Source organism: Pseudoalteromonas luteoviolacea DSM 6061, from assembly GCF_001625655.1.
GTDB classification, from domain to species: Bacteria; Pseudomonadota; Gammaproteobacteria; order Enterobacterales; family Alteromonadaceae; genus Pseudoalteromonas; species Pseudoalteromonas luteoviolacea.
This window is the reverse complement of record NZ_AUYB01000103.1, coordinates 57,672-115,027: the sequence shown is the minus strand read 5'-3', so window position 1 is coordinate 115,027 and position 57,356 is coordinate 57,672. Positions and strand designations below refer to the sequence as shown.

Here is a 57,356-nt window from a genome sequence, read left to right as displayed (position 1 = left end):
TTGGTCTGTCTAAATGAGTACCTGAGAGTACTAGTTTCACACGAGATTGCGCATCGGCTAGGTTCGAATACTCATAGTTACACAGTAACCAGCCGTCCCCTTCCGGTTGAGTCGTTTTCAATGGGATATTTAGCCACTGACCTTGTTGTTCAATAAACGCTTCAACTTTTGCAGTACCTGGAAGCTGAGCTTCAAAACTTACCTTTAAGCTACCGCCTAAGCGGCATGGAATCGCGCGCGTTACATAATCAGCTTCGCTACTAATCTTACCAAGTGCAGTTTGAACACTGTCATACAAAACCGGTGACTGAGTCGCGGTTCCTGCAAGCTTAGCTTTCACTTTGAGCGGTTCATTTAAAATATTGGGCAAACGCAGCGCTTGGGACTCTTGTAAGTTAAAGTCACCACTTTGCGCACCACTAAATTCAAAATGTAACTGCGTTTCGCTACTTGGTCGCTCAATTACTGCCATTGCCAATAAGTCACTATGCTCAGCCAAGTTGACTTCGCCTAGCTCGACAGTTGACTCTGTATCAGTAAAACGTGCTGCTTTTAAACGGAAGCTTAAATCGCGATTTTGATGCGGTGTCCATGTAGATGCATTACTTGAAGACAGCAACACACCAACCTGATACGGCTGACTTGTAACCCAACCACTACTGCGGTCAAACTTACCAAGCTCTGCAATCGCGACTTCATGTGTTGCGTCATCGCTCAACACCACAATTGCATATTCCTGACCTGCGTTGAGTGATACAGGCGCAAACTCAAACAAAGTCGGGCCGCTAGCTTGTAACTGACTAACTGGTAGAGATGTTTCTGCGATAACTGTGTCGTTTGGCAATCCTAGATCGGTTTCTCTGATCTGAACACGAACCGCTTTTTCACCTATTTTCTTGAACCACAGCTCAACACCGGCAATAAAGCGCAGCTCTGGAAGCGTAAAGGTTTGTGCTAGTGGGTCAAAGCGCCACTGTAAAACGTTGTTTACTCGACGTACTGTTTGCGTTCGTATCGTGCCACTACCAGTATAGGTGGCCTCCCCTCGTGAGCCTTGTTTGCCAGTAAAGCGCACAGATTTACTGCCCACAGGCACATTACTAGGGATGTAAAATCGGCCGGATAATCGGCCTTGAGCATCGGCTTTTAAGGTCATTGTCCCTCCGGTATAAGTGTGATGCCATCAAATGTAAGTTGCTCTAGCTCTTCGCCTCCGCCAAACCCTGACAGAGAAAAACTTACCCAACGCCTTCTTAAAAATTCTGCACGACGTGTCGAACTTCTAATTACTTGGGTTGAAGTGATAGTTTGCGTTCGCACCCTTAAACCATTGCCCCCCCAAAATCTTCGTGTGATGGAACTTGCAACGTTTGTATGCGTCTGTGTCCAGTGGTCGACACTTGGCGTAAGGCGAACATCTGCTGGAATTGGCTCAAAAGCCATATATGGATTGATTTTCATGCTGCCAGTTTGCTTTGGCTGTTCCAGTATATCTTCTAGCTCGTAAGGCAACGTTAACGCTCTACCATTAGGTACCTGCAACTGGTAAATTTCAGCTTCCAATGGCAATACTAATTCCCCATCGACAACTGCAGCTGTTTGAGCAATACCTGCATCACGCATATCATCATCAATAAACGGATCCACAAATACACCATACTTACTCGCTGGATCTTGGCTATTGGCATCGTTACGCAAACGCTCAACAGCCAGTAGCTGGTAAAGATCGCCTATCTGATTTTGCATATGCTCTAGCTGCGACATAGAAACCGCTCTAACTGCCAAATTTTCAATGTCCGGAGCTACGCTTGAAAGCCAAGATTGTGTCACTTGCGCAAGTGCCAAGTGGTGTGCGGGCGCTTTTGGTGCAATAGGAAATTGGTGTGCAGCTTGACCTTTAATGCGCTTAATTTGGCCAAACCTATCGAGCACAATCAAATCAACCCTTGGTCGATACCACTGGTAGTCAATCGTTACGAGTGTATTGTCAACAATATGGCCACCATCTGATAATTGCTTTTCAAGACTAAAGCCATATTCATCAAACTCGACCGCTAACTGCTTACGATAACGGTACGTCACCTCGTAAAGGCTGCCGCCCGCTGGCTCTTGACCACTTAACTGCCAACTGATGTGATTGCGCAAAAAGATAAAGTCAGCACCTTGGGTATAAACGGTCTCTCCTTGCTTTATATTGAGGATTTCCAAAACAGATTCGTCTGGTAGTAAATCTTCACCACCAGCGAGCTGGCCACGTGTTAGCTGCGTTGTTTTTTCTACAGTGACATTTACTTCATCAATAGACTTAACTGGAAAGAAGTCTGTATCCATGCGCATCAAGCCTTGATCATCGGCTTGAAATGTTTTTGGCTCTTCTTTGACTTCACCAATATTTGGATCGTAATCAAACTCAGTGGTTCTCGAAGTTGCAAAAGCCACTTCATAACCTTCTATATGCGCCTTACCTTCTTCTAAGCTAAAACTTTGCTTTCCTTGCTCCGCACCACGATAGCTTAGCGCCATACCTTGTACGACATAACTTCCACCATTGGCTTCTCTGTCATATCGAGCGAGTGCTTGTGTCACCGCATCCAACTGAGGTGGCGGTTGCTTTATAATCAAAGTACCTTGTTCGATGCGGTGCACAGGATAAAAAGCTTCGTCTGGGCCTAGGGCATCGCTCAATAATCCCCACTGACAAACCTGCTGCAGGCGCGCTGCACCAGGTTCATCATAATTAATCGCGTCTACCGCTGGATCACGAAGACTTGGATCTTGTAGCTCAGTAATCACATTGTGTGTTAGCCACACACCAACATCGACGGTCGCGTTTAAATCAATGGGAACCACACCGCCGGGCACTGGACGCACCTGACCTGCCATGTACACATCACCTTCAGTGATTAATGCACTCGCTGACTTGGTATTTACCACCAACTCACCACCTTTGACTAAGTCACCGTCTTTTAAAAGTACATCTGCGACGCCTTTTAGATGATGACCTACTTGAGATTGTAAGTCGTTTAGCTCCCTGCTTTGCAAACCCTTACCAGCTCTGAACAACAATCGTTCATAGCCCGAGTCTGCATGAAATTTTTCATAATAATCGTCAAGCATAAAAACCTCTAAAAACTCACGACGAATTCAAAACTTTCTCTCACACCTTCTTCTCGCACTAACGGCGCACGGTGTTCAAGCAGTAATAGCGTTCCTGGAGACGCGACTTGTTCTGGCAGCAAATAAGATAACCCTGCAGGTAAATCTGCTAATTGCTGAGTGCCTGACATCAAGCCTAATTCGCGCACCGTTTCACCTACACCGTCAGCAAAATCGAATGTAAATTCACAATAGACATGTTGCGTAGGCTGTTCAGAAAGGCTAAATCGCCCACCTTGAATATGGATGTCGCCTTGATCATCGGGATAACAAAATGCAACTTTTCTAGCTTTGCGAAAGCCAATAGGCGCTGCGAGCTCAGTTGCTACTATGGGTTCAGCCGGGGGGGATTGCCACGGAGTCTCGCCGCGTCCCCAGGCTAAGTAAATAGGAGTTTGTGCAATAGTTTGAGCAAACAATGTTCGCCCTGCACGTGTTAGAATAGCCAAAGTAATTCCTTATTTTACCTAACCTGATTTAACCCGCTAAAGTCTTCACTAAACAGCTAGGAGAATGCATCACTACGCACGACTGAGCGTCTCATCTGACGTATTTATCCCAGTGAGGTAATTTAGTGATTGAACGACAAAAGAAGTTAAACCGGGCCTAGGTTAGTTCATGAGTAAATATTGAATTAGCGTGACGCTTGGTGGGAAGTGATAACCTGAGGATATCGCATTGTTGACCAAGACGACGCTTGCCAGTGACCAAACCACATGGCTTGGCCAAGAGTATATGCACGACTTGTTTGACGACTGTGTGCATTAACTGAATCAAAACTATAAGCGAAAGGCTCGCTTAATCGCATACTGCCAAGTACTTGAGATGAATAGCTTTGCCAGTTACAGTTTTGCTTGCGTTCACGCGCACTTACCACTGCACCAGGCGCATCTACAAACGCGTCATGAGAACGCTGTGTACTGATACGCAGCAGCTTGCCATTTTTAAGTCGATGCCGATAGCCTGAATGGTCACTCAGTAACGTACCAAAGGTACTTGATGATAGTTTAAGTTCTCTTAAATCAAGCTGGTATGTAACTCGGACTAGCTCACTGCGTGCTGGGGCACTCAGCTCTGCTAATTGTGCCATACGTTCAACATCATCAAGCTTAGGCAACTGATTTAAATGACACTGATAGCGATAGAAATGCCGATAAGATTGGGACTCTTCAACGTCAGATATAGAAAACCCCAACCAATCAAAAGCCATTTCTAAGCTTTTTTGTGTACCACGGATCCTTTGCCAGGCAAGTCCTTGCTGCAATACTTGGTCTAAATCGTCAAGGTAAGGGACTAAAGCACCCAAACCATATTCCCATACCAACCAAGGCAACAAAGATTGTTTTGGATGAGACTTAAAGCCACGCAGTAATTGCACTCCCTCACCTAGAATGGTTTCAAGTTGGCCATGCTTTACAATAGCTGCTTGAAGGTCATTGTGATTGATTGGCAATAATGCGTCGCTATCAGTTTTTAAGTGATGAGACATAATTGAATTTGCCCTAGTTGAGCATATTGATTGGAAGCTATTTCAATCAAAGAACTTGGGGTATGTATCTCTACATGCTTAACTCCCTCTACATGAAGTTGAGCACTTAGCCAGCTCGGCGTCATAGCAACACCAAGTGCCATTGTTTCTTGCCAAGCTTCATGTAATTTACCTTCCAACTGAGTAAACACCCAATTTGGCACATTGTCTTGTAGATAAATATCAGCTTTGACATCAATAGGCACTTCTTCTGCGTGATTAACTTCGACTTGATCAGTTAACACTTTTACCTGATCGCTCAATACATGGTTTCTTACCTGTTCGAGTAAATCATCAGCATGTTCTTTGTCTTGAAATAAAATAGAGACGCGCACACGTCCCGGGGTTGGGCTATCCACTTCAACATCTTGGATAGTATTTGGAGCAGCGGTTAACGCTGCATTGCGGTAGTGGTCTTTGCTGCCGGCAGTACTGGACGCCAATGTTTTTTGCCGAATGCGAAGACGGTAATTACCGTCTTCTTCACCCTCGGCACGCACCAAACCATAAAACACACCAAGCTGGTCTAAATCACTGCTTTTTGCTGTAGCCAGTAAGTTAGCATACGCCGCCTCGTTAATGCGTTGGCGTAACAGTAACTCTCGGTAGCTTTCCACTTGCAGACATACCGTCAATGGATCGCTTTCAAGCTCAAGTGCATCAGCATACTGTGGTGCAAGTGATTTAAACCTGTCTTTACGTGCTTGGTAGATAGTTTCATAGTCCAGTGGCTCAATGATGTCCGGCGCAGGCAGCGCAGAAAAATCAAAGTACTGGGAGTTCATAGTGGGTTCTTGGATAAGTTAAAGTCTTTACGACTTGATAATATCGGCTACACCTTGCGCACGAGCTGAAATTTCACCAAATACATTGTCAATGCCTTTATGTTGATAAGGAAAAGTCAATTGATTGGCAACTTGCTTGTTCAATAATGGTGCGAATAAATCGGCCGAAGGCTGTGCAGCTGTTTTGACTTCTTCAAGAGTAGTCGCCGCAGCAATGGCTTTAGTTAATTTTGCAAATTCTACTAAGAGTAGATGCACTGTGTCTGAAGTTGTACCAATTAAAGAGTCTGAGTCTGCAACAGCGTAATGAATGCGGCTACGTTGCTCTTCTTTCTCGTATACAACGGAAGTATCTTTAAATTCAGATTCTGTATTTTCTAACATGATTCACCTATACAGGGATTCTTGGGTAGTTAACAACACGGTCAATTGCAAAGTTACAACTGCCACCAAATTGAATAATGTTTTGAGGCTGTTTATCTCCAGGCTCAGTAACCCCGTCAGAAACAACATTGACCAATCGAACAAATAAACTGCTGTAAGTATGCAATCCAGAGACTTGCATAGAAGGAATATCTCTCACTGAAGAGCCATTCCACCAACCGCCAGTAAGTGAGATATTAATATCAACACCTTGCGATGCAATATTTTCATTGATTTGCTCGCTGGTTGCCTCTGAGTTAGTCAAAATAAATTGCATATATGTGCGGCTCCAATCTCTTGCATACTGCACAGGAGATTCACTATAACCAGGAGAGTATGAGTAACCCGCAACGGTATGTAGCTTGGTCATTCTATTTGCAGCAGGATAAGTATGAAAACCACTCCAATCTCCGCCATTAGGCACCCTAACCCAAATTGACTTGGATTCATCATTAGGGTCTGCGACTAAAGCATTATCTTGCACCAAAGTATCTTTCGTATGCACCTTGCGATCATAATAATTGATACGCATATCCGCATGACTCTTCGCCAAATCCAGAATTGCTTGACTTATACGACTATCTGCAGTCGTGACGGCAGTGTTTACTTCAGTCTGAGCGTTAGCTAATGCTGTATCAATTGCCCCCATCTTATTAACAACGGTACTCGTTAGCTCATTGTTAGCTGTGATAAGTTCACCATTGGTAGAGTGCAATTCAGTGATTAGCTGTTCAAGCGTTTTTGCTTGTGTAGACATCTATAAGTTTCCTTTCTAAAAAAATTCTAAGGTAGATTTAACCGTTGCCACTCCCTGTTCGCATTTGTCTAATGACATTAAGCAATGAAGGGAAGGTCTGGAAATCAAAAAAACGGTTTATAATAAGTAGGGGTTGCCTACATCTATTATTTATTCGCTGCATCAAATGGCGATATTGGCCAGATAACATCAGTAGCTGCGGTATAATTTTGAGGTAGCATCCTTAACTCTTTTCGGTATGCAACCCAAGCAAGTTTTTCACTGTCACTTAGGTCGCTATCTGGCATTTGAGTGTAATCTGATTCAGCGAGCAGACGATTCCTTTTTGCTCTGATATCAGCAAATAGGGCCAAATCTATAATTTGCTCTTTTTGCTCGGCTGTGAACTCAGGCCATTCTTGCTCGGTATCAAAGTGCATGTACTTCTTACCGTTATATTCAAAATCAATCAGCATATTAAGATCCCACTAGATAAACACCTTTGGTACCAACTTGTAGAGTTTGGTAAGTCGGGTGAAATAGGTTGGTATTCGCACCGAGTGTAATGTTGTGAGTTGTCACAATCATTGAAGACATGTAGTACGTAGGTGCAAAAACATAAAAAGGCGAATCAGCCGTTGCATTAGCACCGTCTACCTCACCCGTAAATAAGATATTACTATGGTGAGAGCCTGGCCCTGATACATCTCCACCTGTATACACTTGTAAAAATAGTGCTTCAGAGCCCGTTGCTGGAACGAGTTTGGTGCAATTGAGTCGAATGTCACCTGAATAATGAGAGATGCCCTTTGGTACTGATAAATTTACGGCAATCAATGGGTATGAAAATCTAAGTAGCGAACCATACACCTCAATAATTGCATTGAGATTAAGTGTCGCTCCTATCAATCTACAAACAACTTTTTTGTTTGAGATTTGAATACGCTCATTCACATCGATTCGCTGGCCCAATGGACCAAAGATAATAATTACAGAGCCCATGGGAGCCGAGTCAATTAACGCTTTTAACGATTTAAACGGGGCACTCGCGGTACCTGGATTACTGTCGTTACCGTTTGTTACATCTAAATAAAGGTGCAGCTCCATTCGCTCATCAATACGTGCAGGCAAGACGCTGTCTACTTGCTCAAACACCACATCAGGTAAACCTGTGATTTGGCTTTTAATCGCTTGATTATCAGCTGCAATCAAATCATTTGATGCTTTAAGTTCAGAATTTTGCGCAATGACAGCTGCTGTGAGCTCGCTCACAGTGGTTGCAAGCTCAGAATTAGATGTTTGAAGTATGCCTAGTTGTGTACTCAACGAACTCATTTTAGCCTCCTAAGCTCAAAAGCCTTTCATTGAACTTAATTTGACGTAAATTGGATTCGATCTGTGCAGTTGCCATTTGGGTCTGAGCAATTGTCATCGCTGCAAACTCATCTGCATAGTAAATACTCAAATCCCCTGTTACGTTAAAATCAAGGCTATCTGGCGGTACAGCTGATAGTAATAAATCAAATCCTTGAACGATTTTTGCAATCGGCGTCTGATAGAAAAGTACGTTTTCTGGGTGGGACCAGACAGCAAATAGCGTTCTTTGACCTTCATCCGCATGATCGTTTAAGAAAAAGCCGACTTCTTTGACCGCATACTGTTTGTCATCGGTAAACTCAGCAGTTACATGAAACTGGCCATTTCCGACTACCTCAGCACCTGATACTGGCGCCGTATTTTTCTGGCTTTTGAGTGCAGTTTGATTTCTATCAGGTGTGTAACCCGAATCCCCAACTGCAATATGGCCAATTTGGATTTTAACCCCTTGTTCAAGGGCACTCACCGCTGCATTGATCCCTTCTTGGGTCACAACGGGTGTATATACATTCATATATGTACCTCAGATTAAAAATTAAGCGTGATATTTTGAATTGAAACGGTGTAAGCACCGCCCGCTATTGAACTACTTGTCGTAAAGCTTGCTTTAGGGGAGTCTTGTAACAGCATATTTGATACATGAGTCGACATTGCTGTTGCAGAAACCACAGATGACGAAGAAAAATTTGCTCTTGGTGCATCTTGAAACCGATCAACCCCCACTTGGGTTGCAAAACCGCTTGCTAAAACTTGTACTTTGCACAAGTCAAAATCTAGGCTTGGACTGTCGCCAAACCGTATTGTTTGCACACCGCATGATTGCGCAGCTGCAAAGGTACCCACTCCAACAGGAGAAAAGTTAAAGATAGGTTTGTCTTGATATGAAGCTGCTTGAACTGTTGCACTTTGAGCCCCGCCAAAGACCTGAATATCAGCACTTAGGTTTACACCAATAGTAAAGTCTATCTGCGTTCGCATCGGTTTGGTTGCCACCACAGATTGCCACATCTGTGCTTGTAATTTAGGACTTAAAAACGTGTCGCCATTGCTGTCCAAGTTTTCTTTTGCTATCGCCAGAAGCTTAGCGCTGTGAGGCACTCCGCCATATTCCCACCACTCTTGTAGCTCAACGCTTGCATTGAGCACCGTCAGTGAGTTTTTGACAGCGCTGACCGTGCCTTTATATCTGTGCCTTGGTACACTGTCAGCTATAACCTTGCGCTGAACATGTTCAGGCCAACTACTGTCCCAAACATCTACGCTTAGGGCGTCCGCTAACCATGGAAGAAAATGAGTAGGACATTGAAATGGATCCCATAACTGATGCGTCTTCACAGGGATTTTTAGGATTCGGTCGCTACAGTGTTCTAGCGCTAGCTCAAGCTCTGTCGTATTCCCTTGTAGAGAAAAGTTAGACATGCTCTTCTCCTACCTCAATATTCATCCCTTTACAAAATACAGCCTGATGAGCGTGCGCAGTAATATCCCATTGCGGACTGCGCAATTCAACTCGTTGTACACCAGCTTGATGAAGCACTGCATACAAGCCTGATAACGATATATCATGGCCCAATTTATGATGCTGCTTAAGCCAAGTTACTAAGCTATTTTTAGCTTCCAAAACAATAGCTTCGCCATCCATCCCCGGATAGATATGTAATGTGGCATCAAGGTCAAACTCAATAATATCGGCAGACTTAATAAGTACTCGATCGGTTAATGGTCGAACACTATCTTTGTTCAACTGAGCCTTAACATCATCAATAACCTCCTGCGATGCGTGGCCATTACTTTGGCTAGACAGCAATGTAAGTACGACGTCTCCAGGCATTGGCTCAGACGGTTGTATCCCAGCCAACACATCGGATGTAATGCCCGCATTCTCAGTGCATACCAGCAACTTTGCACTAGGAGGCAACAAATTAGTCACTTGTTCAGGCAAGTCGGCGTAGGCAAATTGAGGCGCATCTACAAAGACATCTTTTACATATTGAGACCCTTTTAATGCATGAAAAGCATAGGCTCCAGCCGGCCCCGCAGTACTGAACCCCTCTAGCGCTAGTGCTATTCGTTCACGAAAGCGCTCATCACTCTCATATACCGCTTCCTGAGGTGGGATTATGCTGTCATCCGCAGGAATTAATATTGCTCTTTGCACACCAAACCGATTGCCTAAGTAGTCTAGCTCGCTACTTGTGGCATTTGCCAAAAGCACGCCATGCGCACTTTCATTGATGCGCTGACGCAACAGTAGTTCTCGATAAGCAAAAGACTCAACTAGCTTTATGACAGGATCACTAACTAAGTTCAATTCAGCATCTGGAAACCGTGTTTTAAAATCTTCTAAAATCTCAGCCCTAATCTTTTCATAGCTTAGAGGTTCAATGAGGTTTGGCGCCGGCAAACGGCTGAGATCAATGGCGCTAAAGTTTGTCAAAGACATAACTAAGCTCTTGAGTAAAGTTTTGAGAAGTGCCTGACTATCAGTTAGTCAGGCACATAGCGGATTTTTAACGAGTTATGATTTTGGGAAACTGGCTTTAACACTGGCTCTAGCGCTGAGCCATGCCTGTTTTGCGTCAATGGTAGCCTGTGCCGTGTCACCTAATTCCGTTAGGTTAGCCATGTAATCGATGAACAAATGATCGCAAGCTTGTGCATATCCCTCTCGGCGATAATCTAGAATCTCTTTTTCAGAGAAAACAAGCTGATAATCCCCTTCAGCTACGCCTGCATTTTTGGCCATTTTCTTAGCGCTTTCTTGGTTTGTCAGCCCACCAGCAACAATACGACCTGTTGAAATTTGTTTCAAAACTGCCATGATTACACTCCTACATATCCAGCTGCATCAGTGTGTGTATATGGGAATCCAACACTGTCAGCCCAAACCATATTGTCACCATGATTACCCGTACCCACATAAGGTAAGCACATGGCAACTTTCATTTTGCCAAGCCCACTGAATAACGGTTGGTGGCACCCACCCCATCCAGATCTTATTGCATGCTTGTATTGCCAACCTTTACCGAGATCTGAATGATTACACTCAATCGTTGCTGAACGATTTGAAGATGGATAAAAACGAATTGTATCCGCACATTCCAATACGTTTATCCAGCAGCTGGCTTGAGTAAGGAACTCTCCTCTCCCCCAGCCAAAATGCGTGTCACACCCCTGTGACAATACAAATAAACTGCCATTGTTTGCATCACTGTTGCGCCCTTTGGTGATTTCAATATCAAACAGGAGAACACGATAATTGGAACCGTAAAAAGCTTCTCCGCCATGGTTTTTATAACCAATTCCTCGGTTTTGAAAGTCTTCATTCGGCGTCAAACCGTGTTCATCCAATTTATCCAAAGTCAGCTTAGTCACTGTACCTGTGCCTTCCGAGCCATCATATAAAAAGGCCGACCAAGGCGCTTTATGTGCGGTTAAAACATCCGTAGGTGTATTATTAGCCTCACAAATAGAATTGAAAAACTTAGAATCAACTAGCGTATTAGGCGCCAGTGGTAACGCTTTTTGAAAATCTCGAATTTTGGCATCAACCGCTTGCTCTTTCGCCGTTAAACGGCTTTCAACCGCGGCATTTTTTTGGTCAATTTCAATCGCTTTTTGTGCTACGCGATTGTCGATATCTTCGATTTTTGTATCTACCACATCGCTGAGCTTTTCAGCTGCTTCAACGACCCGAGTAATGTCTTGCTCTAAAGACATAACTTTACCTCCGTTTTAAAATAAAAAGCCCACCTATTCGGTGGGCTGGGATTGTTTTGGGTTTTAATATTGCTTTGTATATAGCGAATTAGGTCAGTCTTATTTTAATAGACTGCTGACGCCGTGGGCACGCGTTAGCGCTTCATCTAGCGCTGCCGTTTGACCTTTGATTTGATATGGTAAAGTAACTTCACCACTTGCAACTTTTCCTTCAATCGCCCCAATGGCACTTTTCAACGACTCTGTTGAGGCGCGCATTTCTGCCAGAGAGTTTGCCTGAGATAATTTGTTAGCAAAGATACTTAACTCATGAAGGAGAATATGAGAAATATCTGATGTATTTCCCAACATGCTGTCTGTGTCTGCAATACGATTGATTATTTTATGTCTGACATTAATACGTGCATTTTCCAATACTATTTTTTCTTCTACTGATGCACTTTGTGTATTTGCAATTAGATTTTCCATTATTAGCTCCCTATAGCTGCGCTTCTGTACTACTGATAAAATGAACGTCACCTGGCTTAAGCACCCTACCGTTACCAACATAAGTAGAGTCAACACTCAAGGTCAGGTAGTACTGACTTTCAAGCGTAATTCTCAAGTAAATATGTTGATCAGTACCTACATAAACAATGGGCTCATGGGAGCCTGAGGTCCTTGATTGATAAAGCCTATTGTTAGATGCATAACAATAACCGGTGAATGTCGCGTCAACAATTTTGTTACTACCATATTCATAGCCATATATATTTAAATGGAACATACAGTTATGAGTATCGATCTTGAACGGTAATTTCAGGTGCATGTTGGTCGCACCGCCATCAGTAGTAAAAAAGCCCGCAATAGCTACACTTTTTGTTCCTCTTGTGCCATCGCCAATTACTTGCTTGCTCTCGAGCGCATTATCAACCCGAGAGACCTGCTGAGAAATTGTCGAATTCATCTCAGACACTTTGCTATTAACCGTACTGTTAATATCTTCGATTTTTGTATCCACAATGCCAGTGAGTTGCTCTGCTGCACTGACTACATTTGCAATGTCTTGCTCTAAAGACATAATTTACCTCCAAGTAAAAATAAAAAAGCCCACCAAATGGCGGGCTTTACGTTTAGGTTTAAGAATGAAAATTAAAAATCAATCAGGTGTGCTCAATACCCAATTGATGCCATATTTACTGCGCTTTAATGACGGCGTCGACCCCATTTGCACGCGAAATAATGTCTGCCATTACATCACTTTGGCCTTTTGTTTGGTAAGGGAAACTGAGTTCACCATTGGTAACTTTGGTCTCCACATCACCAATCGCTGTTTTGAGTGACTCCGTAGACGCGCGCATTTCTGCAAGCGTTTGAGCCGAACTTAATTTATTCACAAAACCACTCAACTCATTAAGTAATAAGTGCACAGTATCCGATGTCGTGCCAAGCAATGACTCTGAATCAGCAACTTGTTGCTCAAGTGCAGAGCGAACAACTTCGCGACTTTGTTGCAAAGCCTCTTCGACAGTCAGCTCTACGGAGAATGCGCTATCTTCACCGAAGTTTTCAGCCACCAGCTGAGCAACCGCATACTGCGGCATGTTTGCATCAAAAAACTGCTCTACAGCTTGTCCATTTACAATTAGTTTAGCCATTTAAGTTATATCTCCTTTACCTTATGCGATCACATCGTAGGCAGCGTCGCCAATATAGGCGAACTGACCCCAAGCTTTATCTATGGGTACGTGACCCGTTACAACGGCAGGCAACGCAACTTGAATCACCCCTTTTTGATCCGCAGGCAAGTTTTTACCAGGCACATATGGATGACAATGCGTATAGTGGTTTCGACTGCTGTGGCCATATTGACCGCCACAGACTTTTGCCGGTTCACCCGCTTTTAAGCCAGTACACCAAAACCCTGTTGGCACCACACCACGAATATGCTTAACGATGGCACCAAAGGTTATATGTGTCGGTCTTCTTAAGTATTGATACATTAAATAAGCATCAACATGGCTGTTTTCGCCACCTCGATTTGGTGCATATTCCAATTCCCAAATATTAAAGTTTTGTGCAAACCACTTGGTATCAGAATTAATCGCTTGTAAAAACTCTCTGGCAAGAGGTGTGCGTTGTGCAGCCTCTACACCCGTTTCCACTTTTTCCAATAAAGTAGCTTTAGTGACAAAACCGCTAGCCCATGCCTCAGGGAAAGTGCCAGCCTGGTTGGCAACCAAAGCTTGGTTTTTAGTAATTCGAAAATGTGATTGACGCTCTTCATAAGAATTTAGCAACGCATCAGCGCTGGCAAGGTGCGCGTCCACCTTTGTTTTTGTTTCGGCCACGGCCGAATTCAATTTATTGGTGATCTCACTGATCTGATTATCAACCGTTGCCGTCAAACCCTCTGTGGCTTCAACAACGCGAGTTATATCCTGTTCTAATGACATTAAATATCTCCGCTATAAACAAAAAAGCCCACCTTAGGGTGGGCAAAAGCACTATCAAAAATTAATCAGTCATGAAATTTAGGATAACGAGCCTGTACAGCCTTTCGGGCAAAAAGCCACGCTTGTTTCGCTTCATTTGCTTCCAAGCTTTGCTCGCCATATTCCGCTTTTGCAGCTAAATATTTAAACGCGAGGCCATCACTTTGTTGTTGATAGCCTAAAATTCGAGCAGCTTGGCATTGAGCTTGCTGTTGCAAAACTTTAGCTTCTTGCATCAACTTCAGCGCTTCTTCTGCGAGCGTCTGTGCACGCAAGTTATCTTCTTTTTTCATAGACCTTCCTTACAAAATTCCTTTGTCAATCAATGCAAACTTTTGTTTTAAATGACGATACATATTCATAATTTGAGAGCGCGCCATTTTGGCAAGCTCTGGCGCGATTAAGATATTGAAATCTACGCCCTTGTCGATAATCGTAATCGCATCACCCGGCACACCAGTCAAAGTCAAGTCAAAAGCCAGCAGTAAATCTATGTCATTTGACTTATAAGCAATTGGCTCATTTGCGGAATAAACAGCAAATAATACGTGGCGAACTTGGCCATTAACCTCTTCTTCAGTATAAAAGCCAACCTCATTGACAAAGAAGCCATCGTCAGCAACTTTCGAGTCGTCTCGAACTGTCAAATGTAGCTGTTTTTGATCCTCAAAATACTCTGCATGGTCAATATCTAGGCGATACTTTTCATCTTTTAAATTCGTTGTGTTTTCATCTACTTGATGAACTCCCGAACCTATTCCAATCTTTGTGATCTTAGCTTTGAAACCTTTTTGCTGTGCTCTGAACACAGCAGCAAGCCCCGCTGAGGTGATCACCGGCTGTAAAATCGTGCTCACTATTGCACTCCTTGTTTTCGAAATGTTTAAGTTGCAGAAACTGCATTTAGATACAAACGACGTACGGTCGTTTGCTTTGCGCTTTTCGACATAGCACCAGCCATCTGGCAGCTAAACTCAATAAAGCGCGAAGGCATTGTTTGCTCACTGCGAATGTATGTTCTGACAACCTGTCCTGAGCCCGTTGATAGTGCGGCCCCAAAACCCAGTTTTGCGCGTGCTCTCAAGCTGCGTACATTCGCAGTACTCACACGCTGGCGACTAATTAAAGGCACTTGTTTTCGAATGACAAGGGCGCACCCTGGCTGAGATTTAGCTGTGATAGCACGCTCAGATGAAGATGCTGCATAGTGGCGGGAAGCTGCTGTGCGATGCCCAGAAATGGCACCAGCGAGTGAGAGTGTATTACTGCCGGCACGATGTTTCTCATGCGGCATAACTTTGGCATAAACACGACTGCTCGCAAACCCATGTGCTGAACTACCAGCAACAACTTGCGAGGACATTTTCATGCCAACTAAAAAGTCAAAATGTGCGCGCTGTGGTTTTGTCTGATTCGTCACTCTATAAATCGCATCATAAAGTTTTTGATCTAATACCACTGCGCGACTGGTATAGGGCATTTCGTTTGCCCAAGCAATAAACGTAAAGGTATGTGGCTCTCCACTATGATGCGGAGCCAGATATACGTCATCAATATCCTCAAACCATTCGAAAAACTCAATTTGTAAACCAAGAGATTGTAACGCGCGTTTAACAGCGCCCACAGTCCCTTTGTGTTTGTGGATAGAAACGGAGTTAGCAATCATTGCTCGCTTGGTTTCGACCGACCAAGCTTCATCCCACTCATCAACAGACAATGCCCAAGCAAGCCAAGGTAATAGCCCCTCGGGACAAGTCAAAGGATCCCATTGTGAACCTATGCTCTCGGGGATAACACGCTCAGTATTAAATTGAGGCCTATTCAAGGCCATGCTGGACTCTAAATCGCTTTCCAGTTGCGTTTTATTCACCGGTAATAATGAAGGTTTAGTCATATCTACGCCTCCTCTGGAAATACAAGATCAAGCGTTAAACGGAAAGCTTGGTTCACTTCTGGTTGAAGATCCTCTGTTGGCGTCAATAATTTTACTTTTCTCACCCCTGGCTGATGAAGCGCATCAATAATACCTGAATGAGGTACTTCAGCACCAAGCTTAAAGTGGTTCAAAATGAAGGTGTCGAGCGCTTGCATTATCGCCAGCTCAACCTGAGCTTTGTTTGCCCCGACATTCAAATAAACTTGAGCAGACAAAGGCACCAAGGTCGGCATAACCCAATTAACAACTACTTCATCAGTGATAGGTCGAATATCTTCATCATTGAGTTGTGCTTCTATTTCCCCTTTTACTTCATTTGCTTGAGCTTCACTCATTGTATCTAGCAAAGCATACACATTCACTCGCCCGGGTTGCTCTGAATCAACATATACATCATGCACAAGGTGGCTTGCTGAAAAGGTATGAAATTCATATGCTCCGCGAGTTCCTGCCATGCTGTAACTCTCTAATGACATAGGGATACGTTGGCGATAACGTTCATCTTCTTCATCGTCGTCTCGCCCAATACCAAACAATGCACCTAAGTGATCTAAATCATTTCCTCTGGCAAAGGCCAACATCACTGATTTGGCGGCATCGTTGATACGTTGACGTAATAGCAGCTCACGATAAGCAGCTATCTCTAACAACTTAATTGCAGGATCAGATGCTAGCAAACTGGAATCTGGAATTTTCTCCAATAATGCTTGCTCAATCTGTTGATAAATCTCCTCATAACTAAGCGCTTCAATAACCTGAGGAGGTGGTAATTTCGCTAATTCTATAGCAGTACTCAAAATTCGTCTCCTTGCTAAATTTTTTGCACACGAACGCACACTCGACCACTGGGCCAGAGCAAACTATCTTCAGTGCTTAATTACAAAGGTGGGTTAAACTACTGGCTTAGTAAGAAACGTTACAAGCCATTACGTTTGGCGCTTAACAGGGCATCAAGCTTTGCATCTATGGAGTCCAAACGTTTTTCTATGCGCTTTTGGTCTTCTTTACGAATTTGCTTTAAATGAGCCAGTTCTTGCTTGTTGGACGTGATCCGCTTATCGAGATCATTTAAATACAAAATACCAGAGACGACTAAAGCTATGGTCGTTAAAATATGGGCTAAATTTAACTCCTTTTTCATTTGCCAATTGTCAGGTTGTCTCACTTAGCGACTCCTTTTATCTTTTCAATGGTTCGCAAACCTGCCAAACCCAGCATGCCCAAAGTCAACTCAAGCATCACTTCTAGCGGCAGCTCTGGCACTCCATGATCTGGTAATAGCCATTGCAAGATTGGGTTAATCACAAAAGCAAATAAAAACCCTAAACCACATACCCACATAAGAAAAGGCCTAGCACCAGCAACAAAAACGCTGCGATGGCTCGCCTGAACCGAGTTAATCTGTGCCTGTATTTCACTTTGTTTTGTGAGCAAACGTGCCTTTAAGACCTGCTGCTCCAGTACTTCTTCTTCGCTGGTGTACAGTTCGTCGATAATGTTACCCACTATCTGCAATGGCTCGCGAACATCACTCGTAAATAAGCTGGTAAACCAACTCATGATTGCCATTCTCCACTTAACATTTGCTGAGCTAGCTCTTGTGCTCGATTAGGCACTTGTTTAGCCCAGCGACTGTCAAGCATTTCAAGCGCAGCTTCTTCGAACTTACCTTGTTCAACGTGCCCTAACATCCTTTTGAAACCCATTACGCCTTGCAAGCCAAGGTTGAACGCCATATTGGTTAGCACAGCGAGCCTTGCTTCATTGCAGTGACTCACATTGATACGACGCTTAACACCTGCTAGGGCATTTTGTACATCTTGGGCAAGCAAGTACTCCGCTTCTTCTTGGTCTACTCCTTTGTTATCTAAGTTTCTACCATATCCAATTGTGAGCTTGCCTCCCGTACAATAATAGGGGTAACGCCGGTACCCCTCATGCTTTTTTATTTGCTCCACTGTGTTCATAATCGACATTTATTTTCCTATTCTAATAACTAAGCTCCAACATTAGTGCTCTTTCAGCTTTAATTAACCAAAACTCTGCTGAACGTTTGGTATCAAAGCCAAGCATCTTTGCCGCTTGACTAAGCTCCATGTCCAATAAGTATTTGGCTCGTATTGCACGAATACACTCAGGTCGCAACTTTGCTATTAATTGTCCTATGAGTTCGATTTCCTCAGGGACACTCATCATATCACTTGAAAAATAATTGCTTCGACCGCCACCAGCTTGCTCTGTGACAGCTTGACGGCTAAACCCTTTACCAAGTTCGCGTTGACGCCAAAACTTACCCCAGCGTCTTAATGCACTTCTTATCTGTTTAATGGTTATCTGCGTTGCTATCATTTAGCTTTCCTATTACTTCTAAAATATCTAATGAGTAAACATCTTCTACCAAGCCAACTACATCATTCCATTTAGGGCTGTATTCCTTATTTTCCCAGCGCCGTAATGTGCGCTCTTCGATACCGTAGCTAGCTGCAGACTCTGCTTGAGTGTATCCACGTAAACGTCTTGCAAAACGGAGTATTTCTGCTCCAAGTGGAGCTCTTCTTTGTTTGAAAATCCTGTTTGATGAGTAACTTAACTGTGTCATAGCTGTCCTTACCGAGTTTCCAGATGAGCTTATGATTTTTATTATTATTGCTATTTAATTGATATTTTCCGTTTAAAAAGGTTCGAAATATCCTCGATGATGAGGCTATTACTGAATTCTGTTCCGACTTTTAAGGTGAGGTTTTATTTTGTTAAGATTCACTGTATTGCAAAAGGGTATCCAACCCACTCTTACATTTTGTAAATCAATTGACGGGGACGTGCATGCTATAAAGTGTAACAACTTTATTTCATAGCTTTGCCGAGCATAGGTAAATAATACCCTTTTTCTGGGATTAAAACAGGTCAAAAATGCCCTAAGAATAAGGGGGTTAAGAAAAATAAGGGGCTACGGGATGAAGCCTAGTTCAAATCAGAGTTGTTACAAGTTGGGGCCTGCAATTTATGAAATACCTCATAGTACTCCCTATATAGGGGACTTACATTTAACATCACCATTGTGAAATTTGACAATAAATCAGCGCCACCTCAATCACGATATCTATCTTGCTACGTTGAATGCTCATGAAGTTGTAACTACAATAGCGGAAATTTAAAAATTAGTTGGACTATATAGATGGCTCAATATATTTATACTATGTCGCGGGTGAGCAAAGTTGTCCCACCTAAGCGTACAATTCTGAAAGATATTTCTTTGTGTTTTTTTCCAGGAGCTAAGATCGGTGTTCTTGGTCTTAATGGTGCTGGTAAATCAACTTTGCTACGCATTATGGCAGGCGTTGATACTGAGTTTGAAGGCGAAGCTCGCCCTCAACCTGGCACAAAAGTCGGCTACCTACCGCAAGAACCAGTACTAGATGAAAGTAAAACAGTGCGTGAGACGATTGAAGAAGCGGTAAGTGAAGTAAAAACTGCGCTGACTCGATTAGATGAAGTTTATGCTGAATACGCAATGGATGGTGCTGACTTTGACGCTTTAGCAAAGGAGCAAGGCGAACTAGAGGCAATCATTCAAGCACATGATGGCCATAACTTAGACAATGCTTTAGAGCGTGCTGCAGATGCATTACGTTTGCCTGAATGGGATGCAAAGATTGAGCATTTATCAGGTGGTGAAAGACGTCGTGTAGCGATTTGTCGACTACTGCTAGAAAAACCAGATATGCTACTGCTGGACGAGCCTACCAACCACTTGGATGCTGAATCCGTTGCTTGGCTAGAACGTTTCCTTCATGATTATGAAGGTACTGTTGTGGCAATTACCCACGACCGTTATTTCTTAGACAACGTAGCAGGATGGATTTTAGAACTAGACCGAGGTCATGGTATTCCTTGGGAGGGTAACTATACATCTTGGCTTGAGCAAAAAGATGCACGTCTTAAGCAAGAAGAGAAGTCTGAAAAAGCACGTCAGAAATCAATTGAAAAAGAACTTGAATGGGTTCGTTCAAATCCAAAAGGCCGTCAGGCAAAATCAAAAGCTCGTATGGCTCAATTTACTGAACTTCAGCAATCTGATTACCAAAAACGTAATGAGACCAATGAGCTATTTATTCCACCAGGTCCTCGTCTAGGCGATCAGGTTATTGAAGTAAATAATCTTAAGAAAGGCTTCGGCGATCGTATACTTATTGATGACTTGAGCTTTTCAATGCCCAAAGGTGCTATCGTTGGTATCATCGGTGCCAACGGTGCGGGTAAATCGACATTATTTAGAATGCTAAGTGGTGAAGAGCAGCCAGATAGTGGTGAAATTAAGCTAGGTGAAACAGTTGAACTTGCGACTGTTGAGCAGTTCCGTGACAACATGGACGACAGCAATACGGTTTTCCAAGAGATTTCGAATGGCCAAGATATCCTAAAAATTGGTAACTTTGAAATTCCTAGCCGTGCCTATGTTGGTCGCTTCAACTTTAAAGGTAACGACCAGCAAAAGTTTGTTAAAGAACTTTCTGGTGGTGAGCGTAACCGCCTACATTTAGCAAAGCTGTTGAAAGCTGGTGGCAACGTCATCTTACTGGATGAGCCAACCAATGACCTAGACGTTGAAACATTACGTGCCCTTGAAAACGCAATCTTAGAATTCCCAGGCTGTGTAATGTGTATATCGCACGACCGTTGGTTCTTAGACCGTATTGCTACGCATATTCTGGATTACCGTGATGAAGGTCAAATTAATTTCTTCGACGGTAATTATACTGAATACGAAGAATGGCTGAAGAAAACATTTGGCGCAGATGCCGCTGAGCCAAAACGTATCAAATACAAAAAAATTGGTTAACTTAATAATCAGTTTGTATTCTAAGCCCTGAGTTAAATCGGGGCTTTTTTATATCTGGTTAGTCCTGAAAAAAATGACTAAACTTGAGATAACGACATGACGAGAACGCCTTATGAAAGAACGCAGAAAATTTTCCCGAGTCCTATTTTCAAACCAAGCCTCACTTATGACGACAACCGGGGACTATAGTTGCGAAATAATAGACTTGTCATTAAATGGTGCATTAATCACTTTGCCTATTGGGTTAACTCCGCTGAAAGGCCAACCGGCCAGTCTAAAGTTTAACCTGCCAGGCAGCGACGTAGAAATATGTATGGAAGTAGAGATACGACACATAGAAGAAGCTCACTTGGGTTTGCACTGTGCGCAAATAGACCTCGATAGTGTCACTCACCTAAAACGTTTAATTGAGCTAAATATAGGCGATGATGATATACTGCATCGCGAATTGGAAAACTTAACTCTTCACGAAGAATAATAAAGGACGTCCGATGTTACTGGAATCTTTACAAGGATTTATTCCTTTCATTGCCTATTTTGCGCTTGGCTATGTGCTCATACTGACATTTTTATTTGTCTATACCAAAGTGACCCCACATTGTGAATGGCGCTTAGTCAAAGAAAATAACCCAGCCGCGGCAGCCGCTTTTTGTGGCACATTAATCGGGTTTACCCTGCCTATCGCGAGTGCAGCAATTAATGCAGTGTCATTAATTGATTTTGCTATTTGGGGCGTTATTGCAGGAATCATGCAGTTGGTTACTTTCTTCTTAGTACGTTTGTATATGCCCAAATTGTCTGACAAAATCGAAAACAACCACATGAGTGCAGGGCTATTTTTAGGTGGTGCTTCACTGGCAACTGGAATTCTCAACGCCGCCTGCATGACATACTAAGGAGTAACTATGAAACGCAGTAAGCATATCAAGTTGACCTTAATGATGGGGGCAAGTGTAAGTATTTCAGGGTGTGGTGATAGCGAAGAGTCTGCTCTACTGTTCAAAAATGTCAACGAATGTACATCTTTTGGCATAGAGGAGGATGCATGTGAGTTTCAATACCAGCAAGCTCAAAACAGTCACCTCTCTGAAGCGCCCAAATATGCAACCGAGCAGCTATGTGAAAGCGACTTTGGTTATGAACAGTGTGACAACAATGGTGGAATATGGCGCCCAATTATGGCTGGCTTTATGGTTGCCGCAATTGCTGAAGCCGTCGATGAAGGTCTAGATGCGCTCAAAAAGCGTAAACGCAAAAAAGCAGCATTTTTAAGTGGCAAATACTATTCAGGTGCAAAGCCACTTTACAGAAGTAAAGATGACTATTTTAAATACCGTAATGCACAAAATACTGTAGTTGCCAGCACCGGGGCATCCGGAACCACAAAAGTAAAAGGCTCGGCCATTAACTATGCAGCCAAGCAAGGAAAATTCGTGAGTAAAACGAAAAGCCGAGGAGGCTTTGGCCGAAGTGCAAGTAGTCGGAGCTGGGGAGGATAAGCCCCCAACTTCTGCATAAGCAACCCATTCAAAAACACGTTAATCTTGCAATATAGTTTCTATGATCAGAGTTCCCATTAGTGAAAGGCCCCACTGGCGTAATCAAGCTGAAGCCATTGGGTTTAAGTTCCATACCATGCACGAAGAGCCATACTGGGATGAGCGGGCTTACTATCAGTTTACTCTCAAACAAATAGAGCAAGATATAGAAGGTCCATCCAGTGAGCTTCATGAAATGCTCATGTACATCGTTGACAAAGTATGTGATGACGATGAATTAATGCGACGCTTTGCGATCCCGCAACCCTTTTGGCATATGATCAGGCGCTCTTGGCTACGACGAGACCCTCATCTATATGGACGTTTTGATTTGAGTTATGACGGTAATCACAACGCTAAGTTACTTGAAGCTAATTACGACACACCCACTTCATTATTTGAAACCGCCTATTGGCAATGGCTGTGGCTAGAGCAACAAGTAAATGCAGGCCTGCTACCAAGACAAAGTGACCAGTTTAATAGTCTCCAAGAACAATTAATCTCTCGGTTTCGCCATCTACATAAACTTAACCGCACTAAAAGTTTACATTTTAGCTGCTGCAAAGGAAGTGAAGAAGATAAAGGCACCATAGACTATTTAAAAAGCTGTGCCATTGAAGCGGGAGTTCGCTGCAAGTTTGTGTATGTCGAAGATATCGGCATAGATAGTAACGACCAATTTACTGACCTAGAAGATAACACCATCAACTGGTGCTTTAAATTATATCCTTGGGAATTTATGTTTGAGGACGAGTACGCCGATGCGCTGACCAAAAGCAGCACAACCTGGCTAGAGCCCTCGTGGAAAGCACTGTTATCCAACAAAGCTATTTTACCATTGCTGTGGCAATATTTCCCTAACCACCCCAATCTACTACCGGCATACTTTCATGATCAAAAACACCAGTTGTCAGCACTTCAAGGCATTGTAAAAAAGCCTATTTTTTCTCGCGAAGGTGCCAATATTGAAATTCGCAAAGAAGGAAAAGTTATCGCTCAATCTGCTGGCAGTTATGGTGAAGAAGGCTATATTTATCAGGCTTACAGCCCCCTGCCTAAATTTGCCGATGAGCACGTAGTCGTGGGCAGCTGGGTTATTGGAGATGAGCCGGCAGGAATTGGCCTCAGAGCAGATAGAAGTTTAATTACACAAGATCTAAGTCGCTTTATACCACATATTATTTTGACTTAAATATATTGTTTATTCGGCATAAAAAAAGCAGCCAATTGGCTGCTTTTGGTTGTTAAGACTTTTTCTGATATATAATCCCAGGGTTGCATCGCAGCATTTCAAAATCATCGCTCAATCCAGCCATTGATTCTGAAGCCCCCAAAAATAGGTATCCATTGGGGTTTAATGCTTGCGCAAACTGCGAAATAATTTTTGCTTTCACTTCTGGGGAAAAGTAAATCAATACATTACGGCAAAATATCACGTCAAACTTGCCCAATAATGCATAAGAATCCAGTAAATTTAAATGGCGGAAGTTGACCATTTTTCGAACCGGATCGACAACCTTAGCCATGCCATTGCCACTGTCCATAAAAAACTTTTTACGTCTTTCTGGTGACAGCCCACGTGCCAGCGCCAGCGCGTCATATTCCGCGTTCTTACACATGTCTAGCATGGTGTTTGATATGTCGGTACCGATCACCTGAGCGCCCATTTTTAAAGCGCCAGGGTTTAGAGACTGGTACTCACTCGTTGACATTGCAATTGAATAAGGTTCCTGACCAGAAGAGCTCGCCGCTGACCAAATTTTAACGGGTCTACGCAAATCTTTAAATTCAGGAAAAATTTTCTTTTTCAGCAATTCAAACGGGTATTGATCACGAAACCATAAAGTTTCGTTGGTTGTCATCGCATCTACAACTGCAGCACGTAATTGCCTTTCATGTGGACTCAGCGTTTTACTCACCAATGAAGACAGAGAGTCTACATTAAATCGAGACATCAATGGCGCAAGCCGACTCTTCACCAAATATAGCTTGTTATCTCCAAGCACAATACCACACTGTTGCTCTAAAAAAGTGCGAAATTGATCGTACTCGCTTTGCTCAAGATGTTTATTTTCCAAAGTTTTACCGCCACTTATCAATCACAATGAACCCATTTCTTCACCGCAGATGCCAGTTCATCAGGGTTAAACTTAGCGATAAAGTCGTCTGCACCGACTTTTTCAATCATAGCCTGATTAAACACACCACTGAGAGAAGTATGTAATATAACATGTAAAGGTGCTAATTTTGGATCGGCTTTAATTTCAGCCGTTAAGGTGTAACCATCCATTTCAGGCATTTCAACATCCGAAATCAAAAGCCCAACACGCTCTGTTATGTCATTTTGACAATCGACCTCTGCGATTTCTTTTAAGCGTATAAGAGCTTCTTTACCATTTTTAGCTAATTCAGTTTGCACGCCAAGTGGTTCTAATGCTCGTTTCACCTGATTCCTAGCTACCGCTGAATCATCGGCAATAAAAACAATACGCTCGCCAAGATCTTTTTGCATCTCACCATCCGCCACTATGTCTTGACTGACTTCGGTGTTAATTGGGCAAATCTCATTGAGTATTTTTTCTACGTCGAGAATTTCGACTAATTCTTCTTCGATTTCTGTTACAGCAGTCACGTAAGAGTATCTACCTGCGCCAGAAGGTGGAGGCATGATGCGCTCCCAGTTCATATTAACAATGCGCTCTACAGCGCCAACCAAAAAGCCCTGAACCGAACGGTTATATTCCGCAATGATAACAAAACAGTTTTTAATATCTTCAATCGGAGGTCCTCCTACAGCGAGGGACATATCGATTACAGAGATGGTTTGACCACGAATGTGCGCGACACCACGCACGTACGAATTTGATTTTGGCATTGCAGTAAGAGGTGGGCACTGAAGTACTTCTCTTACTTTGAAAACATTGATACCGAAGCGTTGGCGCCCTCTCAAACGAAAGAGTAATAGTTCAAGTCGGTTTTGACCCACCAACTGAGTTCGTTGGTTAACTGAGTCTAAAATACCTGCCATTTCATTCTCCTACTCAAAATACAGCTTATCGGAACAATGTTTGCTTGTTTATTAGCATTCAAAGTTGCCCTTGAAGCGGTGAAGCAATTCACGCAAAATCTTTATACCTTGTTTCACCCCATAAGCATAGTCGAAACATCATGAGTTTGTTAAAAAATACAGTTGCAGTTCAATTCTTTCTTATTTTGGCATATTTTTTAGCCATGCCATCCGCTTATGCTCAGACCTATGAGTCAGCGCAAATTCAGGAACTCGCAATAAAGTATGTAGAAAAGCATATCATTCAAGAACCTAAAGGAGAAACTAATGTTAGCGCTCTCCCTCTGGATACACGTCTCCCAAATCGGACCTGCCGCTCGCAACTTAAAGTTTCAAGTAAATCAGCCCCCCCTTTCACTCGCCAGGTGACCGTTCAAGTTCGTTGCGATGACAGAGAAAGATGGCTGCAGTTTGTGCATGTAAAAATTGAAGTGTTGTTTCCTGTCATTGTGAGTACTCAACAGTTGGATAAAGGAGTTGTTTTACAGGCCGATGATCTAAAAATTGCCATGCGGCCGAAGCATTTCGTACGCGCATCAAATATTGATGACATCAATATGTTGATTGGCAGCAAAACAAAACGCCGTATACAAGCCGATAAAGCAATCATCATGAGACATATTTGTATGGTTTGTAAGGGGGATACTGTTATCATATTGGCTGGCAACGAACACTTTGCCATAAAGACACAAGGGATTGCCTTACAAGACGGCAACTTAGGTGATCAAATTCGCGTCAAGAACACAAAATCGGGAAAAACAATCCGCGCACGCGTAAAAGATGTTGATTCTGTAGCGGTCAATATTTAAAATTTTTGCTAAAGTAAGTAGAGGAACGGTCGATATAAAGACTGAATCAACTTTTTTTAATGGGTCAATGTCATGGTTAATAACATTAACGGTCAAAATCAGCCGAATAGTGTTGCTAATAATGTTAAGCAACAACGTGCTGAATTGCAAAGAAATGATGCAAATAATACAGCAACTAAACCTGCCGCTCAGCAAAAAGCTGCCGCAGACTCAGTAAGCTTAACGCCACAAGCACAACAACTGAAGGGCTTACAAGAAAAGGCTCAGCAAGCACCGGCTTTCGATAGCAAAAAAGTCGAAGAGCTGAAAAAAGCGATTGCTGAAGGTAAATATCAAGTAGACTCAGAGAAGCTGGCAAAAAATATCGCAGCATTCGAATTCGATTTATATGGATAATAAAACTGAGCTGTGTATACAGCAATTAAATTCTCAAATCTCCTCTTTAGAAGCTTTGACCCAGCTTTTGGATGAGGAGTTGACGGCGCTTAGTTCAAGAAATGGTGATGGCTTAAAAGATATCGCTCGGCAAAAAATTACCTTCCTAAATACGATTCAAAAAACTGACAAAGACCTGTCTACTTTTCCAGCTGACATATTTAAAGATCCTGATGTCGTACCTCTGACCAAAAAAGTAAATACGTTATTGCATAAGTGTAAGAACCAAAATGAGGTTAACGCAAAGGCTGCACACCTAGCCAACATGACAGTCCGTGAGCTAAAAGAAATTCTGATTGGTACACCTACTTCAACAACTTACACAGAAGAAGGTAGCGTTGTTGAGAATGTTGGCGAGTTAGTCAAAAACCTCAAAGCTTAATTGACAAAAGTGTTATTAATTTAATGAGAAAGGCACGCCCATGAGAGCGTGCTTTTTTATGCAGGTGATGTTGTCTTAGTAATAAGTGACGCGTTGGATTTTTTTAGGTTTCACTTGACCAATATAAAGGTCATATACGGTTTTCATATCCAGCTCCAACTCAGTCGTGTAAATGTCGCCAACCGCATATGACTTCAACACCCTTGCACCACGAATAACGCCTTGCACCTGGCTTCTAAGTCCATCATTTTGCGCAATAACGCCTCTCACCGTGGTTGTCGCATTTAGCTGGTGGCCATATACTTGCTCAGCAAGTTCACGGTAAGCTTCTAATTTAGATACCTTTATCGCCATGAGCATTTTTTCACTATTGGTTGCACCTGGTTGCGCATCTAATGGTGCATAGCCAATCGCTTTTAAAACTGGGTAGCTATCCGGTTGCACGTAGCTATACTCCACATGTTTGTCGATAATGGAACTACATCCACTAAGACCAAGTACAAAACTTGCAGCAAGTACTTTGCCGATTTGATAAAACTTTCGCATGTGCTACCGACTCCTAAAACACCAATTAACGTTCGCAATATCATATGCACAAATTAAGCCAATACGATTGGCACAAGACTTGCCTTTATCTAATTAGATAGATTTTTGATATGGTAATTGCGTAATGAACAAAATTAGTTGTCTAGCACTTGTTGCTGGTGCACTTAGCTTCCCAAGCCAAGCTGAATGGTTTGAAGTTACAGGCTATGCAAATGCCTATACCTCAGACAGAGCAGCGGCTAGACAAGAAGCTGTACAGGATGCCATAACCCAAGCACTGATATTTTCTGGTGCAACAGTATCTAGCGTGCAAACGCTAGCTGACGGGGTCTTGGCACAGGACCATATCAAAATTAAAAGCCATGGCGAGATCCAAGAAATCAATTTGGTATCAGAAAACACCAAAGATGGCGTTATGAGTGTAACTTTACACTTAGATATTTTTCCAAAGCAGCAAAAGTGCCCAGAAGAGTCATTCAGCAAGCAAATTACTATAACCCAAAGTCAGTTAATTCAACCTCACCAAGCGAGGCTGGGTCAAATTTTTGACGTACACAAATCCTCTAGCGAACGTCTATATCAAACGCTCATGCAAAGAAACATGGCCGTAAAGCCAATTCCATTCATTGATAAAAGTTTGAATGTAAGAGCCTTTTTCTCACAAAACTTTGACTATGATAACCAGCTCATTGAGAGTTTAACGGCGACCAGTAATAGTCAATATGTATTACTCAGTCAAATAACAGATGTAGCCAGTACTCAACAACTCAACAGTGAATACGCATTTTGGCAAGATGATGAGTATGTACGCAGCTTTAAAATTGACTTTGTTGCCTTTGATGCGCTCAGTAAGGATAAGGTTTGGCAGCAGCACTACAGTGTTACTGGCATTTGGCCATTTGAGAAAACCAAGATTATTGATGTCTACAGCGATACTTTTTGGCACACCGATTATGGAAAACGTATACAAAGCGTCTTTAATAGCTTGGCTCAAGACCTAGATCAGGCCTTTGCATGTATGCCAACAAAGGGCAAAATTCTACATAAGGACCAAGATCAACTGGTCATTAACCTCGGACGCGCACATGGTATTAAAGAAGGACAAATTCTTAGTGTTGCCCACAGAAGTGATGTAGCAGGTGAAAGAAATCAGTTTTTCTCTCGCAGTATCCAAACCATTAATCGCGTAAAAGTTACTCAAGTCAATGCACAAAATGCCATAGCAGAAAATATTCAAAACCGTCCCATGAATAACATTCAAATAAATGACATTGTTGAGCTCATCATTACACCGCCTGAAGACTTCTCTCTTTAAATGTTTGGTGAACTCTAATTTTTCGACTTGCTTTAGGCTATGACTGAACGCAGGGTGATGTGATTTATTGACTGGCGTCCCCGGTAGGAATCGAACCTACATCAAAGCCTTAGGAGGGCCCCGTTTTATCCATTAAACTACGGAGACTAGCTGAGTAGTCTTTGTGCTTACTATATATAGCAGCTTAAGATGCTAAAATACAAGCAAATTTAATCAATTAGATAATACCTCTGCTGGCATTTACCTTGAACGTTGTGGGTCATTGGAAAAACACAAAGGCAGCGTACACCTGTTAACTGATGTACGCGCGATGATGTTAGTAAGAGGCTGTAGCTTGTGAGTCAAGGATAAAGTAAGGAATTACTATATTACTGCTAGCGACCACTAAACGGCTATCAAAGTTAAGTAACCGTGTATTGATTTCAACACCTCGATCTCGATAAATCATAGTGCCAGTCAACACATGACTAGGTGCTGGCTTTTTAGGCAACTGCTTCGCATTTCTGGATAGAATAAAGTCACCATTTGCCGTCACAGCAATACCTCGATGGGACTTAAAGTCCAGTGCAGGGTAACCCATCTTTTGAAATTGATGGATCATTGATTCAGCCAACTGATTCCCCAACTGGTTACTACGGCGCAAGCTATTGTCAAAGCTTACAAAGCTCGTAATCGCTACCGCGCTTGGTGCCACGCCAGACAATGAGTCCGAAAGCTCCAATGCGATTTGTCCTGCATAATTGGCTATCTGCTTATTATGTTGATAACTAATGAAGCCGGGATTTACATATTCAACATCAGTCATCGTATCAAGTTCTTGTGATAGCTGCGCTAATTGCCTGACCTGTTGAGCAGCTTTCGACTCGCCCTGCTGAGTGGGCACGATTTGGTTGTGAGAAGAAGATTCACAACCACCCAATACTGCTAGGCAAGTTAAAATTACGCCACTTCGTTTCATAGTAATTACCTACTTGCTCGTTCTAACCGAATGCCATCATGACCTATGCCATCTCTTAGTGCATTAACCACAGCTTGTGGTAAAAAGCCCTGTGCGGTACCAACTACCGCTTTGCTTTTAACACCCACAATACGTGCATTGACTAAAACCCCACCCTGATGATTAGCCAACGTACCAGCTAATACATAGTTGAATGTATGCTCATCAGAAAGCTCTAGGAAGTCGCGACTAAATATAAAGTCTCCAGTTTTGGTGACACGCATAAAGTCAGTGGTTTTAAAATCCACAACAGGCACACCAAAATTGTGCAGTTCGTGTATAAAGCTTTCGGATAGTTGATTACCTAATAGGGAGCCATAGTTGTAGTCTTCATCTAAAAATACAAAGGTTGCTACCGCGATTGGTGTTCTGTCATTCACATAACGCAAGTTACCTATCATGTCCTGCATTAAATTTTGAACATAATGAGTGACATTGCGACTTGCCATCTGCTGTGGAACCGTCATGCCATGCATACCACTGGGATGCGCTTGGAACTGGCTTTCAGGGGTAGCAAATGCATTTTTCTCAACCACTATGGCACTACGGCTACTCGTTTCATCTTCGGTAAGCGTGCAACCAAACAAAAGCGGTAAAATAAGCCCGAATGCGTACTGTTTCATATTTTTCTCCGTCAATATTGGCCGCGATGTAGTAAACCATCACGCATTTGTACCTGCTCTTCCCCCCACAATGTGGCTTTTGGCAAGCTTATGGACCCAGCTGACATAGTTTTATTGTTTACCATATCAATCAAACGTGCATGTATCGTATAAGAGTCAAAGCTTTCGCTGACTGTCCCCGTCAATACGAGGTCAAATTTATGGCGCTCTTTAAGCTTTTCGATATCACGGCTAAGTATGTTATCGGCATCATCCGACAAACTTATAGCTTTTTGCATACGAAATTCGACAACCTGCAACCCCATTTGAGTTAAATAAGTGATAAAGCTTTCCTGAACTTGATTGCTTAATCCCTCTCCCTGACTATGTATGGTGTCCATTCCCAGCTCACTGTCTTTATAAAAGCTTGTCACTGCCACTGAAGCGCCGGGCTTTAAAGGCCTACTATACTGACTCAACTGAGTTGCTAACTCGCCAATATAACTATGTACTGTTCGCACTGGTGGTGTATTTTTTGCTGTTGGTTGACTTTGGGGCTCAACAAACAAGCTAGAACTGCACCCAGCCATCAAGCCAATCAACACCAATAATAAAATTCGCATACTCTGCACCTCACAATTATTAAGTTGGGAAATGCAAAAATCGAACCAGATTAGTTTTTGAATTTTTAGGCTGGTAAGTTTTGACTATATATGGTGTGTACTACCCAAGTAAAAAGACGACAGATGCTTTACAAAGTAAGAGTGATCTTTTCGGCTGTACACTTTATTTGGTTTTTTGTCATCTTTAGGCAAGCTTTTGCCGCCCGCTCGGCATTTTTATAAAAAGCAAACCCAAGAAGGTAATTATTCTGTTGCTTGTCGTAGACATAAAAGGGCTTTGTTGAAAACAAGTGTGGTGATTTTTTTGATAAAATCAAAGCGTAAGTTTTTAATATAGACAAAGAATTAAACCGTCCACCGCTGGCTATCATCCCTTCACTTTCAATTAACTGCTCTACAACTAGATCAACATCGAGTAGCACATCCCCTCTGTCTGACAACATCACCTCGACTTTCTCTTTTTGCATAAGCCCATCTTCAGGTCGTTCTTTGACGCGAGCTTCGTAGTTGCCTGGACGAAGATTACTGAATACATAGTACCCATCAAATGCCGATTTGGACTGTGCAACAACTTTATTATCCTTATCCACTAATTCTATAGTCGCATAGGGTAAAGGTTGGTCGTCTCCATCTGGGAGTTTTTTGTATGCAATCCCTTCAATTTCTCCTGAATTCACTACTGGGTATTCTAAATATGCAATAAACCCTCTGCGCGGTGTCACTGAGCTGCCATCCTGTGCCGGAATGTAAAAAGGGTCTGGCAAGGAATCGATATCAAGTACAATATCTGTTTTCCGCTCAAGAGGCATATTGGTGAGCAGTGCAATACCTTTTGTATCCGTTTGCGCCTGAGCAAAGCTTTGAATTGATTTAACTCTCACCCCTTGCAGCACTTCATCTTGTTCATCAAAAACAGCATTATTGTTATTGTCTAAGAACACTTTAACCACAATTGAACCTGTGCTGGCCAACCTTCGGTCAGTCATCAGTAAAACGTCACTTTGATCGGCATAACCAAGACTAAACTGACCTGTAAGCCCTATTTGCCAAGTATCGTCCTGTTGATAGCTCAAATCGCCGATTAGGCGTAGCCTGTCATTATGCCAACTTAAACCCATACCAACCTCATAGCCGTCATGTAACAACGACTTTGTATAATCAAACTCTACATCAAGATCAGGTCCAATCGATTGACTTACTTGCAACTGGTAGTCAGTTAGTTGCTCTTGTGGCTCAAGCTGATAACCCAAACTCACACGGCTATACGTTTTACCAATACGCCCTTGCCAGCGAAATGCGCCAAACAATTCGGTTTCTGACAGGTTGGATTGCCTAGTGTAGTTGAGTTGATTGCTAAATGTGCCATAGCGGGTTGTCATGGCCAGCATATTGGTTGCCATAAAGTCCGATTGTTGCTCAAACTGCTCCCAACTGAATGTATTTTGGTAATTCAGCCTGACAGAACCATAACTATATAGCTTACCGGAAGTGCGAAAGTACACCTCCCTTGAGTGTATTTTAGTAGCCTGATCATGATTAGACTGACGCGTTCTATCGTTAACAATCATGCTAAATGCATGACCACCTACTTCCGTTCTTCCCTGCAATTGAGCAAGCTGGTTCCCCAAATCATCTAGACTAAAATCTAAGTTTATCAGTCCTCGGTCCCATAAATCGAAACTAAGGCCCGTGGCTATCTGATATTGATTCACCAGTTCCTGTAGCCCAAATCTGAATCCCGAATAAATAGCGATGTCATCACTTAGGCCATAATCAAATCGCGTCAGTAAATTCCAACCTGAAGTCTCTGTTTTAGTTTGGTCTGAGCCTAATAGTGTGCTTCCGTTGTCAATCACTGACGTATCAATGTAGTGCTCACCTTTGGCCACTGCATTTCCGGTAACATAGTATGAGCGCACTTCCTGCGCTATTTGACCTTGTGGCCCGTACAACACGACTTCAAACTCATTGCTGCCAAAATACAATTCGACCTTATCGAAATCATATAGCCCAGATTGAATATTTAACTGCTGCCCAATCATCAACCCATTGTGATAAAGCTCTGCATCCCAACCAACTTGAGCTTCACCGCTGATCCTAACAGTTTGGGTGTCGACCTCTTTGTACACAGGACGGTTAGTCATTCTGACCCCCAAGGCATGAGCAGACTGATAACCCCGGCCAATCTGCGTGCCCAATATATCCCCAAGTTCCAACTGATTTACTGCCAAAGGTCCTAAATTAATTGATTCTTGATATACACGCCGAGCTTGCAGCCGGCTTTGCCTAACCAACTCTTGCTCATCGCCGCGTATGAAGTAATTGGTATTCCATTGGGCGATATCTTGGCTTCCCTGAATAGTGTAATCTGCTTGCATGCCATTTTCTGTAGCTTTTAAACCAACTTGAAAATCGAGCAGCGGTGCACTCCAAATTTGATAGGGACTCGCTCGCCACGGTAAAACTGACTGGGGATGTATAGACTTAGTAGCAACCGTACGATTTTTTCGTGCTAGTCGTTGTTCAATGGGCAAAGTTTGCTGACTTTCAACCTGTATCTTGAGATCTTGATAATCAATAACAAAATTAAGCCTAAACCAATTGGCCAGCAAGCTAGCATCGACGAACACCTCTTCATCGAGACTGCGCCATTGTGATTCATGAAAATTCACTGTGCGACCCGCAATAAACGCCTGATTTGTTCTCAAGTTCAGAAAAAAAGATTGTTTTGGTTCAATGAACCAACCAAGGTAATGTGGCGGTTCTGTATCTAGTTGTGGCGAGATTGCAAAATCCAAACTAGAGAACAAGCTTTGCAGCTCTACTTGAATACTGCCATGTGTCTTGATTGCGAAAACTTCTGCGATGTAATGCTCTTTTATATACAAAGAAAGTAGTAACTCTTCCCCTATTGCGATGCGCGAACCGCCATTATGTTCAACACCAATATCAATACTCATGGGGCCAGTTGCTGTTTTAGCTGCCACATTGGTGCTTATGAAAAGCACGACTCCCCACAAATAAAAGGCACTCAAGTATCGCAATATTGCCTCACTTAATTCTAAAGGGTGAGAGCAAAAGTTTTTTGCGCCAATTCCTTACCTGCGTGCTCTTCCTGTCCATCATAAGTGACTTTTAGCTGACCTCGACCAGCTATTTTTTGGCCATTGAGAATATTGAGCTCAATATTTGCTTTCGCTACTTCAGGGTAAATCGCAAAGTTATTAGCAACCGAAACACGCTGCCATTGCTTTGTATTATGTGCTTTCCAATATGCCTGTATTTTGCCAAATGCACTTGCATGACCTTGTCGGCTTATATCTAGATGAATTACCTGCTGGCCTGCACTATTTAGCTTGAGCTGTGCGTCACTAATCGTAACGGCCGGTATCGAGACTTGTTTTCGATACACAATAGGAATGCTATAACTCAGAATCATATTAAGATTAATACCAATGGCTTGGGATACTCGATGCTGCTCGGTGGGCAATGCCTGAAAAAACAAGTGAGAGCGATACTCGCCATGCGCCATATCTTTTTTGCGTCTCAACGCCAACTTCACGACTTGCCTTTCACCAGGCGCTAGATGAACCTGCTTTGGCGTCATTCGTATCATATGACTTAACCGCCAAGGGCCAACCTCATCAGCCGCTAAATCCCTATATCCCCCCGATGCCAGCGCATGTTTCTCCTTCCACCCTAAGCGGTAGGTTTTTTCTTCTTGACTATTATTAATCAAAAAAACCTTCGCTGTGCGCTGACGTTCATCAAATACGACCCGAGTGGGGGATATCATTAAGCTGGCATGTACAAAACCACTGAGTAAGCTTGTTACTAAAAGGCCAGTTAAAACAAAGATTTTTTTCATATTTAAATTAGTAATTAACTTCAATACTTGCCCATACCCGATACGTGCCATCTGGGTATTGAGCTGGGTTTCCGGTAATCTCAATGGTGCCGCCAATATTCAAGTGCGCATTGCCGAGGGTGTCAGTGAACACTCTATCCGTATGCTCCAACTGGATAAGCTTAATCCCCGAAACAGCCAAGTTACTGTGAGACATCTGAGGTGTAATGATGTTGGTACTGACAGCCACATTTGTTTGCGCTGGTAATGAAGACAACATAATACTCGCAGCTTGAGCACCAGTGACAAGGTGAACACCGCCATTGGTGGCACTTTGGCCATTTGCTTTCACCTGAACACGACTAGCTTGTGCATGGTCAGAGATTAAAATAGTGCCAAAGTCTAAAGGCCTTTCGACAATTATGCGTGCATAACCATCAAAGCTCAGAGCTGCACTCAACGTAACTGTGCCAATTAAAAGCACAGCCGATTTGCGGTACTGCCCTATTACGGAGGCGCGATCCAATGTCATCTACACCTAGTAGCTCACCTCAATGGTAAAGGTGCCACTGTAACTTCCATCAAGATAATTTGCGGTGCCGCCGGTTGTCGTTTTTAGCGTTGCGCCAATGTTAAACAGAGCTTCACCTTTATCATCAACTTGGATTTGATTACCTGTCACATCCTGCTGACTCAAAGCGCCCGTTTCGATGTAATAAGTAAAAGTATCCATGGTAAAGCCCGCCGCATTTGGATTACCTCCTGATAGCACAATATTGGTTTCTACCGGATCGGTGATAGTCAAAGTTGCAAAAGGCACGACACCAGAGATTTTAAATTGAGCTGGCGCTCCTGCTTCGAGGATAGAAATCTCAGCTTTTGTGATGTCTGTTGATGTGACACTCGCGGCTTTACCTGTATCGGCAGGTATAACTAATGTTGCGGTATCTGTGCCCGTTGTATCTGCTTTTGCACGAATAGTACCAAAGAGCAAGTCAGATTGCTTTTCAAGCTCAAAAGCATTTTTAACCGTTACTTTTGCTTCAAATGTTCTTTGTTCACCCGCGTTTGATGCAAACGCCATTAATACTAATGTGCTAACAAAGCCGATTTTTCTAAAATTATTTTTCATTGTGTTATCCTTTAAAAATCACTTTAGAAGAACTTGTGATTTAAAAGTACTTCTCTTGCTAAGCCAAATAAGAGTATAAACTCTAAAAAATTGTCAAAGCTCCTTCTTTGTACAAGGTACAGCTCGTCATACCGTACATATAAAAATTCAATCTGATTTGATTTATAAATGCCTACAGCGTTTGGCGATATTAACCATCGCTTTGCAAAATACACTTGCTTCTTGCAATGAGGTAAACCCATTTGCCGTAACATAGTAGAGATGTTGCTGCTCGTTAGGCTCGACCAATTGAGTACGCACAGAGTTAAATACCAAATGGTAATGCTGCCTCACCTTTGCCAGTCGATCCTCAATGGTGTCAACCTGACGCAGAGCTATATCACGCTTTATATGAATACCTAATACCAAGTCTGGAATTAAAATCTCTGTTTCTGCGTCGTTTCGTTCACTTGCCAATTGTGTCGGTTGCACTTCACTTGCCAATTGTGTCGGTTGCACTTCACTGTGCATCGCAGCATGCTTAATCGTTTCTTTCTCTGGGTTTAGGTGTGTTTGAATGTCTGTCACCTGCGCTTCTTCTGACAGCAGTGCAAGCAACTGACTCAAATCCCCTTCCATCTGTGCAAGTCGCTCAATACTCGCTTTGTTCTTATCATAAGAGGCAATCATATTTTTATGGGCATGTATTGCTTCTTGTTGTGCAATCTTTTCTTCTAAAGAAAGTTCGGAGTTAACACACCCCGATAATCCCGATAAACAAAACAATAAGAACCAAGTTTTAGACCACGCGGTGGTAGGCATACTGCAAGACCCAAGCTAAATTAATTAACAAGACATACCAGTCTTTTTATAGGCCTTTAGACTGACTAAAAAATACTTATTTGTCCATAAAAAAGGATAAAACGCTTACCTTTCGCTCAAAAAACAATCTAAAAGTATGCTTTTGAGTAATAAACTCAGCTTTACATTTGTATTTATAAGGGAACAAGGAGGAATAAAAAAGCAGCATTTCAATGCTGCTTTTGACAATTTTTATACTGAGAAGGGATATTGAATTGCGTCGTGATATTGATAATTTGTTACTTCAAAGTCATCCAAAGTCACCCAAGTTTCCAAATCTTCAAACGTTTTGATATCTGGGTTGATATGTAACTGCGGAGATTCAAACGGTGTTCGTTTAAGCTGAACATCACGCATCAACTCTAATTGATCTTCATAAATGTGTGCGTTGACAATTTTATGGAATGCTTTACCTGGCTTCAACCCCGTGATTTGCGCAACTAACTTTAAAAGCGTAAACACTTGAATAGCATTGAAGTTACCACCTAAAGGCACGTCCTGACTACGCTGATAACTATTTAGATATAACACACCGTCTAAGATCGAAAACTGATGTTGAAACATGCATGGGCGCAAACAGCCTAAATGGAAAGAACCTGGGTGATAGAAAGTAATGATTTCGCCTCGATTATCGATCCCCTTAGATAAATCGTCGATAACTTGTTTAACCAAGTCGACGCTACCGCCATCCGGTTTAGGGTAATTCCTCGCTACAGCCCCATACACAAAGCCCATATCGTCTTCGCCTTTGCGATTCGGGTTATTGAGCCAATCTTGGTTGTCATTTGCGTTGGCATTCCAGGTGTTACAACCTATTTCTCTGAATTGGGCTGCACTGTCGTAGCCTCGTAAATAGCCTAACAGCTCGGCAATTGCTGCTTTCCAATAGCTCTTTCGCGTTGTAACAAGTGGGAATTCGTTTTTATCAACATGATAGGTTAGATCAGCGTTAATCACAGTAAGACACCTTTTACCCGTTCTGGTGTTCTCTACCCATTTGCCTTCATCCACGATACGCTGGCATAAGTCCAAATATTGCTTCATTTATGTAACCCTATCACTAAGCTTAATTTTGATGTTCGTTATCATACACTGCCTCCCCAAGCGACACCATCATTGTCACTGTGAGTTTATCTTAAGTGCGCCCAACATTAAGGTGAATGTGGCACTACAAACCACCCTGTAAAAATACAAAATTCCAACCTTTTAAAATAAACAATTAACTTATTCACACCCTGGTGATAGATTAACCATGGAAAAACAACAATTAGATAAGGAAAGTAAAATGAAATTAGCAATTAAAAAGAACAATCTGAAACGCTTATCTAGCGAAAAAGCGATGAGCTCAAAAATGACAAGACTAGTTGCTGGTGGAGAACCAGATCTATGTCCAACCGTGGGCAATGCAACCTGTGTGGTAGCGCTAAACAACAGCGGCTGCTTTACAGCTCGAGATCAAGATTGTCCTGTCGAATTTTAGACTGATAAACTGAAGCAATACCACAGGGTATTGCTTCAAAATAACATTAACTTGTGGCTTTTAAAGACATATTAAACCGTTCAATTTCACCGCGTTTAAGTAAGCTATACACTGCAGGTAACACAATCAGTGTTAGCAGCACTGCACTACTCATCCCACCAACCATAGGCGCCGCGATACGACTCATTACTTCAGAGCCCGTGCCTGTGCCATAAAGGATAGGTAACAGGCCGATAATAATTGTTGCAACGGTCATCATTACCGGACGTACACGTAAGCCAGCACCATGTAATAGTGCCTGATTGTAACTGTCGACTGAAATGGGCGTAGACGTTGACAATGCTTTTGACTTTAAATCAGCTAAGGCTTGGTTTAAATACACAAGCATGATCACACCGATTTCAACCGCAACACCTGCTAATGCAATAAATCCAACGCCCGCAGCTACCGAAAAATTAAACCCTTCTATATACATTAACCATAATCCCCCAATTAAGGCCATCGGGAGCGTGACAATAATCAAGGCAACTTCACTCAGTGCTCTGAAGTTCATATATAGCAGTATTACTATGATGGCCAACGTTAGAGGAAGCACATATGAGAGCTTTGCTTGTGCCCTTTGCATATATTCATATTGACCCGCCCACGTAATTGAATACCCCGCAGGAAGCTTAAGCTCTTCTGCTAAATACGCTTGAGCATTGCTCACATAGCTGCCGATATCCACTCCGTCGATGTCGATAAACGTCCAACCATTGATACGCGCATTTTCGCTCTTAATGCCAGGAGGTCCATTTTCAATATAAACATGAGCGACGTCACCCAAAGCAATTCGTTGCCCTGTTGGCGTGATCACAGGTAATCGAGATAACTGTTCAGGTGAATCTCGGTAGTCCTGAGGGTATCTTAAATTAACGGGATAGCGTTCTTGCCCTTCAATCGTTTGGGTTACATTCATACCGCCAATAGCGGTGGAAACCACTTGTTGTACATCTGCAATGTTAAGCCCAAAACGGCTCGCTTTTTCACGAGAAATATCAACTTTAATATAGCGACCACCAGCTACACGCTCAGAGTAAACCGAAGCGGTGCCTTGAACGTTTGGTAAAATTCGCTCAATTTGTTGCCCAATTTCTTGAATAACATCAATATCTGGACCCGCGACTTTAATGCCCACAGGGGTTTTAATGCCTGTGGCAAGCATATCTATACGCGTTTTAATCGGCATTACCCAAGCATTGGTGACACCCGGTAATTTAACCAGTTGATCTAGTTCAGCTTTCAAGCTTTCTGTTGTAACCCCCTCACGCCACTGTGATTGGGGTTTGAGCTGGATGAAAGTTTCAATCATTGTAAGTGGAGCCGGATCTGTGGCGGTTTCTGCCCGACCAACTTTACCAAACACATTGTCGACCTCTGGCACAGTGCGAATCAATTTATCCGTTTGCTGCAACAGTTCTCTCGCTTTACCAATTGAGATCCCTGGGTAAGTGGTTGGCATATACATGAGATCCCCTTCGTCCAACGGAGGAATAAACTCACTGCCTATTTTATTGATGGGATAAAAGCCAATCGCAGTGACAACAATAGCAGCTAAGATTGTCAGCTTAGGGAAAGACATTACTTGTTTTAGCACCGGTAAGTAAATTGCAACCAGCGCCTTATTCAAAGGATTTTTATCCTGAGGTACAACCTTTCCTCGAATAAAGTAACCCATTAAAACTGGCACTAAGGTGATCGCTAACCCTGCAGATGCAGCCATCGCATAAGTTTTGGTGTAAGCCAAAGGTGCAAACATCCGTCCTTCCTGTGCCTCCAGTATAAACACAGGTAAAAATGATACAGTAATGATCATCAAGCTAAAGAAAAGCGCAGGGCCCACTTCAGAAGCTGCTTTGGCAACGATTTGCCAGCGGTTGTCTTCTGTTAGTGGCGTTTTCTCCATATGCTTGTGCATATTTTCAATCATTACAATGGCACCATCGGTCATCGCACCAATTGCAATAGCTATCCCTCCTAAAGACATGATATTGGCATTAATGCCTTGAAAATGCATAACAATAAAGGACACAAGGATCCCTAAAGGCAGTGTTACTACGGCAACAATTGATGAGCGTAAATGAAATAAAAACACCACACACACCAACGCAACAACGGCTAACTCTTCAAGTAATTTGCTCCATAAGTTATTAACCGCACGCTCAATCAGTTGAGAGCGGTCATAAACAGGTACAATCTCAACACCTGCGGGTAAAGATTTCTTTAGTGAAGCTAATTTGGCCTTAACCCCCTCTATTGTTTGCTGCGCATTCTCGCCATATCGCATGACCACGATGCCGCCAACCACTTCACCCTCTCCATTAAGCTCGGCAATACCACGACGCATCTGCGGTCCAACTTGCACGTTGGCCACATCGCCAATCGTCAATGGCGTACCTTTCATATTGATACCAAGTGGTATGGCTTCAATATCGGAAACGGATTTTATATATCCAGTCGCAGTAACCATATACTCTGCTTCGGCCATTTCAACCACTGACGCGCCGGTTTCTCTGTTACCTTTTTTCAAAGCCACTTCAATCAGGCTTAAAGGCACATCATAAGCTCTCAATTTATCTGGGTTTACTTCAACTTGATATTGTTTAACCATGCCGCCCACAGCTGCAACCTCAGAAACCCCAGCAACAGTTTGCAATTCATATTTTAAAAACCAGTCCTGAATACTGCGCAGCTGACTAATATCATGGTTACCCGCTCGATCAGTTAGTGCATAGATATATACCCAGCCCACACCCGTAGCATCGGGGCCTAACTGCGGCTTTGCTGTTTCAGGTAGACTCGCTGAGACTTGGCTTAAATACTCTAGTACTCGGCTGCGTGCCCAGTACAAATCGGTATCATCATCAAAGATAATGTAAACATAAGAGTCACCAAAAAAAGAAAAACCACGCACCGTTCTTGCCCCTGGTACCGACAACATGGCTGTCGTAAGCGGAAACGTCACTTGATCTTGAACCACCTGTGGCGCTTGACCTGGGTAACTGGTCTTCACAATGACTTGTACATCTGACAGATCTGGAATTGCATCAACGGGTGTATTTTTTAATGAATAAACACCACCAAGCGCAACAATCACTGTCACGAGTAACACAAAAAAGCGATTCACCAGTGACCATCTAATAATAGACTCAATCATAATCTAATCGCTCCCTAGTGATGACCGTGATCGCGGTGCCCTGCGCTTTCAACTTGGGGCAGTTCGATATTGGTAATCACTAACTCATCTCTGACTTCAAACGTAAAGGTGATTGTTTCACCCACATTTAGTGCACTCAACTCCACACTCTTTGACACTAAAAAGTCCATAGTGGCCGCATTGCGATTCCATTTTTCTATTGCATCACGGCTAATGTTCAGAATACGCCGCTCGTCGTTGATTTGGTTGATCACCCCCTTGACGGTTGCACTTGGATATGAAGGCTCAGAAACAATATGGATCTCTGTCACAACATACCCGCCAGACTCAAGTTGTTTCACCTGAAAGTGAAGGTTTTGACCCGACTTTATTGAGTCGATATCCACATCATCAGCAATGTCAAAATCCATGGTCATTTCAGGCCATGCCCAGGCTTCTACTGGCGCGTGAGTTATATTGGCTTTAAGGTTTTGAGAATCAACATTATTAACCAAACCCTGCATCCACACGGTATCCGGTTTTTCTGTCACGCTCATACGCTTAAAATCTGAGTTTTTGCTCGATTCTGAGTCAATTAAAAATTGCGCAGAAGTCACTATTTCGTCACCTTCACTCAGCCCACTTAGTATCTCAATGTATTCACTGCTGACTTGCCCTATTGCAACTTCTATAGATTTAAACTGCCCATCTCCCACCACCAATACAACTCTATCTTGCTGGCCGGTACGAATGACCGCCTCTTTTGGCACTGTAATGACTTGATCAAGTGGGTTAGCATGAATAGAAACTTGAGCAAACATATTGGGTTTTAATGCTAAGTCACTGTTATCGAATCTCAACCTAACTCGCAAAGTACGACTTTTTGCATCTAGGCTAGGGTAAACATAATCAACGTCACCTTGCCATGCCTTACCTGGCAAATAGTCCAACCGCATAGTGACTGGTAACCCAGCCTCCACCAAGGCAGCGTCTCGCTCAAAGACCTCAACTTCAACCCAAACTTGCTCAAGTTGTCCAATACTCATCATCGTAGTATCAGGTTGAACATAAAAACCTTCACGAATATTCAGGTTTTCAACGACACCAGATTGGGGAGCGTAGAAGGTTACGGTCTGGCTCACTTCTTTGGTTTTAACCAGTTGTTCAATGAACTGGGGCGACATTTTAAGGGCACTCAAGCGTTTTTGCGCTGCTTTTATCAATTGTTGATCAGCTTGCTTTAAAGCAACCAGCACCTCTTTTTGCGCATTCACTAATTCTGGAGAGTACAATTCGTATAAAGGCTGACCTTGAACTACTTTTTCCCCCATTGACTTGATATACAATTTATCAATCCAGCCATCTACACGTGGGTGAATATGTACGAGTTTATCTTCGTCATACATCACATACCCCACAGTATCTATTTCTGTATGGAACCGCTTTGCTTCAACCAAAGCCGTTCTGACCCCAAGGTTGTTCACAACATGAGGAGCAATTTTAACTGTTCCAGGACCAAAGTCATCTCCAGCTTGCTCTTCATACACAGGAATTAGGTCCATACCCATCGGCGATTTCCCAGGCTTATCACGGCGATAGTTTGCATCCATGGGGGCTACCCAATACAGCGGCTTTTTCTCAGCATTTTCTGTGCTTTCACTAGCTAGCATGCTGGCATTTTGGGAAACTAATAAGCCGACAGCCCCACCACCGATTAATACGCCAACCAATACTGCCAGTAGGTTTTTTCTTATCGACAACATTACAGCGCTCCTGTGTTCTTCTGAGTATGCGTGCGCATGGCAACGTTCATGCCAGTAAGAGTAATCAAGTCAAAGGGAATTGACTTTTGACAACCGCCCTTAAGCATTATTGATAAATCGCTCATTAGAATTGCTCCTCATAGCTTTTTACCTCAGCATATATCTGTGCACTGCCATCATTCATAAGCACTAGTACTTGGTATGGGTGAAAACGTTCGCCGAATTCCATTCCCACGGAGCCCAAAGGCATTGCGGGAACGGACAATCCGATGGCACCTTCAACTGGTGTTGATATAAACTGTTGAATAAACTTTGCAGGTACATGACCTTCAAATATATAACCATGCTCACTCACACCAGTATGGCAAGACTGGTATCTTGGCAAAATACTAAGACGCTTTTTAGTTTTGCTTAAGTCATCTAAATCAAACGCGGTGTAATCTAGACCTTGTTTGTCAAGGTGCGCTAACCATTTGCTACAACAACCACAAATGGGCGTTTTATAGACCTTCAAGTTTGTAGATACGGTACTTTGTTGTGCCGTTGTAGAAAAAGGAAACACTAAAAAATAAGTTAATGCCACTATTGGTGACAGTAATTTTAAATATCGCATTCTGGATCTCTTACAATTTTTTATTGGATCGCCTGCACCACAAATAACAACATTAAACTCTGCTGATTTAACAAAATTGATGTGTGGTTCAGGTTACTAAATAATCAAAAGCCCAAATATTGGGCGCAATTGTGCTGTACTAAACCAGAATGGGGGGTTTATAAACGAAACTGATTATACCCTGTGGTACACCAGTCAATCTTGAGAAAGGTTTGTCTGTCAGTGGCCTGTAGCTGTACAACTCACCAACAGGGCTGGAGAAAAGTGAGAAAGGGGCACACATAGTCGTCGGGCAAGTGCACTCTGTTTCACAACATTCCATCGCACCTGTCATTTGCATATGTTCATTATGTAACATTGTCTGCTGGTGGCCCACACTCTCAGAGTGCATATCCATCGACGCATGCGTTGATGACACCGTATGTGAACATACCATCGCAGCCTTAGCCACTGGCTGCACGATAAACATAACCATCACAACCACAATCAACATAAGTTGAGCAGCCAGTTTGGTGTGCTTTGTTGTGCTAAGTATTTTCACAATATCTTTGAGTCAATAAAGTTGATGCGTTAACGCTACTATAACCGTAATTGGACTTTTAGCAAAGTCTCAAAAAATGAGCGGTCAACCCGCTCACCTTAAAATTTAATAATCTGACTACCAGTTTAAGCGGCGCGCGCTGCTTCTCTGCGGTGCGACCAAATCATTAACCCAAGACCACCAATTACCATAGGTAATGACAAAATTTGACCCTGGGAAATCACGCCTGCATACAATCCAATATGAGCATCTGGCTCTCGGAAGTATTCAATTGCAAATCTGAATGTCCCATAACCCAACAAGAATAGGCCGGCGATACTACCCGCTGGACGAGGGTGCTTGCGATACCAAACCAAAATTAAAAACAATACTAAACCTTCAAAGAACGCCTCATATAGCTGAGATGGGTGCCTAGGTTCATCACCACCACTCGGAAATACAAATGCCCATGGTACATCTGTTGTACGTCCCCAAAGTTCACCATTGATAAAGTTCCCTATACGGCCAGCTAAAAGGCCTACTGGTACCATAGGCACAACAAAGTCGCCAACGGCAAGCGGAGATTTATTAGTTCTCCAAGCGAATACAAAAATGGCGGTAATGACGCCCAACGCACCACCATGGAAAGACATGCCGCCTTCCCAAACTTTAAATAAAGTCACAGGATCAGCGAGAAACTTATTAAAGTTGTAAAACAATACGTAGCCGATTCGTCCACCAAGAATTACCCCAAGCATGCCATAAAAGAGTAAGTCACTAACCTGTTCTTTGGTCCACCCTGAGTTGGGTTTTTCTGATTCTTTGTTTGCCCACCACATTGCAAATGCAAAACCGATAAGGTACATAACGCCGTACCAACGTACACTCAAAGGTCCAATTGAAAAAATGATTGGATCTATTTCTGGAAACTGCAAAGCCATCGCTTTCCCTCAATAAAATAACATTTTGCCTGCAATCAAAATCAATATGAATGCAAACACCTTTTTAATCGTTGCCACTGGCAAGTACTGTGTCGCTTTCGCGCCCAATGGCGCAGTAAACCAAGAGGTCAACACAATACCAAACAATGCGGGTAAATAAACATAACCTGCAAAACCTTGTTGCAAAGAAAGTTTCTCGCTACCCGAAACAATATAACCAATACTGCCAAATAAGGCGATCACTATGCCACTGACCGCCGCACAACCAATTGCCTTTCGCATATCGATAGAAAAAAAACTTAATAGTGGTACGATTAGTACGCCTCCACCAATTCCTATCATCGTCGACAGTGCGCCCATCACACTTGTTATTGCACTAAGCCAAGGCCCTTTAGGCAACGTTCTGGTCGACGCATCTTCACTGCGCTTGCTAGCGTAAACCATCTTAATTGCTATCAATATAACGCATACTAAAAAAATCCATTTTATTACTAGCGCAGGAATTAAAGTCGTTAAAAAACCGCTGATTAAAGCGCCAATTGCAACTCCCGCCATGACCCAAGGCGCGATATGCCAAGGCACATTATGATTTCGATGGTGTGCGAGTGCAGAAGAAGTTGAAGTGAATAAGATCGACGCGAGCGATGTGGCTATCGCAACCACAATAACCTGCTCCGCTGGTAAAACTGAAAAACCGATTAAAATAGCAGATAAAATTGGCACTATTATCAATCCACCGCCAATTCCCAACAAGCCTGCTAAAAAACCAACAACGCAACCAAGCACGGCACAACTCATAATTAATGATGTGCTAAAAATCATAATGACACTCATGGATTTAATTGTGCGCTATGTTAACGCATCTAAATTTCACCTGCACCTTGAATATTAAAGGGTCAAATTTGTATGTCGGCAGTGGGGTTTTAATATCAACTCAATAAAAGAGAAGAGTGGGTTCTGCCCCCGCACTCAAGGCTGAGGTTTGGGCGAAGAATGAGTATAGAGCAACTCTTCTAAATTGTGACTTATCAAAAATTCGCGAATAAAGCGATGTACCTGTATGGCATTTGATGCGCTTAGGCACTTATCGAGTAATTCTTCCATGTCTTCTACTTTGAGACGTCTTAATACCCATTTCACTTTATTAAGGGCCGAAATATTCATACTTAGGCGTCGATAGCCCATTGCAACTAACAAAATTGCGCCTTCATATTCACCTCCGAGTTCTCCACATAAACTAAATGGCAGCTCCAAACTTTGGCAATCTCTGGCTATTTTATATAATGCTCGCAATACACTTGGATGGTAGGGTTCAAATAACTCAGCGACCCGAGCATTCGCTCTGTCAACAGCCAGTAAGTACTGAGTGAGATCATTACTTCCCACCGAGCAAAAGTCCACTTTGTCAGCCCATTCAGGCAATAAAAATAGGCTTGACGGCACTTCTAGCATCACTCCAACTTCAGGCTTATCAATTTGATAAAACTGATCGGCCCATTCTTCTTGTAGTTCAAAATAAGCTTGTTCGAGCAATAAAAGTGCGTCATCCACTTCTTCTGTATGGCTCACCATAGGCAGCATTATTTGCAAGTTACCCAGCCCAGCATTGGCTTTTATCATTGCCTTTAATTGATCTAAAAACAGCTCGGGATGATCCAAGGTCACCCTGATCCCTCGCCACCCTAAAAACGGGTTTTCTTCTTCGATGTCAAAATAATCTAGTACTTTGTCACCACCAATATCTAATGTGCGCATGACAACTGGCTCAGGGTGGTAGCGTGAAAGCACGTCTCGATAACACTGCTCCTGTTCCGCTTGGGAAGGAAATTGACCTCTTTGCATAAACCAAGACTCAGTGCGATATAAACCCACACCATCACAGTATTTTGCACTCATGTGCTCAGCAGACAGGTCTAACCCTGCATTCAACAATAAGCTCACTCGCTCCCCATCTAAAGTGATAGGCGGCAAATCGTGTTCAGCTTCAAAGCGGTCATGTAGCTGGCTATCTTTTAGTTTTAATGCTTCATATTCTTGAGTCAAAACCTTTGATGGTGAAATGTAAACACGCCCTGCGTAAGCATCCAATATTATCGGCTTATCATCGAACTGTAATAATGGGATATTTTCAATCCCCCATATCGCGGGGATCCCCATTGCTCTCGTTAAAATCGATGCATGCGAATTGGCTGATCCATGAACGCTTACAACACCGACGAGTTTGTGCTTTGGCACCTCTGCCAACATTGCTGGGGTAAGTGTATCAGCAATAATGATGGTCTGTTCATGATAAGATTTTGCGACGCTCTCTGTACTCACCAAATGATGTAGCACTCTTAGCCCTAAGTCTTTGACATCAACGGCACGCTCTTTGATATACGGATCTTGCATCGCCTCAAACTGGGTGATTAAATCATTGATCACATGCTTCAGTGCCGATTTTGCGTCCCACCCTTTATCGAGCTCTTTATCTACTTTTTCACCTAAGCTTCGGGCATCAAGTAGCTGTTGATAAACTTCAAAAACAGCTAACGCCTCTTTTGGTAGCGTAGCCGATAGGCAATTTGCAAGAATATGAAACTCTTGACGCGTTGCAGCCACTGCTTGCCTGAATAGTTGTCTCTGTCCACTTATATTTTCACTTTTTGCTGACTCAATGCTTGAAAACTCTAGCTTGGGCAACACCACATAAGCTCTGCCTAACGCAATTCCCGGCGCACTGGGCACCCCTTTTAAAACCGAGGTTTTATGTGTTGAAGCTTCCTGTTTAAGTAATGTTTGAATTTCCACATGTGCCAGTTGAGAAGCCAATTGTGCTGATAAAGTGATTAAAAATGACTCTTCATCATCACTAAATACACGCGTATTCTTTTGCTGAACAACAATAACCCCGAGTACTTTTCGTTGATGTACAACTGGCACCGACAAAAAGGCATTAAAGCCCTCTTCGTTCACTTCTGGAGCATGTTTAAATCGGGGGTGGCTCTGCGCATGAGCAATATTGATGGGCTCTTCTCTTTGGGCAACCAAGCCTACTAAGCCCTCGGTAAATCCAATACGGAATTGGCCTACCGCTTGAGGGTTGAGGCCATCGCTGGCCATCAACACAAAATTGTCTCTGCTGTAATCTGCAAAATATATGGAACAACATTCTGTCTGCATGGCGTCCTTGACCATGGAAACAAATAGGTTCAATGCATCGTCTAAGTTCTCTTGTTGAGATACAGCTTCAGCAATTGACCTTAATGTTGCTAACACGTTTGCTCCTTAATCTAGCGTCTACGCCAGTGATCTTTATGGCTGTGTTCTTTGCGATTAAAAGGCATTGCAAATGGCGCAAACTCTTTCATTACCCGACGATACACATCTCTTTTAAAAGAGACCACTTGCCTCACTGGATACCAATAGCTAACCCAGCGCCAGTCATCAAATTCTGGGTGATGGGTTCTGAGCAAATCAACTTCCTCATCTTTACATCTCAATTTGAGCAAAAACCATTTCTGCTTTTGGCCAATGCAAACCGGGCTGGAATCTTTGCGAATTAATCGTTTAGGTAATTTGTACCTTAACCAGTGTTTAGAGCTTGCTACGATTTCCACATCTTCAGGTCGCAAGCCAACTTCCTCGTGAAGCTCTCGATACATGGTCTGTTCGGGTGTTTCTCCTTCGTCCACACCCCCTTGAGGAAACTGCCAAGAGTGCTGGCCATAACGCCTAGCCCAAAATACTTGCCCTTGGTTGTTACAAATCACAATTCCCACATTGGCACGAAATCCTTCGGCATCAATCACCTTAGCGCCTCATTCTTATATCAATTTAATCTGATTGTTCCATATCTCAGACACATCAGCAAACATTATTCCCCCTTTTGCTCAAGTTACCCACAGCTTGTGCATAACATCTAAGTTTCGAGCCTAAATTACAAACAAATCCACAGATAAACAGCAAAAAAGCCAACTTCTCCACAGAAACTGTGGATAATATTGTTCATATATCTGTATTTATCCAAAAATTAACTTATCGCGGTGATTAAAAAGATTATCAAAAACCATTAAAAACAATAAATATCATATAGTTACAATATTCACACCCCTACCATAGAATGGTCAATCTTCCACCACAAACAACCAGGTCAAAAAACAAACAAGCAGGACTTAATCCACATGCTACGACTTATCTGGTAAAATTGACTGAGAATAATCAGATATATGAGTCAACCTTAGTGCAACGAGTTTCTCCTCCCACTTCTGTTTCAGAGTTAATGCAACGTGTCGAAGCAATCGCAGGCACAACACTTGGCGAGCTTGCAGCCCAATTTCAATTTAAAAGCCCCGAAGATTTGCTCAAAGAAAAAGGCTGGCCCGGACAGTTAATTGAGCACGTACTGGGCGCGAGTGCGGGTTCTAAGCCAGTTCCAGATTTCGAACAAATCGGTGTCGAGCTAAAAACCCTTCCCATTAGTTATCAGGGCAAGCCTCTTGAAACAACCTATGTATCCATTGTACCACTGACCGAGTTGACGGGCTTAACTTGGCAACAATCCAGTGTTAAAAAGAAGCTTTCACACGTGCTATGGCTTCCCATCTTGGCTGAACGCGATATCGCCCCTGTTGATAGAACAATAGGCACGGGCTTTTTATGGCAACCTTCGTTCGAACAAGAAGCACAACTGAGGCGTGATTGGGAGGAGCAAATTGAATTGATTGCCCTTGGGCGCATTCAAGAAATATCAGGGCACTTAGGGGAAGTTATGCAAATTCGTCCAAAAGCGGCCAACAGTAAAGTTTTAACTGATGCAATTGGCCCTGATGGGGGATTGATAAAAACGCTGCCGCGAGGCTTTTACCTGAAAACTCAATTTACGCAAAGTATTTTATTGGACCACTTTTCCAACTAAATATAGCTGTGGGTCCAACAAACAAAAAAGCCGCTGAAGGTTACCTCAGCGGCTTTTTTATTATTCAGTATTTTGCTTACTGACCTTTGATTTCTGAGCGACCGTTATAAACCGCTTTTTCACCCAGCGCTTCTTCGATGCGAAGTAACTGGTTGTACTTGGCAACACGGTCTGAACGACAAAGTGAACCAGTCTTAATCTGGCCAGCTGCTGTACCTACTGCTAGATCAGCAATTGTCGCATCTTCAGTCTCACCCGAACGGTGTGAAATAACAGCTGTGAAGCCTGCATCTTGTGCCATCTTAATCGCATCAAGTGTCTCAGAAAGAGAACCGATCTGGTTAAACTTGATTAGGATAGAGTTACCGATTTTTTCATCGATACCACGTTTCAAGATCTTAGTGTTAGTAACGAATAAATCATCACCTACTAGCTGAACTTTATCACCGATCTTGTCAGTTAAAATTTTCCAACCGTCCCAATCACTTTCATCTAAGCCATCTTCGATAGATACGATTGGGTAACGCGCTGCTAGATCTGCTAGGAAATCAGCAAAACCTTCAGAATCGAATGCTTTGCCTTCGCCGCTTAGGTCATACTTACCGTCTTTGTAGAACTCAGAAGAAGCACAGTCTAGTGCTAACGTGACATCTTTGTTCATTTCGTAACCCGCAGCAGCAACCGCTTCTACGATAACTTCTAGTGCTTCTTCGTTTGACTTAAGATCTGGCGCAAAACCACCTTCGTCACCAACAGCTGTGTTTAAACCACGTGCACTTAATACTTTCTTTAAGCTATGGAAAATTTCTGCACCCATGCGTAACGCTTCACGGAAGCTAGATGCACCCACAGGTTGAACCATGAACTCTTGAATATCAACGTTATTATCAGCGTGCTCACCACCGTTGATGATGTTCATCATAGGTACTGGCATAGAGAACTGACCTGAAGTACCGTTAATGTCAGCAATATGCTCGTAAAGTGCAACGCCTTTCTCTTGCGCTGCTGCTTTAGCTGTTGCTAGAGAAACCGCTAAAATTGCATTTGCACCTAGTTTTTCTTTATTTTCTGTACCGTCTAGATCAAGCATAACTTGGTCAACAGCACGCTGTTCCAATGCATTTTGACCTTCTAGTGCTTGTGCAATTTCATTGTTTACAAAGTTAACTGCTGTAAGTACACCTTTACCTAAGTAACGAGACTTATCACCATCACGTAATTCAAGTGCTTCGCGAGTTCCTGTTGATGCACCCGATGGTGCACATGCGCGGCCCCAAGCGCCAGAGTCTAAATGTACGTCGGCTTCAACAGTAGGGTTACCACGTGAGTCCATAACTTCACGGCCAATCACTTTTACGATTTTTGACATCTTGATTCCTCTTTTCCCAAAGTGGTGAGTGTTTTATTTCTGCTTAATTCGCATTGCTATACAACCGATATTGTGTGTCTCAGTCGCATAGCAATGCTGCCATTATGGCAGCCTTAGCAAACAAAAAAGCCGTGCACTCGTGCACGGCTTTCTCATTTAAGAGTTTTCTTTCTGGTGGCTAAATGCAGCACCTACAAACCCTTCAAACAATGGGTGTCCATCGCGCGGGGTTGAAGTAAATTCCGGGTGGAATTGAGCAGCGATAAACCAAGGGTGGTCTTTATTTTCAATGATCTCCACCAGCTTTTTATCTTCAGACAAGCCAGTAAATGCAAGACCTGCTTGTTCAAGCTTTTCAACGAAGTTGTTGTTAACTTCGTAACGGTGACGGTGACGCTCTGTAATTTCTGCGTTGCCATACACTTCTCGAACTTTTGAGCCTTCAGCTAAATGACATAGCTGTGCACCAAGACGCATTGTGCCACCTAAGTCAGATTGCTCAGTGCGCGTTTCAACATTACCGTCAGCATCTAGCCATTCAGTGATCAAGCCAACAACTGGGTTTGGTGTATTCACATCAAACTCTGTTGAGTTCGCATTTTCAAGACCAGCAACATTACGTGCATACTCAATCAATGCCACTTGCATCCCTAAACAAATACCTAAATATGGAACTTTGTTCTCTCGTGCGTATTGCGCAGCAAGAATTTTGCCCTCAACACCACGGTTACCAAATCCACCTGGTACCAATATCGCATCTAGGTGAGCAAGTAATTCAGTACCTTTACTCTCGATATCCTGAGAGTCAACATACTCGATATTCACGGTTACACGGTTTTTTAAGCCAGCATGTTTTAGGGCTTCATTCACTGATTTATAAGCATCAGGTAGTTCGATGTACTTACCAACCATACCAATTGTCACTTCACCCGTAGGGTTAGACTCTTGATATAAAACCTGCTCCCACTCAGACAAATCCGCTTCAGGACAATCTAAATAGAAACGACGACATACTAAGTTATCCAACTCTTGAGATTTAAGAAGTGCAGGGATCTTATAGATGCTGTCTACATCTTGTAGTGAGATAACCGCTTTTTCTTCCACGTTAGTGAATAGTGCGATTTTCGCTCTCTCGTTCGCAGGTAGCTTACAGTTAGAACGACATACTAGAATATCCGGTTGAATACCGATTGAACGCAACTCTTTCACAGAGTGCTGTGTCGGCTTAGTTTTCACTTCACCTGCAGCGCCAAGGAAAGGAACAAGTGTTAAGTGCATAAACAATGCATGCTCACGCCCCAACTCAGTACCTAACTGACGAATAGCTTCAAGAAACGGTTGAGACTCAATATCACCAACAGTACCACCAATCTCAACGATAGCGATATCATGACCTTCAGCACCTTCGATTACACGACGCTTAATATCATTAGTAATATGAGGGATAACCTGAATAGTTGCGCCTAGGTATTCACCTTTGCGCTCGCGACGAAGTACATCTTCAAACACTCGACCTTGCGTAAAGTTGTTACGGCTAGTCATCTTGGTACGAATAAAGCGTTCGTAGTGACCAAGGTCAAGGTCTGTTTCCGCCCCGTCTTCTGTTACGAAAACTTCACCATGTTGAATCGGGCTCATTGTGCCTGGGTCAACATTGATATAAGGATCCAGCTTAAGAATTGTCACATTAAGGCCACGGGCCTCTAAAATCGCAGCCAATGATGCAGCTGCAATACCTTTACCCAAGGAGGAAACTACTCCGCCCGTTACGAAGATAAATTTTGTACTCATGCGAACCCTAGAATATCAAGGAAAATGGAATTTAAATAAGAATCAAGACGGGGCAATAGTATAGCAAAAGCCCAATTAGCAATCCAGCAAAATTATTGGGCGAATGGTGTTTAAGTTTTAGACTGAGTTTTTATGTGCTCCCACGCAGCGTCCATTTGCTCAAGGGTTGCCTCTTCCAATGTGATATTTTTACGCGCCAAAACAGACTCTATTTGTACAAACCGAGCAGTAAACTTGCTGCTCGCTTGGCGCAATAATTGTTCTGGATCCCGCTTGGTGTGACGAACCACATTCACCGTTGCAAAGAGCAAATCGCCCAACTCTTCTGCACTATGTTCCGAGTAGGGGTTTTCATTCAGGGCCTCTTTCACCTCTAGTACTTCTTCCTCTACTTTATCGAGAGCTCCATGATAACTAGGCCAATCGAAACCGAGAGATGCTGCCCGTTTTTGAATTTTTTTAGCGCGCGTAAGTGCAGGTAGGCTCGCGACAATGTCTGCACCAAATTGCATGTCTTTGTCTTCGTCTTTACGTTCGGCCTGCTTTATTGCTTGCCATTGCTCATCTAACTCTTGTTCAGAAAGCGACTGTTGCTGCTCAAAGACATGAGGATGTCGACGTATAAGCTTTTCATTTAAACCGGCAACAATTGAGTCAAAATCAAACAGCCCCTGCTCTTTTCCCAACTGGGCATAGAAGATCACTTGAAACAACAAATCACCAAGCTCATCTTTCAACCCAATAAAATCAGCTTGTTCAATCGCGTCGGCAACTTCATGCGCTTCTTCTAGGGTGTGTGGCACTATCGTCTTAAAAGTTTGCTGCTTATCCCAGTCACAGCCAGTTTCAGGGTCTCGTAACTTGGTCATTATGTCTAACAATTGCTGTAAATTTTGACTCATAATTTTATCTTAGTGCTGCCTTTTTGCTTCAAACACACCTTCAGTTTGCAACAGCTTAGTAAGCAGTCGGTTCATGGCTGACAAATCCCCTACTTCTATTTTCATAGTGAAAATTGCGACGCCCTTCTCGTGTTGTGTTTGTACATTCATATTCAACACATTTACTTTTTCATTGGCCAAAACAGCACTAATGTCACGAATTAACCCTTGCCTATCATTCGCTTCAATACGAATTGTTATTTCGTAAAACGATTGCACATCTTCAGACCAACTAACGGCAATTTCTCGCTCAGGATTTTGTTCAGTGATATGCGCAAATGCATCACAATCGGCACGGTGAACCGCAATACCTCGCCCTTGTGTAATATAACCCACAATCTCATCACCCGGCACAGGCTGACAGCATTTTGCAACGTGGCTCAGCAAGCTACCCACTCCCTCTACCACAATGCCATTTTTATCACCTTTGTGTTTTTTGCGTGTGCTGAGTTTTAATTGTGGCTCAACTTCAGGCTTATCTTGGATAAAATTCAAGAATTGATTAATTCGCACATCACCTGCGCCAATCGCCACCATCAAGTCATCCAATACTTTAAAGTTAAAACGCTCGATGGCTGGCTCCAGCTCTTTATAACTGATGTCCAACTTTTGTAGGTGGTTATCCAGTATTTCTTTACCAGCCTGTAAGTTTTTATCCCGGTCTTGTTGCTTGAACCAATGATGGATCTTGCTTCGTGCGCGCGATGAATGGATATAACCCAAAGACGGGTTTAACCAATCTCGACTCGGTGATGGGTTTTTCTGCGTTAGTATTTCAACTTGATCACCAGTAGAGAGCTTATAAGTAAATGGTACTATTTTGCCAAACACCTTGGCACCAATACAGCGGTGACCAACATTTGAATGTATGTAGTAAGCAAAATCCAAAGGTGTAGAGCCCAAAGGCAAATCAAAAATATCACCGCGAGGCGTGAAGACATAAACTCTATCTTCCACCACTTGATTTTTGAGCTCTTCTGCAAAATCACTGCCATCAACGACTTCTTCTTGCCATTGAAGTAGCTTTCTAAGCCAACTGATTTTTTGTTCATACCCAGAACCACGACCAGGCAAGGCGCCTTCTTTATACATCCAGTGAGCTGCAACGCCCATTTCGGCATCTTTGTGCATTTCGTGTGTTCGAATTTGAATTTCTACTGTTTTACCTTCAGGGCCAAATACCACAGTGTGGATAGACTGGTAACCATTTGGTTTTGGCGTTGCAACATAATCATCAAACTCTTTGTTTAAATGACGCCAGTTAGTATGCACAATACCAAGTGCCGCGTAGCAATCTTGTAGCTCATCCACCACAATGCGCATAGCCCGAATGTCAAAAAGCTGCTCAAAAGCATAGTTCTTTTGGGCCATTTTCTTATAAATACTGAAAATATGCTTTGGGCGACCATACACTTCAGCTTTAACATTGGCATCTGCCAATTTTTGCTGAACAGACTCAACCATATTAACCATGTAAGCTTCTCTGGCTAGCCGCTTATCAGCAAGCTTTTTGGCTATAGTTTTATAGCTGTCAGGGTGCAAATATCGAAAAGAAAGGTCTTCTAATTCCCATTTTAGCTGACCAATACCCAGTCGATTCGCTAAAGGTGCAAATATATTGGCTGTTGTTTTTGCTGCAACCACACGTTCTTCTTCACTGGCATCTTTAACGCTGCGTAAATAGCAAATTTGTTCTGCCAGTTTGATCACCACGGCACGCACATCCTCGACCATAGCGAGTAACATACGGCGAATTTTATCAATTTGCACATTGCCCTTGCTTTGATGAGCAAGCGTACTAATTGACGCCATTTGGTCAACGCCCTTTAGCAGCAGCGCAATGTTTTCACCCAATGTTTTTTCAATAGCTTCAAAATCGAGCTGTTCAGCAAGAAAATAAGGGGTCAAAAAAGCACTTGCGAGAGATTCAGCATCAAAATTAAGCTCTGCCAAAATCTCAACCATCTCAATTGCCCGCTCAAGCAGATCTTCATCTGCTTCCATGGGACATAACGCATACGCTTCATTGAGCCGAAGCGTCTTATCATCTGACAAATTGAGTAATGCCAGCCGCGCATCAAAATCTGCGGGAAGTTTTGCGTTATGAGATTGGCGAGTCGCGACCATGTTTGACTACCTCCTTTGGAACAGCGCCATAGTTTCAATATGTCCCGTGTGCGGAAACATATTCATCAAAGCGATTTTGCTCACGGTAAATCCAGATTCAACTATTAGTGCACTGTCTCTTGCCAATGTAACAGGATCACAAGACACATAGAGAACTTGGTCAAACTGCTCAAGCGGTAACTGCTTAAGTATGTCATAGGCACCGGTGCGTGAAGGGTCTAACACCAAGGTATTAAACTCTTTGTTAAACCAAGTTGCTGACACCATATCTTGAGTCAAATCAAACTGGAAAAACTGAGCATTATCGATGCCATTAGTGTGCGCATTTTGAGTGGCCATTGCAACAGAAGAAGCAACTCCTTCAACACCTATTATCTGCTTTGCTCGTTTTGCCATCAATAATGAGAAATTACCGATCCCGCAAAACAAATCTAGTACCCTGTCTGACTCTGTTAATTGCAACCAATCCATCGCCTGTAGCAACATAGCTTCATTGACTGCGGCGTTAACCTGGATAAAATTGTTGAGTTTAAATTGAAAGCGTACATCGTCGACTTGATACTCTGGGAGTACACCATAATGCACCTCTTTAGAGCCATCATCCCAAAGTACTTGCCAAGGGAGTTGAGTT

The 57,356-nt window shown here is 42.8% G+C and carries 64 protein-coding genes and 1 tRNA gene (2 of these 65 cut by a window edge); 11 read left to right on the top strand and 54 right to left on the bottom strand.

Annotated features, from left to right (window positions below; genetic code table 11):
• The 27 genes from N475_RS12375 to N475_RS12245 all read right to left on the bottom strand — a co-directional run.
• Positions 1-1,156: the 5' portion of a hypothetical protein gene (locus N475_RS12375; protein ID WP_063359609.1), read on the bottom strand. 32 nt of this gene lie to the left of the window's left edge; only the first 1,156 of its 1,188 coding nucleotides appear in the window; the start codon lies at positions 1,154-1,156; its stop codon lies beyond the left edge, outside the window.
• Complete coding sequence (locus N475_RS12370) at positions 1,153-3,117, bottom strand: DUF4815 domain-containing protein (RefSeq protein ID WP_063359608.1); 1,965 nt, start codon at positions 3,115-3,117, stop codon at positions 1,153-1,155. The genes N475_RS12375 and N475_RS12370 overlap by 4 nt, the downstream gene beginning before the upstream one ends.
• A gap of 8 nt (positions 3,118-3,125) precedes the next feature.
• Positions 3,126-3,605, bottom strand: a complete 480-nt coding sequence (locus N475_RS12365) for a hypothetical protein (protein ID WP_063359607.1) — start codon at positions 3,603-3,605, stop codon at positions 3,126-3,128.
• Positions 3,606-3,790: 185 nt separating this feature from the next.
• The gene (locus N475_RS12360; protein WP_063365367.1) at positions 3,791-4,645 is read right to left on the bottom strand and encodes a phage tail protein; all 855 of its coding nucleotides are present in this window, start codon (positions 4,643-4,645) and stop codon (positions 3,791-3,793) included.
• Entirely contained in the window at positions 4,630-5,469 is an 840-nt protein-coding gene (locus tag N475_RS12355) for a baseplate assembly protein (RefSeq protein ID WP_063359605.1), read from the bottom strand. The genes N475_RS12360 and N475_RS12355 overlap by 16 nt, the downstream gene beginning before the upstream one ends.
• A gap of 27 nt (positions 5,470-5,496) precedes the next feature.
• A complete protein-coding gene (locus N475_RS12350) occupies positions 5,497-5,853 on the bottom strand; it encodes a hypothetical protein (RefSeq protein WP_063359604.1) in 357 nt (118 codons plus the stop codon).
• 7 nt (positions 5,854-5,860) lie between these two features.
• The gene (locus N475_RS12345) at positions 5,861-6,649 is read right to left on the bottom strand and encodes a hypothetical protein (protein WP_063359603.1); all 789 of its coding nucleotides are present in this window, start codon (positions 6,647-6,649) and stop codon (positions 5,861-5,863) included.
• 146 nt (positions 6,650-6,795) lie between these two features.
• Positions 6,796-7,104 (bottom strand): tail fiber assembly protein, encoded by a 309-nt coding sequence (locus N475_RS12340; RefSeq protein WP_081216122.1) that lies wholly within the window; start codon positions 7,102-7,104, stop codon positions 6,796-6,798.
• A gap of 1 nt (position 7,105) precedes the next feature.
• Positions 7,106-7,963 carry a hypothetical protein gene (locus N475_RS12335; RefSeq protein WP_063359602.1) on the bottom strand — a complete coding sequence of 286 codons (858 nt, stop codon included), beginning with the start codon at positions 7,961-7,963 and terminating at the stop codon, positions 7,106-7,108.
• Position 7,964: 1 nt separating this feature from the next.
• Positions 7,965-8,519 (bottom strand): phage tail-collar fiber domain-containing protein, encoded by a 555-nt coding sequence (locus N475_RS12330; RefSeq protein WP_063359601.1) that lies wholly within the window; start codon positions 8,517-8,519, stop codon positions 7,965-7,967.
• 14 nt (positions 8,520-8,533) lie between these two features.
• Positions 8,534-9,424: a phage tail protein I gene (locus N475_RS12325; protein WP_063359600.1), complete on the bottom strand. Its 891-nt coding sequence runs from the start codon at positions 9,422-9,424 to the stop codon at positions 8,534-8,536.
• The gene (locus N475_RS12320; RefSeq protein ID WP_063359599.1) at positions 9,417-10,448 is read right to left on the bottom strand and encodes a baseplate assembly protein; all 1,032 of its coding nucleotides are present in this window, start codon (positions 10,446-10,448) and stop codon (positions 9,417-9,419) included. Before N475_RS12320 ends, N475_RS12325 begins: the two co-directional genes overlap by 8 nt.
• Before the next feature lie 75 nt (positions 10,449-10,523).
• Positions 10,524-10,826 (bottom strand): hypothetical protein, encoded by a 303-nt coding sequence (locus N475_RS12315; RefSeq protein ID WP_063359598.1) that lies wholly within the window; start codon positions 10,824-10,826, stop codon positions 10,524-10,526.
• Between the two features lie 2 nt (positions 10,827-10,828).
• The gene (locus N475_RS12310) at positions 10,829-11,725 is read right to left on the bottom strand and encodes a hypothetical protein (RefSeq protein ID WP_063359597.1); all 897 of its coding nucleotides are present in this window, start codon (positions 11,723-11,725) and stop codon (positions 10,829-10,831) included.
• Positions 11,726-11,824: 99 nt separating this feature from the next.
• Entirely contained in the window at positions 11,825-12,193 is a 369-nt protein-coding gene (locus N475_RS12305) for a hypothetical protein (RefSeq protein ID WP_063359596.1), read from the bottom strand.
• Between the two features lie 10 nt (positions 12,194-12,203).
• Entirely contained in the window at positions 12,204-12,785 is a 582-nt protein-coding gene (locus N475_RS12300; protein WP_063359595.1) for a hypothetical protein, read from the bottom strand.
• Positions 12,786-12,900: 115 nt separating this feature from the next.
• A complete protein-coding gene (locus tag N475_RS12295) occupies positions 12,901-13,362 on the bottom strand; it encodes a hypothetical protein (protein WP_081216121.1) in 462 nt (153 codons plus the stop codon).
• 21 nt (positions 13,363-13,383) lie between these two features.
• A complete protein-coding gene (locus tag N475_RS12290; protein WP_063365366.1) occupies positions 13,384-14,160 on the bottom strand; it encodes a hypothetical protein in 777 nt (258 codons plus the stop codon).
• 65 nt (positions 14,161-14,225) lie between these two features.
• Positions 14,226-14,492 carry a hypothetical protein gene (locus N475_RS12285; protein WP_063359593.1) on the bottom strand — a complete coding sequence of 89 codons (267 nt, stop codon included), beginning with the start codon at positions 14,490-14,492 and terminating at the stop codon, positions 14,226-14,228.
• A 9-nt stretch (positions 14,493-14,501) separates the two neighbouring features.
• A complete protein-coding gene (locus N475_RS12280) occupies positions 14,502-15,056 on the bottom strand; it encodes a phage tail-collar fiber domain-containing protein (protein ID WP_063359592.1) in 555 nt (184 codons plus the stop codon).
• Positions 15,057-15,082: 26 nt separating this feature from the next.
• A complete protein-coding gene (locus N475_RS12275; protein ID WP_063365365.1) occupies positions 15,083-16,093 on the bottom strand; it encodes a phage tail protein I in 1,011 nt (336 codons plus the stop codon).
• A gap of 2 nt (positions 16,094-16,095) precedes the next feature.
• The gene (locus tag N475_RS12270) at positions 16,096-16,932 is read right to left on the bottom strand and encodes a baseplate assembly protein (RefSeq protein WP_063359590.1); all 837 of its coding nucleotides are present in this window, start codon (positions 16,930-16,932) and stop codon (positions 16,096-16,098) included.
• Between the two features lie 119 nt (positions 16,933-17,051).
• A complete protein-coding gene (locus tag N475_RS12265) occupies positions 17,052-17,300 on the bottom strand; it encodes a hypothetical protein (RefSeq protein WP_142050168.1) in 249 nt (82 codons plus the stop codon).
• Positions 17,297-17,695 carry a 3TM-type holin gene (locus N475_RS12260; RefSeq protein WP_063359589.1) on the bottom strand — a complete coding sequence of 133 codons (399 nt, stop codon included), beginning with the start codon at positions 17,693-17,695 and terminating at the stop codon, positions 17,297-17,299. The genes N475_RS12265 and N475_RS12260 overlap by 4 nt, the downstream gene beginning before the upstream one ends.
• Complete coding sequence (locus N475_RS12255; protein ID WP_063359588.1) at positions 17,692-18,111, bottom strand: glycoside hydrolase family protein; 420 nt, start codon at positions 18,109-18,111, stop codon at positions 17,692-17,694. Before N475_RS12255 ends, N475_RS12260 begins: the two co-directional genes overlap by 4 nt.
• A 13-nt stretch (positions 18,112-18,124) precedes the next feature.
• Positions 18,125-18,484, bottom strand: coding sequence for a hypothetical protein (locus tag N475_RS12250; protein WP_063359587.1), 360 nt, complete (start codon positions 18,482-18,484; stop codon positions 18,125-18,127).
• Positions 18,459-18,734 carry a helix-turn-helix domain-containing protein gene (locus N475_RS12245; protein ID WP_063359586.1) on the bottom strand — a complete coding sequence of 92 codons (276 nt, stop codon included), beginning with the start codon at positions 18,732-18,734 and terminating at the stop codon, positions 18,459-18,461. The genes N475_RS12250 and N475_RS12245 overlap by 26 nt, the downstream gene beginning before the upstream one ends.
• 576 nt (positions 18,735-19,310) lie before the next feature.
• Here N475_RS12245 and ettA point away from each other — a divergent pair.
• The 5 genes from ettA to N475_RS12220 all read left to right on the top strand — a co-directional run bounded on the left by ettA (position 19,311) and on the right by N475_RS12220 (position 23,705).
• On the top strand, positions 19,311-20,975 hold the full coding sequence (gene ettA, locus N475_RS12240) for an energy-dependent translational throttle protein EttA (protein ID WP_063359585.1): 1,665 nt from the start codon (positions 19,311-19,313) through the stop codon (positions 20,973-20,975).
• Between the two features lie 112 nt (positions 20,976-21,087).
• Positions 21,088-21,453: a PilZ domain-containing protein gene (locus N475_RS12235; RefSeq protein ID WP_063359584.1), complete on the top strand. Its 366-nt coding sequence runs from the start codon at positions 21,088-21,090 to the stop codon at positions 21,451-21,453.
• 13 nt (positions 21,454-21,466) lie between these two features.
• Positions 21,467-21,871, top strand: coding sequence for a DUF350 domain-containing protein (locus N475_RS12230; protein WP_063359583.1), 405 nt, complete (start codon positions 21,467-21,469; stop codon positions 21,869-21,871).
• Positions 21,872-21,880: 9 nt separating this feature from the next.
• On the top strand, positions 21,881-22,474 hold the full coding sequence (locus N475_RS12225; protein WP_063359582.1) for a DUF1190 domain-containing protein: 594 nt from the start codon (positions 21,881-21,883) through the stop codon (positions 22,472-22,474).
• A gap of 61 nt (positions 22,475-22,535) precedes the next feature.
• Complete coding sequence (locus tag N475_RS12220) at positions 22,536-23,705, top strand: glutathionylspermidine synthase family protein (RefSeq protein WP_063365364.1); 1,170 nt, start codon at positions 22,536-22,538, stop codon at positions 23,703-23,705.
• A 52-nt stretch (positions 23,706-23,757) separates the two neighbouring features.
• Here the strand turns inward: N475_RS12220 and N475_RS12215 are convergent, their stop codons facing one another.
• The gene (locus N475_RS12215) at positions 23,758-24,591 is read right to left on the bottom strand and encodes a CheR family methyltransferase (RefSeq protein WP_063359700.1); all 834 of its coding nucleotides are present in this window, start codon (positions 24,589-24,591) and stop codon (positions 23,758-23,760) included.
• A 17-nt stretch (positions 24,592-24,608) separates the two neighbouring features.
• Complete coding sequence (locus tag N475_RS12210; protein ID WP_063359580.1) at positions 24,609-25,541, bottom strand: chemotaxis protein CheV; 933 nt, start codon at positions 25,539-25,541, stop codon at positions 24,609-24,611.
• Between the two features lie 140 nt (positions 25,542-25,681).
• On the opposite strand from N475_RS12210, the gene flgA reads away from it, so the two are divergent.
• The 3 genes from flgA to flgN all read left to right on the top strand — a co-directional run bounded on the left by flgA (position 25,682) and on the right by flgN (position 27,206).
• On the top strand, positions 25,682-26,389 hold the full coding sequence (flgA, locus tag N475_RS12205; RefSeq protein WP_063365363.1) for a flagellar basal body P-ring formation chaperone FlgA: 708 nt from the start codon (positions 25,682-25,684) through the stop codon (positions 26,387-26,389).
• A 72-nt stretch (positions 26,390-26,461) separates the two neighbouring features.
• Positions 26,462-26,785: a flagellar biosynthesis anti-sigma factor FlgM gene (flgM, locus tag N475_RS12200; protein ID WP_063359578.1), complete on the top strand. Its 324-nt coding sequence runs from the start codon at positions 26,462-26,464 to the stop codon at positions 26,783-26,785.
• A complete protein-coding gene (gene flgN / locus N475_RS12195) occupies positions 26,778-27,206 on the top strand; it encodes a flagellar export chaperone FlgN (protein ID WP_063359577.1) in 429 nt (142 codons plus the stop codon). Before flgM ends, flgN begins: the two co-directional genes overlap by 8 nt.
• Before the next feature lie 75 nt (positions 27,207-27,281).
• On the opposite strand, the gene N475_RS12190 is transcribed toward flgN, so the two are convergent.
• Positions 27,282-27,752, bottom strand: a complete 471-nt coding sequence (locus tag N475_RS12190) for an LPP20 family lipoprotein (RefSeq protein ID WP_063359576.1) — start codon at positions 27,750-27,752, stop codon at positions 27,282-27,284.
• 124 nt (positions 27,753-27,876) lie between these two features.
• On the opposite strand from N475_RS12190, the gene N475_RS12185 reads away from it, so the two are divergent.
• Positions 27,877-29,067 (top strand): flagellar assembly protein T N-terminal domain-containing protein, encoded by a 1,191-nt coding sequence (locus N475_RS12185; protein WP_063359575.1) that lies wholly within the window; start codon positions 27,877-27,879, stop codon positions 29,065-29,067.
• 72 nt (positions 29,068-29,139) lie between these two features.
• On the opposite strand, the gene N475_RS12180 is transcribed toward N475_RS12185, so the two are convergent.
• The 10 genes from N475_RS12180 to N475_RS12135 all read right to left on the bottom strand — a co-directional run bounded on the left by N475_RS12180 (position 29,140) and on the right by N475_RS12135 (position 38,152).
• Positions 29,140-29,214 (bottom strand) — tRNA-Arg (locus N475_RS12180).
• A gap of 169 nt (positions 29,215-29,383) precedes the next feature.
• Entirely contained in the window at positions 29,384-30,025 is a 642-nt protein-coding gene (locus N475_RS12175) for a FlgO family outer membrane protein (protein ID WP_063365362.1), read from the bottom strand.
• 5 nt (positions 30,026-30,030) lie between these two features.
• On the bottom strand, positions 30,031-30,687 hold the full coding sequence (locus N475_RS12170; protein WP_063365361.1) for a FlgO family outer membrane protein: 657 nt from the start codon (positions 30,685-30,687) through the stop codon (positions 30,031-30,033).
• 11 nt (positions 30,688-30,698) lie between these two features.
• On the bottom strand, positions 30,699-31,289 hold the full coding sequence (locus tag N475_RS12165) for a FlgO family outer membrane protein (protein WP_063359572.1): 591 nt from the start codon (positions 31,287-31,289) through the stop codon (positions 30,699-30,701).
• Positions 31,290-31,417: 128 nt separating this feature from the next.
• A complete protein-coding gene (locus N475_RS12160; protein WP_063365360.1) occupies positions 31,418-34,276 on the bottom strand; it encodes a carboxypeptidase regulatory-like domain-containing protein in 2,859 nt (952 codons plus the stop codon).
• 74 nt (positions 34,277-34,350) lie between these two features.
• The gene (locus N475_RS12155; protein WP_155732577.1) at positions 34,351-35,157 is read right to left on the bottom strand and encodes a fimbrial biogenesis chaperone; all 807 of its coding nucleotides are present in this window, start codon (positions 35,155-35,157) and stop codon (positions 34,351-34,353) included.
• A gap of 7 nt (positions 35,158-35,164) precedes the next feature.
• Positions 35,165-35,668, bottom strand: a complete 504-nt coding sequence (locus tag N475_RS12150; protein WP_063359570.1) for a DUF4402 domain-containing protein — start codon at positions 35,666-35,668, stop codon at positions 35,165-35,167.
• A gap of 6 nt (positions 35,669-35,674) precedes the next feature.
• The gene (locus N475_RS12145; RefSeq protein ID WP_063365359.1) at positions 35,675-36,268 is read right to left on the bottom strand and encodes a DUF4402 domain-containing protein; all 594 of its coding nucleotides are present in this window, start codon (positions 36,266-36,268) and stop codon (positions 35,675-35,677) included.
• A 162-nt stretch (positions 36,269-36,430) separates the two neighbouring features.
• Positions 36,431-37,069: a hypothetical protein gene (locus N475_RS12140; RefSeq protein ID WP_063365358.1), complete on the bottom strand. Its 639-nt coding sequence runs from the start codon at positions 37,067-37,069 to the stop codon at positions 36,431-36,433.
• Between the two features lie 231 nt (positions 37,070-37,300).
• Entirely contained in the window at positions 37,301-38,152 is an 852-nt protein-coding gene (locus N475_RS12135; RefSeq protein ID WP_063365357.1) for a thymidylate synthase, read from the bottom strand.
• Between the two features lie 241 nt (positions 38,153-38,393).
• Here N475_RS12135 and N475_RS12130 point away from each other — a divergent pair, with 241 nt between their 5' ends.
• A complete protein-coding gene (locus N475_RS12130) occupies positions 38,394-38,588 on the top strand; it encodes a hypothetical protein (RefSeq protein ID WP_142050229.1) in 195 nt (64 codons plus the stop codon).
• Between the two features lie 46 nt (positions 38,589-38,634).
• Here N475_RS12130 and N475_RS12125 read toward each other — a convergent pair whose 3' ends face one another.
• The 9 genes from N475_RS12125 to rppH all read right to left on the bottom strand — a co-directional run bounded on the left by N475_RS12125 (position 38,635) and on the right by rppH (position 49,391).
• Entirely contained in the window at positions 38,635-41,784 is a 3,150-nt protein-coding gene (locus N475_RS12125) for an efflux RND transporter permease subunit (RefSeq protein WP_063365356.1), read from the bottom strand.
• Positions 41,785-41,798: 14 nt separating this feature from the next.
• Positions 41,799-43,526 carry an efflux RND transporter periplasmic adaptor subunit gene (locus N475_RS12120; protein ID WP_063365355.1) on the bottom strand — a complete coding sequence of 576 codons (1,728 nt, stop codon included), beginning with the start codon at positions 43,524-43,526 and terminating at the stop codon, positions 41,799-41,801.
• Positions 43,526-43,651, bottom strand: a complete 126-nt coding sequence (locus tag N475_RS26185; protein ID WP_264373382.1) for a hypothetical protein — start codon at positions 43,649-43,651, stop codon at positions 43,526-43,528. The genes N475_RS12120 and N475_RS26185 overlap by 1 nt, the downstream gene beginning before the upstream one ends.
• Entirely contained in the window at positions 43,651-44,139 is a 489-nt protein-coding gene (locus tag N475_RS12115; protein WP_063359563.1) for a DUF411 domain-containing protein, read from the bottom strand. The genes N475_RS26185 and N475_RS12115 overlap by 1 nt, the downstream gene beginning before the upstream one ends.
• A gap of 139 nt (positions 44,140-44,278) precedes the next feature.
• Positions 44,279-44,680, bottom strand: coding sequence for a hypothetical protein (locus N475_RS12110; RefSeq protein ID WP_063359562.1), 402 nt, complete (start codon positions 44,678-44,680; stop codon positions 44,279-44,281).
• 125 nt (positions 44,681-44,805) lie between these two features.
• Positions 44,806-45,600, bottom strand: a complete 795-nt coding sequence (gene lgt, locus N475_RS12105; protein WP_063365354.1) for a prolipoprotein diacylglyceryl transferase — start codon at positions 45,598-45,600, stop codon at positions 44,806-44,808.
• A gap of 9 nt (positions 45,601-45,609) precedes the next feature.
• A complete protein-coding gene (locus tag N475_RS12100; RefSeq protein ID WP_405127416.1) occupies positions 45,610-46,422 on the bottom strand; it encodes a sulfite exporter TauE/SafE family protein in 813 nt (270 codons plus the stop codon).
• Positions 46,423-46,569: 147 nt separating this feature from the next.
• Positions 46,570-48,858 (bottom strand): phosphoenolpyruvate--protein phosphotransferase, encoded by a 2,289-nt coding sequence (gene ptsP, locus N475_RS12095; RefSeq protein WP_063365353.1) that lies wholly within the window; start codon positions 48,856-48,858, stop codon positions 46,570-46,572.
• A gap of 14 nt (positions 48,859-48,872) precedes the next feature.
• Positions 48,873-49,391, bottom strand: coding sequence for an RNA pyrophosphohydrolase (gene rppH / locus N475_RS12090; RefSeq protein WP_023397137.1), 519 nt, complete (start codon positions 49,389-49,391; stop codon positions 48,873-48,875).
• A gap of 431 nt (positions 49,392-49,822) precedes the next feature.
• On the opposite strand from rppH, the gene mutH reads away from it, so the two are divergent.
• Positions 49,823-50,497 carry a DNA mismatch repair endonuclease MutH gene (gene mutH / locus N475_RS12085; protein WP_227008443.1) on the top strand — a complete coding sequence of 225 codons (675 nt, stop codon included), beginning with the start codon at positions 49,823-49,825 and terminating at the stop codon, positions 50,495-50,497.
• 76 nt (positions 50,498-50,573) lie between these two features.
• Here mutH and eno read toward each other — a convergent pair whose 3' ends face one another.
• The 5 genes from eno to rlmD form a co-directional block, all read right to left on the bottom strand.
• On the bottom strand, positions 50,574-51,866 hold the full coding sequence (gene eno / locus N475_RS12080) for a phosphopyruvate hydratase (protein WP_063359558.1): 1,293 nt from the start codon (positions 51,864-51,866) through the stop codon (positions 50,574-50,576).
• Between the two features lie 156 nt (positions 51,867-52,022).
• A complete protein-coding gene (pyrG, locus tag N475_RS12075) occupies positions 52,023-53,657 on the bottom strand; it encodes a CTP synthase (RefSeq protein WP_063359557.1) in 1,635 nt (544 codons plus the stop codon).
• A gap of 110 nt (positions 53,658-53,767) precedes the next feature.
• Positions 53,768-54,559, bottom strand: coding sequence for a nucleoside triphosphate pyrophosphohydrolase (gene mazG / locus N475_RS12070; RefSeq protein ID WP_063359556.1), 792 nt, complete (start codon positions 54,557-54,559; stop codon positions 53,768-53,770).
• Between the two features lie 9 nt (positions 54,560-54,568).
• Entirely contained in the window at positions 54,569-56,725 is a 2,157-nt protein-coding gene (relA, locus tag N475_RS12065; protein WP_063359555.1) for a GTP diphosphokinase, read from the bottom strand.
• A 6-nt stretch (positions 56,726-56,731) separates the two neighbouring features.
• Positions 56,732-57,356 carry the end of a 23S rRNA (uracil(1939)-C(5))-methyltransferase RlmD gene (gene rlmD / locus N475_RS12060; protein ID WP_063359554.1) on the bottom strand. It continues 680 nt past the right edge of the window, so 625 of the gene's 1,305 nt are visible here — the last part of the coding sequence; the start codon falls outside the window, past its right edge; the stop codon is at positions 56,732-56,734.

Coding starts and splice junctions, on each gene's coding strand:
- N475_RS12370 (WP_063359608.1), bottom strand. CDS start 3,117: ATGCTTGACGATTATTATGAAAAATTTCATGCAGACTCGGGCTATGAA.
- N475_RS12360 (WP_063365367.1), bottom strand. CDS start 4,645: ATGTCTCATCACTTAAAAACTGATAGCGACGCATTATTGCCAATCAAT.
- N475_RS12355 (WP_063359605.1), bottom strand. CDS start 5,469: ATGAACTCCCAGTACTTTGATTTTTCTGCGCTGCCTGCGCCGGACATC.
- N475_RS12350 (WP_063359604.1), bottom strand. CDS start 5,853: ATGTTAGAAAATACAGAATCTGAATTTAAAGATACTTCCGTTGTATAC.
- N475_RS12345 (WP_063359603.1), bottom strand. CDS start 6,649: ATGTCTACACAAGCAAAAACGCTTGAACAGCTAATCACTGAATTGCAC.
- N475_RS12340 (WP_081216122.1), bottom strand. CDS start 7,104: ATGCTGATTGATTTTGAATATAACGGTAAGAAGTACATGCACTTTGAT.
- N475_RS12335 (WP_063359602.1), bottom strand. CDS start 7,963: ATGAGTTCGTTGAGTACACAACTAGGCATACTTCAAACATCTAATTCT.
- N475_RS12330 (WP_063359601.1), bottom strand. CDS start 8,519: ATGAATGTATATACACCCGTTGTGACCCAAGAAGGGATCAATGCAGCG.
- N475_RS12325 (WP_063359600.1), bottom strand. CDS start 9,424: ATGTCTAACTTTTCTCTACAAGGGAATACGACAGAGCTTGAGCTAGCG.
- N475_RS12320 (WP_063359599.1), bottom strand. CDS start 10,448: ATGTCTTTGACAAACTTTAGCGCCATTGATCTCAGCCGTTTGCCGGCG.
- N475_RS12315 (WP_063359598.1), bottom strand. CDS start 10,826: ATGGCAGTTTTGAAACAAATTTCAACAGGTCGTATTGTTGCTGGTGGG.
- N475_RS12310 (WP_063359597.1), bottom strand. CDS start 11,725: ATGTCTTTAGAGCAAGACATTACTCGGGTCGTTGAAGCAGCTGAAAAG.
- N475_RS12305 (WP_063359596.1), bottom strand. CDS start 12,193: ATGGAAAATCTAATTGCAAATACACAAAGTGCATCAGTAGAAGAAAAA.
- N475_RS12300 (WP_063359595.1), bottom strand. CDS start 12,785: ATGTCTTTAGAGCAAGACATTGCAAATGTAGTCAGTGCAGCAGAGCAA.
- N475_RS12295 (WP_081216121.1), bottom strand. CDS start 13,362: ATGGCTAAACTAATTGTAAATGGACAAGCTGTAGAGCAGTTTTTTGAT.
- N475_RS12290 (WP_063365366.1), bottom strand. CDS start 14,160: ATGTCATTAGAACAGGATATAACTCGCGTTGTTGAAGCCACAGAGGGT.
- N475_RS12285 (WP_063359593.1), bottom strand. CDS start 14,492: ATGAAAAAAGAAGATAACTTGCGTGCACAGACGCTCGCAGAAGAAGCG.
- N475_RS12275 (WP_063365365.1), bottom strand. CDS start 16,093: ATGACTAAACCTTCATTATTACCGGTGAATAAAACGCAACTGGAAAGC.
- N475_RS12260 (WP_063359589.1), bottom strand. CDS start 17,695: ATGAGTTGGTTTACCAGCTTATTTACGAGTGATGTTCGCGAGCCATTG.
- N475_RS12255 (WP_063359588.1), bottom strand. CDS start 18,111: ATGTCGATTATGAACACAGTGGAGCAAATAAAAAAGCATGAGGGGTAC.
- N475_RS12250 (WP_063359587.1), bottom strand. CDS start 18,484: ATGATAGCAACGCAGATAACCATTAAACAGATAAGAAGTGCATTAAGA.
- N475_RS12245 (WP_063359586.1), bottom strand. CDS start 18,734: ATGACACAGTTAAGTTACTCATCAAACAGGATTTTCAAACAAAGAAGA.
- ettA (WP_063359585.1), top strand. CDS start 19,311: ATGGCTCAATATATTTATACTATGTCGCGGGTGAGCAAAGTTGTCCCA.
- N475_RS12235 (WP_063359584.1), top strand. CDS start 21,088: ATGAAAGAACGCAGAAAATTTTCCCGAGTCCTATTTTCAAACCAAGCC.
- N475_RS12230 (WP_063359583.1), top strand. CDS start 21,467: ATGTTACTGGAATCTTTACAAGGATTTATTCCTTTCATTGCCTATTTT.
- N475_RS12225 (WP_063359582.1), top strand. CDS start 21,881: ATGAAACGCAGTAAGCATATCAAGTTGACCTTAATGATGGGGGCAAGT.
- N475_RS12220 (WP_063365364.1), top strand. CDS start 22,536: ATGATCAGAGTTCCCATTAGTGAAAGGCCCCACTGGCGTAATCAAGCT.
- N475_RS12210 (WP_063359580.1), bottom strand. CDS start 25,541: ATGGCAGGTATTTTAGACTCAGTTAACCAACGAACTCAGTTGGTGGGT.
- flgA (WP_063365363.1), top strand. CDS start 25,682: ATGAGTTTGTTAAAAAATACAGTTGCAGTTCAATTCTTTCTTATTTTG.
- flgM (WP_063359578.1), top strand. CDS start 26,462: ATGGTTAATAACATTAACGGTCAAAATCAGCCGAATAGTGTTGCTAAT.
- flgN (WP_063359577.1), top strand. CDS start 26,778: ATGGATAATAAAACTGAGCTGTGTATACAGCAATTAAATTCTCAAATC.
- N475_RS12190 (WP_063359576.1), bottom strand. CDS start 27,752: ATGCGAAAGTTTTATCAAATCGGCAAAGTACTTGCTGCAAGTTTTGTA.
- N475_RS12185 (WP_063359575.1), top strand. CDS start 27,877: ATGAACAAAATTAGTTGTCTAGCACTTGTTGCTGGTGCACTTAGCTTC.
- N475_RS12175 (WP_063365362.1), bottom strand. CDS start 30,025: ATGAAACGAAGTGGCGTAATTTTAACTTGCCTAGCAGTATTGGGTGGT.
- N475_RS12170 (WP_063365361.1), bottom strand. CDS start 30,687: ATGAAACAGTACGCATTCGGGCTTATTTTACCGCTTTTGTTTGGTTGC.
- N475_RS12165 (WP_063359572.1), bottom strand. CDS start 31,289: ATGCGAATTTTATTATTGGTGTTGATTGGCTTGATGGCTGGGTGCAGT.
- N475_RS12155 (WP_155732577.1), bottom strand. CDS start 35,157: ATGAAAAAAATCTTTGTTTTAACTGGCCTTTTAGTAACAAGCTTACTC.
- N475_RS12150 (WP_063359570.1), bottom strand. CDS start 35,668: ATGACATTGGATCGCGCCTCCGTAATAGGGCAGTACCGCAAATCGGCT.
- N475_RS12145 (WP_063365359.1), bottom strand. CDS start 36,268: ATGAAAAATAATTTTAGAAAAATCGGCTTTGTTAGCACATTAGTATTA.
- N475_RS12140 (WP_063365358.1), bottom strand. CDS start 37,069: ATGCCTACCACCGCGTGGTCTAAAACTTGGTTCTTATTGTTTTGTTTA.
- N475_RS12135 (WP_063365357.1), bottom strand. CDS start 38,152: ATGAAGCAATATTTGGACTTATGCCAGCGTATCGTGGATGAAGGCAAA.
- N475_RS12130 (WP_142050229.1), top strand. CDS start 38,394: ATGAAATTAGCAATTAAAAAGAACAATCTGAAACGCTTATCTAGCGAA.
- N475_RS12125 (WP_063365356.1), bottom strand. CDS start 41,784: ATGATTGAGTCTATTATTAGATGGTCACTGGTGAATCGCTTTTTTGTG.
- N475_RS12120 (WP_063365355.1), bottom strand. CDS start 43,526: ATGTTGTCGATAAGAAAAAACCTACTGGCAGTATTGGTTGGCGTATTA.
- N475_RS26185 (WP_264373382.1), bottom strand. CDS start 43,651: ATGAGCGATTTATCAATAATGCTTAAGGGCGGTTGTCAAAAGTCAATT.
- N475_RS12115 (WP_063359563.1), bottom strand. CDS start 44,139: ATGCGATATTTAAAATTACTGTCACCAATAGTGGCATTAACTTATTTT.
- lgt (WP_063365354.1), bottom strand. CDS start 45,600: ATGGCTTTGCAGTTTCCAGAAATAGATCCAATCATTTTTTCAATTGGA.
- N475_RS12100 (WP_405127416.1), bottom strand. CDS start 46,422: ATGATTTTTAGCACATCATTAATTATGAGTTGTGCCGTGCTTGGTTGC.
- eno (WP_063359558.1), bottom strand. CDS start 51,866: ATGTCAAAAATCGTAAAAGTGATTGGCCGTGAAGTTATGGACTCACGT.
- pyrG (WP_063359557.1), bottom strand. CDS start 53,657: ATGAGTACAAAATTTATCTTCGTAACGGGCGGAGTAGTTTCCTCCTTG.
- mazG (WP_063359556.1), bottom strand. CDS start 54,559: ATGAGTCAAAATTTACAGCAATTGTTAGACATAATGACCAAGTTACGA.
- relA (WP_063359555.1), bottom strand. CDS start 56,725: ATGGTCGCGACTCGCCAATCTCATAACGCAAAACTTCCCGCAGATTTT.